This is a genomic window from Blastococcus sp. TF02A-26 (assembly GCF_003319125.1).
Taxonomy (GTDB): domain Bacteria; phylum Actinomycetota; class Actinomycetes; order Mycobacteriales; family Geodermatophilaceae; genus Trujillonella.
Genome location: NZ_QOHG01000005.1, coordinates 168,816 through 225,958 on the forward strand (window position 1 = coordinate 168,816; position 57,143 = coordinate 225,958).

49 protein-coding genes and 1 pseudogene (2 of these 50 cut by a window edge) are annotated in these 57,143 nt (G+C 73.6%); 28 read left to right on the forward strand and 22 right to left on the reverse strand.

Features of this window, described 5'->3' with window-relative positions; translation table 11 throughout:
* From DQ240_RS07640 to xerC, 5 genes are all read left to right on the forward strand, one after another.
* Positions 1-2,603: the 3' portion of an AAA family ATPase gene (locus DQ240_RS07640; protein ID WP_113839029.1), read on the forward strand. The gene continues 412 nt to the left of window position 1, outside the view; only the last 2,603 of its 3,015 coding nucleotides appear in the window; its start codon lies beyond the left edge, outside the window; the stop codon is at positions 2,601-2,603.
* Between the two features lie 148 nt (positions 2,604-2,751).
* Positions 2,752-4,479, forward strand: coding sequence for a type IV secretory system conjugative DNA transfer family protein (locus DQ240_RS07645; RefSeq protein ID WP_158548585.1), 1,728 nt, complete (start codon positions 2,752-2,754; stop codon positions 4,477-4,479).
* A complete protein-coding gene (locus DQ240_RS07650) occupies positions 4,476-5,078 on the forward strand; it encodes an RDD family protein (protein ID WP_113839031.1) in 603 nt (200 codons plus the stop codon). The genes DQ240_RS07645 and DQ240_RS07650 overlap by 4 nt, the downstream gene beginning before the upstream one ends.
* 8 nt (positions 5,079-5,086) lie before the next feature.
* Positions 5,087-5,275, forward strand: coding sequence for a helix-turn-helix domain-containing protein (locus DQ240_RS07655; protein ID WP_113839032.1), 189 nt, complete (start codon positions 5,087-5,089; stop codon positions 5,273-5,275).
* Positions 5,276-5,317: 42 nt separating this feature from the next.
* The gene (gene xerC, locus DQ240_RS07660; RefSeq protein ID WP_113839033.1) at positions 5,318-6,406 is read left to right on the forward strand and encodes a tyrosine recombinase XerC; all 1,089 of its coding nucleotides are present in this window, start codon (positions 5,318-5,320) and stop codon (positions 6,404-6,406) included.
* Here xerC and DQ240_RS07665 read toward each other — a convergent pair.
* Together DQ240_RS07665 and DQ240_RS07670 are read right to left on the reverse strand one after the other, a co-directional pair.
* Positions 6,370-6,999 carry a hypothetical protein gene (locus DQ240_RS07665; RefSeq protein WP_113839034.1) on the reverse strand — a complete coding sequence of 210 codons (630 nt, stop codon included), beginning with the start codon at positions 6,997-6,999 and terminating at the stop codon, positions 6,370-6,372. The two genes, xerC and DQ240_RS07665, sit on opposite strands and share 37 nt — an antisense overlap.
* A 211-nt stretch (positions 7,000-7,210) precedes the next feature.
* On the reverse strand, positions 7,211-7,975 hold the full coding sequence (locus tag DQ240_RS07670; RefSeq protein WP_158548587.1) for an SDR family NAD(P)-dependent oxidoreductase: 765 nt from the start codon (positions 7,973-7,975) through the stop codon (positions 7,211-7,213).
* Positions 7,976-8,046: 71 nt separating this feature from the next.
* Between DQ240_RS07670 and DQ240_RS07675 the strand changes: the two genes are divergently transcribed.
* A complete protein-coding gene (locus DQ240_RS07675) occupies positions 8,047-8,805 on the forward strand; it encodes an SDR family NAD(P)-dependent oxidoreductase (protein WP_113839036.1) in 759 nt (252 codons plus the stop codon).
* Positions 8,806-8,861: 56 nt separating this feature from the next.
* The gene (locus DQ240_RS07680; protein ID WP_113839037.1) at positions 8,862-11,342 is read left to right on the forward strand and encodes a DcrB-related protein; all 2,481 of its coding nucleotides are present in this window, start codon (positions 8,862-8,864) and stop codon (positions 11,340-11,342) included.
* An 87-nt stretch (positions 11,343-11,429) separates the two neighbouring features.
* Here the strand turns inward: DQ240_RS07680 and DQ240_RS07685 are convergent, their stop codons facing one another.
* The 9 genes from DQ240_RS07685 to DQ240_RS07725 form a co-directional block, all read right to left on the reverse strand.
* Positions 11,430-12,515: an ABC transporter ATP-binding protein gene (locus tag DQ240_RS07685; protein ID WP_233498574.1), complete on the reverse strand. Its 1,086-nt coding sequence runs from the start codon at positions 12,513-12,515 to the stop codon at positions 11,430-11,432.
* The gene (locus DQ240_RS07690) at positions 12,512-13,531 is read right to left on the reverse strand and encodes an ABC transporter ATP-binding protein (protein ID WP_113839038.1); all 1,020 of its coding nucleotides are present in this window, start codon (positions 13,529-13,531) and stop codon (positions 12,512-12,514) included. Before DQ240_RS07690 ends, DQ240_RS07685 begins: the two co-directional genes overlap by 4 nt.
* Complete coding sequence (locus DQ240_RS07695; protein WP_113839039.1) at positions 13,528-14,466, reverse strand: ABC transporter permease; 939 nt, start codon at positions 14,464-14,466, stop codon at positions 13,528-13,530. The genes DQ240_RS07690 and DQ240_RS07695 overlap by 4 nt, the downstream gene beginning before the upstream one ends.
* A complete protein-coding gene (locus tag DQ240_RS07700) occupies positions 14,463-15,479 on the reverse strand; it encodes an ABC transporter permease (protein ID WP_233498575.1) in 1,017 nt (338 codons plus the stop codon). Before DQ240_RS07700 ends, DQ240_RS07695 begins: the two co-directional genes overlap by 4 nt.
* The gene (locus DQ240_RS07705) at positions 15,404-16,927 is read right to left on the reverse strand and encodes an ABC transporter substrate-binding protein (protein ID WP_113839040.1); all 1,524 of its coding nucleotides are present in this window, start codon (positions 16,925-16,927) and stop codon (positions 15,404-15,406) included. The genes DQ240_RS07700 and DQ240_RS07705 overlap by 76 nt, the downstream gene beginning before the upstream one ends.
* A 158-nt stretch (positions 16,928-17,085) precedes the next feature.
* Positions 17,086-18,300 carry an acyl-CoA dehydrogenase family protein gene (locus DQ240_RS07710; RefSeq protein WP_113839041.1) on the reverse strand — a complete coding sequence of 405 codons (1,215 nt, stop codon included), beginning with the start codon at positions 18,298-18,300 and terminating at the stop codon, positions 17,086-17,088.
* A 14-nt stretch (positions 18,301-18,314) separates the two neighbouring features.
* Positions 18,315-19,169: a MaoC/PaaZ C-terminal domain-containing protein gene (locus tag DQ240_RS07715; protein ID WP_113839042.1), complete on the reverse strand. Its 855-nt coding sequence runs from the start codon at positions 19,167-19,169 to the stop codon at positions 18,315-18,317.
* Between the two features lies 1 nt (position 19,170).
* Positions 19,171-20,526, reverse strand: a complete 1,356-nt coding sequence (locus DQ240_RS07720) for a 3-oxoacyl-ACP reductase (RefSeq protein WP_113839043.1) — start codon at positions 20,524-20,526, stop codon at positions 19,171-19,173.
* An 84-nt stretch (positions 20,527-20,610) separates the two neighbouring features.
* On the reverse strand, positions 20,611-21,903 hold the full coding sequence (locus DQ240_RS07725) for an acetyl-CoA C-acetyltransferase (RefSeq protein ID WP_113839044.1): 1,293 nt from the start codon (positions 21,901-21,903) through the stop codon (positions 20,611-20,613).
* A 65-nt stretch (positions 21,904-21,968) separates the two neighbouring features.
* Here DQ240_RS07725 and DQ240_RS07730 point away from each other — a divergent pair, with 65 nt between their 5' ends.
* The 3 genes from DQ240_RS07730 to DQ240_RS07740 are packed head-to-tail and all read left to right on the forward strand — an operon-like array spanning position 21,969 to position 25,983.
* Positions 21,969-22,709, forward strand: a complete 741-nt coding sequence (locus DQ240_RS07730) for a TetR/AcrR family transcriptional regulator (RefSeq protein WP_113839045.1) — start codon at positions 21,969-21,971, stop codon at positions 22,707-22,709.
* The gene (locus tag DQ240_RS07735) at positions 22,706-24,757 is read left to right on the forward strand and encodes an acyl-CoA dehydrogenase (protein WP_113839046.1); all 2,052 of its coding nucleotides are present in this window, start codon (positions 22,706-22,708) and stop codon (positions 24,755-24,757) included. Before DQ240_RS07730 ends, DQ240_RS07735 begins: the two co-directional genes overlap by 4 nt.
* A gap of 2 nt (positions 24,758-24,759) precedes the next feature.
* Positions 24,760-25,983 (forward strand): trans-acting enoyl reductase family protein, encoded by a 1,224-nt coding sequence (locus DQ240_RS07740; protein WP_113839126.1) that lies wholly within the window; start codon positions 24,760-24,762, stop codon positions 25,981-25,983.
* 102 nt (positions 25,984-26,085) lie between these two features.
* Here DQ240_RS07740 and DQ240_RS07745 read toward each other — a convergent pair whose 3' ends face one another.
* Complete coding sequence (locus DQ240_RS07745) at positions 26,086-28,848, reverse strand: SpoIIE family protein phosphatase (protein ID WP_113839047.1); 2,763 nt, start codon at positions 28,846-28,848, stop codon at positions 26,086-26,088.
* A 117-nt stretch (positions 28,849-28,965) separates the two neighbouring features.
* On the opposite strand from DQ240_RS07745, the gene DQ240_RS07750 reads away from it, so the two are divergent.
* Together DQ240_RS07750 and DQ240_RS23230 are read left to right on the forward strand one after the other, a co-directional pair.
* Positions 28,966-30,063: an EAL domain-containing protein gene (locus DQ240_RS07750; RefSeq protein ID WP_113839048.1), complete on the forward strand. Its 1,098-nt coding sequence runs from the start codon at positions 28,966-28,968 to the stop codon at positions 30,061-30,063.
* A gap of 50 nt (positions 30,064-30,113) precedes the next feature.
* A complete protein-coding gene (locus DQ240_RS23230) occupies positions 30,114-30,290 on the forward strand; it encodes a DUF1059 domain-containing protein (protein ID WP_158548589.1) in 177 nt (58 codons plus the stop codon).
* Positions 30,291-30,360: 70 nt separating this feature from the next.
* Here the strand turns inward: DQ240_RS23230 and DQ240_RS07760 are convergent, their stop codons facing one another.
* A complete protein-coding gene (locus DQ240_RS07760; RefSeq protein WP_113839049.1) occupies positions 30,361-31,275 on the reverse strand; it encodes an aldo/keto reductase in 915 nt (304 codons plus the stop codon).
* Between the two features lie 218 nt (positions 31,276-31,493).
* On the opposite strand from DQ240_RS07760, the gene DQ240_RS07765 reads away from it, so the two are divergent.
* Together DQ240_RS07765 and DQ240_RS07770 are read left to right on the forward strand one after the other, a co-directional pair.
* Positions 31,494-31,781: an HU family DNA-binding protein gene (locus tag DQ240_RS07765; protein WP_113839050.1), complete on the forward strand. Its 288-nt coding sequence runs from the start codon at positions 31,494-31,496 to the stop codon at positions 31,779-31,781.
* A 75-nt stretch (positions 31,782-31,856) separates the two neighbouring features.
* Positions 31,857-33,098 (forward strand): serine hydrolase, encoded by a 1,242-nt coding sequence (locus DQ240_RS07770; RefSeq protein WP_113839051.1) that lies wholly within the window; start codon positions 31,857-31,859, stop codon positions 33,096-33,098.
* 64 nt (positions 33,099-33,162) lie between these two features.
* On the opposite strand, the gene DQ240_RS07775 is transcribed toward DQ240_RS07770, so the two are convergent.
* On the reverse strand, positions 33,163-33,624 hold the full coding sequence (locus DQ240_RS07775; protein ID WP_113839052.1) for a MaoC family dehydratase: 462 nt from the start codon (positions 33,622-33,624) through the stop codon (positions 33,163-33,165).
* A gap of 71 nt (positions 33,625-33,695) precedes the next feature.
* On the opposite strand from DQ240_RS07775, the gene folP reads away from it, so the two are divergent.
* The 3 genes from folP (at position 33,696) to DQ240_RS07790 (ending at position 36,666) form a co-directional block, all read left to right on the forward strand.
* Positions 33,696-34,556 carry a dihydropteroate synthase gene (folP, locus tag DQ240_RS07780; protein WP_113839053.1) on the forward strand — a complete coding sequence of 287 codons (861 nt, stop codon included), beginning with the start codon at positions 33,696-33,698 and terminating at the stop codon, positions 34,554-34,556.
* Between the two features lie 9 nt (positions 34,557-34,565).
* On the forward strand, positions 34,566-34,985 hold the full coding sequence (locus DQ240_RS07785; protein ID WP_113839054.1) for a PaaI family thioesterase: 420 nt from the start codon (positions 34,566-34,568) through the stop codon (positions 34,983-34,985).
* Positions 34,986-35,067: 82 nt separating this feature from the next.
* On the forward strand, positions 35,068-36,666 hold the full coding sequence (locus tag DQ240_RS07790; RefSeq protein ID WP_113839055.1) for an AMP-binding protein: 1,599 nt from the start codon (positions 35,068-35,070) through the stop codon (positions 36,664-36,666).
* On the opposite strand, the gene DQ240_RS07795 is transcribed toward DQ240_RS07790, so the two are convergent.
* Positions 36,663-37,634, reverse strand: a complete 972-nt coding sequence (locus tag DQ240_RS07795) for an AraC family transcriptional regulator (RefSeq protein WP_113839056.1) — start codon at positions 37,632-37,634, stop codon at positions 36,663-36,665. The two genes, DQ240_RS07790 and DQ240_RS07795, sit on opposite strands and share 4 nt — an antisense overlap.
* A 148-nt stretch (positions 37,635-37,782) precedes the next feature.
* Here DQ240_RS07795 and DQ240_RS07800 point away from each other — a divergent pair, with 148 nt between their 5' ends.
* Together DQ240_RS07800 and DQ240_RS07805 are read left to right on the forward strand one after the other, a co-directional pair.
* Positions 37,783-38,451, forward strand: a complete 669-nt coding sequence (locus tag DQ240_RS07800; RefSeq protein ID WP_113839057.1) for an NAD(P)-dependent oxidoreductase — start codon at positions 37,783-37,785, stop codon at positions 38,449-38,451.
* Positions 38,452-38,460: 9 nt separating this feature from the next.
* Positions 38,461-39,453 carry an NAD(P)H-quinone oxidoreductase gene (locus DQ240_RS07805; RefSeq protein WP_113839058.1) on the forward strand — a complete coding sequence of 331 codons (993 nt, stop codon included), beginning with the start codon at positions 38,461-38,463 and terminating at the stop codon, positions 39,451-39,453.
* Here DQ240_RS07805 and DQ240_RS07810 read toward each other — a convergent pair.
* Positions 39,450-40,667, reverse strand: coding sequence for a cysteine desulfurase-like protein (locus tag DQ240_RS07810; RefSeq protein WP_113839059.1), 1,218 nt, complete (start codon positions 40,665-40,667; stop codon positions 39,450-39,452). The genes DQ240_RS07805 and DQ240_RS07810 overlap by 4 nt on opposite strands.
* A 96-nt stretch (positions 40,668-40,763) precedes the next feature.
* On the opposite strand from DQ240_RS07810, the gene DQ240_RS07815 reads away from it, so the two are divergent.
* From DQ240_RS07815 to DQ240_RS07820, 3 genes and pseudogenes are all read left to right on the forward strand, one after another.
* Positions 40,764-41,315 (forward strand): bacterial proteasome activator family protein, encoded by a 552-nt coding sequence (locus DQ240_RS07815; protein ID WP_113839060.1) that lies wholly within the window; start codon positions 40,764-40,766, stop codon positions 41,313-41,315.
* Positions 41,316-41,475: 160 nt separating this feature from the next.
* Positions 41,476-41,610 (forward strand): annotated as a pseudogene (locus tag DQ240_RS24225) (type IV toxin-antitoxin system AbiEi family antitoxin domain-containing protein); the annotation flags it as partial.
* Between the two features lie 105 nt (positions 41,611-41,715).
* A complete protein-coding gene (locus DQ240_RS07820) occupies positions 41,716-42,483 on the forward strand; it encodes a hypothetical protein (RefSeq protein WP_233498590.1) in 768 nt (255 codons plus the stop codon).
* 117 nt (positions 42,484-42,600) lie between these two features.
* Here the strand turns inward: DQ240_RS07820 and DQ240_RS07825 are convergent, their stop codons facing one another.
* The 4 genes from DQ240_RS07825 to serS form a co-directional block, all read right to left on the reverse strand.
* Complete coding sequence (locus DQ240_RS07825; RefSeq protein WP_113839062.1) at positions 42,601-44,235, reverse strand: methyl-accepting chemotaxis protein; 1,635 nt, start codon at positions 44,233-44,235, stop codon at positions 42,601-42,603.
* A gap of 141 nt (positions 44,236-44,376) precedes the next feature.
* A complete protein-coding gene (locus DQ240_RS07830; protein WP_113839063.1) occupies positions 44,377-45,189 on the reverse strand; it encodes a Cof-type HAD-IIB family hydrolase in 813 nt (270 codons plus the stop codon).
* Positions 45,182-46,108, reverse strand: a complete 927-nt coding sequence (locus DQ240_RS07835; RefSeq protein ID WP_113839064.1) for an HAD family hydrolase — start codon at positions 46,106-46,108, stop codon at positions 45,182-45,184. Before DQ240_RS07835 ends, DQ240_RS07830 begins: the two co-directional genes overlap by 8 nt.
* Positions 46,105-47,400 carry a serine--tRNA ligase gene (gene serS / locus DQ240_RS07840; RefSeq protein ID WP_113839065.1) on the reverse strand — a complete coding sequence of 432 codons (1,296 nt, stop codon included), beginning with the start codon at positions 47,398-47,400 and terminating at the stop codon, positions 46,105-46,107. Before serS ends, DQ240_RS07835 begins: the two co-directional genes overlap by 4 nt.
* Positions 47,401-47,484: 84 nt before the next feature.
* On the opposite strand from serS, the gene DQ240_RS07845 reads away from it, so the two are divergent.
* From DQ240_RS07845 to DQ240_RS07855, 3 genes are all read left to right on the forward strand, one after another.
* Entirely contained in the window at positions 47,485-48,912 is a 1,428-nt protein-coding gene (locus DQ240_RS07845) for a GuaB1 family IMP dehydrogenase-related protein (RefSeq protein WP_113839066.1), read from the forward strand.
* Positions 48,909-49,256, forward strand: a complete 348-nt coding sequence (locus tag DQ240_RS07850) for a metallopeptidase family protein (RefSeq protein ID WP_113839067.1) — start codon at positions 48,909-48,911, stop codon at positions 49,254-49,256. Before DQ240_RS07845 ends, DQ240_RS07850 begins: the two co-directional genes overlap by 4 nt.
* A 108-nt stretch (positions 49,257-49,364) precedes the next feature.
* A complete protein-coding gene (locus tag DQ240_RS07855; protein WP_233498576.1) occupies positions 49,365-49,697 on the forward strand; it encodes a co-chaperone GroES in 333 nt (110 codons plus the stop codon).
* Here DQ240_RS07855 and DQ240_RS07860 read toward each other — a convergent pair.
* On the reverse strand, positions 49,694-50,167 hold the full coding sequence (locus DQ240_RS07860; protein WP_113839129.1) for a MarR family winged helix-turn-helix transcriptional regulator: 474 nt from the start codon (positions 50,165-50,167) through the stop codon (positions 49,694-49,696). The genes DQ240_RS07855 and DQ240_RS07860 overlap by 4 nt on opposite strands.
* Before the next feature lie 83 nt (positions 50,168-50,250).
* Here DQ240_RS07860 and DQ240_RS07865 point away from each other — a divergent pair, with 83 nt between their 5' ends.
* Positions 50,251-52,338, forward strand: a complete 2,088-nt coding sequence (locus DQ240_RS07865; protein WP_113839068.1) for an efflux RND transporter permease subunit — start codon at positions 50,251-50,253, stop codon at positions 52,336-52,338.
* On the opposite strand, the gene pheA is transcribed toward DQ240_RS07865, so the two are convergent.
* Entirely contained in the window at positions 52,335-53,309 is a 975-nt protein-coding gene (pheA, locus tag DQ240_RS07870; RefSeq protein ID WP_233498577.1) for a prephenate dehydratase, read from the reverse strand. The genes DQ240_RS07865 and pheA overlap by 4 nt on opposite strands.
* Before the next feature lie 106 nt (positions 53,310-53,415).
* Here pheA and DQ240_RS07875 point away from each other — a divergent pair, with 106 nt between their 5' ends.
* Both DQ240_RS07875 and DQ240_RS07880 read left to right on the forward strand, forming a co-directional pair.
* Positions 53,416-55,089 carry a diguanylate cyclase gene (locus DQ240_RS07875; RefSeq protein WP_113839069.1) on the forward strand — a complete coding sequence of 558 codons (1,674 nt, stop codon included), beginning with the start codon at positions 53,416-53,418 and terminating at the stop codon, positions 55,087-55,089.
* A gap of 137 nt (positions 55,090-55,226) precedes the next feature.
* Positions 55,227-57,143 carry the 5' portion of a diguanylate cyclase domain-containing protein gene (locus DQ240_RS07880; RefSeq protein WP_233498578.1) on the forward strand. Its footprint extends 681 nt past the window's final position, so only the first 1,917 of its 2,598 coding nucleotides appear in the window; its start codon is at positions 55,227-55,229; its stop codon lies off the right edge, out of view.

Consider the following 57,143-nt stretch of genomic DNA (forward strand, 5'->3'; position numbering starts at 1 on the left):
AAGGGGTCGAGAGTCACGCACGAGTCGCCCGCGTACCCGCTGGCCGGAATCCCGTCACCGGAAAGCCCGCCAGTGAGCGAGTGACCGCCAAACTGCTCTGCACACCGGCTCTGCAATTCACCGCACGACCTACACAAGACACCATCGACCGCGGATCGCCCGCTGATCCGCATCTGCACGTCCACTGCGCCACCTTCACCGCCTGCCAGGCCCACGGGCGCTGGCTAACGGCTGATGAAGCTGGCATTAAGCGCTCAGCGGTGTTTCGGGACGCAATCTTCATGGGCGAGGTGTCCCGCAACATCGAGAACCTCGGCTACAAGCTCGACTACAGCGACTTGCACTCCTCGCGCTCGGGTCGCATCTCCTTCGAGCCTCAGGCGTCTGATCCGAAGCTGCGGAAGTTCTGGTCCACCAATCACGAACGGACCTACTCCATCGTCCGCGACTTCGAGGAAAAGTGGCACCGGCCGCCAACGGATGCCGAGCTAAACCAGATCATGAGCGTCACCCGGGGACGCAAGGCCGATAAGGAGATGGACAGCCGCCCGGTGCGCCAGCGTTGGCTCGACAGCGCTCGGGCTCAGGGCCTCGATGCGGGCTTGGTTCCGCCCGGCACCTTCGAGCGAGCGGACTACGACGACCGAGCCGTCGAGCTGTGGGACCGGCTGATGTCAGCCAAGGGGCTGTGCATCAAGGACGCCACCTTCAGCGGCGACACCATCGCGATCGCCATAGCCCGCAACGCCATCGGTCTCGGCTTCACCCGCGAGGAGCTACGCCGCTACGAAGCTGAGCTCCGCGAAGCGCTGGTGGTGGTGCGCCCAGCAGCTGACGATCGACACCAGCTCTACACCACCCACGTCCAGTTAGACCGCGAGCACTTCATCACCGCTCGGCGGCGCGAGAAGGCCCGCCAGGGCTTGCCGCGGGTCCCTGAGGCGCTCGTGCGGCGGGCTCTGGCCCGCCAGCCGGTGCGCCTCGATGCCGAACAGCAGCGCGGCGTTGCCGCCGCCTGTGGGGCTTCCGGCTGGGTCCACATCGAGGGCTATGCCGGCAGTGGCAAGACGACCCTGCTGGCCGCTGCTCGCGACGCCCATCGGCTCGCTGGGACCGCGGACCGCTTCATCGTGGCCTCCACGGCAGCAGCAACCGCCGAGCGCACGGGCCGCAAGCTCGAAGCCGACGACTGGGGATCGGTCGAAAGCCTGGCCGGGCGCATCGACGCCGGCAGGCTCACCGTCACCGCAAGAACGGTCTGGTTCGTCGATGAGGCGGCCATGATGGACACCGCTCGCATGGCCGAGCTACTGCGGATCGCTGGCTCAGGACGCGTCGTGCTCGTGGGCGACGCGAAGCAGCTCTCGCCCATTGGACCTGCAGGCTGGTACGGCGAATCGGTGGCCGAACACGGCTCGGTCCTGCTCACCAGGGTGCATCGCCACCGCGATGCTGCCGACATCCGCGACTACGAGCTGCTCCGAGTTGGCAAGGCCCCGGAGGCCGTGGCCAACCTCGATGAGCGCCAGCGCATCCACATCGATGAGGACCGCTCTGCTCGCCTGCAGCGGGTCATGCGCGACTACACCAACATGCGGGACCTCGGCAGCTACACGGCCGAACAGATTCGCCAGGTCATCGAGACGTCGAACCACGACGTGGACACCATGAACCGCTTCATCCAGCGTGACCGCCTGACCCGCAGAGAACTCGCCGGCCAAGGATTCGAGGTGGAAGACGTCGAGCAGGGCCGTCGCTGGCTGATTCACCGGGGCGACCAGGTGATCTTCTTACGCACCTACCAGGGCGACGATGCGCCGATCCGAAACGGCACCGCGGGCACGGTCGTCGGCCTCGACCCCGCCACAGGACGCGCACAGATCGCTCTCGGCGACCGCCTGGCCACGGTCTGGCTACAGGCCAGCGAACACCGCCAGCCAGTAGGGCTGGCCTATGCCCAGCACGCGAACAAGCTGCAGGGCGGCGAAGTTGAGATGGTGCAGGTGATGCCCGGCGGCATCGCCACGGCGAACGCGAACTCGGGCTACTCCCAGCTGACCCGCGCCCGCCACGAAGCCCACGTCTATCTCGACCGGGACACCTTGGGCGACGAGCCCTTCGACGCCTTGGCCCGCGCCTGGTCGGTCCCTTACGAGAAGCGCTCAGCGACGTGGCACCAGCGCCATGAGCCAACCGAGCCGGCTCGCAAGCCTTTCGACCGCGACGTCGCGGCCACTGCGGCCGACGAACGAGCGGACTGGATTGCCGAGCACTACGGCGAGGACTTGGCTCGGGTCATCTCCCAGTCGCCGGCGTACCCCGGCCTCGTCGCCACCCTCCAAGAGCTGAAAGACCAGGGCAACGACGCGACGGCGATGCTGGCCGAGGCCATCGAGGACCGGGAGCTGAGAAGCGCCAAGGACCCCGCCGCGGTCATCTCCTGGCGTCTCGACCAGGTGCCCGAGAGGGATGTCGAAGCCGAGCTGCCTGTCGTTGCACCCGCGAGGCCCTCCACCGACATAGCGCCCGAGCCGGCTCGGCCGAGCCGGTTCACGATCCGTCGCTCCACAGAGCAAGAGATCGATCGCGGCATCAGCTACTAGAAGCACCTCGCTCCACTACCTGGTGTAGGGGCCTCAGGGGGAAGAAACTCCTCACCCTTGAGGGGGACGCGACATCTCCCTCCTCGGTGTGAATCTCATGGCTGCAACTTCAACGCAGCGTTACCGAGACGATCACGGAGGGCTACTCATGGCACGCTCACGGTGGAAGTGGTCCGACTCGGATGAGATCGAGCCAGAGACCGCCGCTGCCGGCATCGAGAGCTACCACCACCTGTACTCCTGGCGGGCTCACAACCCCGATCGCTTGCCCGACAATTGCGTCTACATCGGCATTGCGGGCGACCTCATCATGTCGCAGCCGAACACCAACCTGTTGGTTCTCGGGCCGTCCCAGGGAGTAGGTAAGACGTCGGGCAACGTGGTTGCCCAGGTGCTCTGCGCCCGGGGTCCTGTCATCGTCACCAGCTCCAAGGGGGACATCATCGCGCCGCTGGTCATGGCACGAGCCCTCGTGGGCACCGTCTGGTTCTACTCCCTCGACGGCGATGCCGTGCCGCCCGGTATGAATGAGCTGCGTTACTCACCAGTCCCAATGTGTCGAGACTGGGGCACAGCCCAACTGACAGCGACCGCCATTGTGAAGTCCTCGAAGGAGCCCGGTCAGGCCAGTAGCGACACCAACGCCTTCTTCGATGACCAGGCCGCCTTCACCTTGGCCTGCTTCCTCTTCTACGCAGCGCGCCTCGGCCATGACATGGCGTGGGTCGTCTCCATGATCAACAACCCACGCGATGGCGGGGACGGCCAGCCGTGGGGCATGGCCGAGATGTTGGCTGTCCTCGAGGAGCGGGGCCATGAGGACGTCGCTGACGCACTCGCCGGTCTCGCTAACGCCCCCGATCGCCAGCGTGCCAGCGTCTTTGCCACCGCGTCACGAGCCCTGCGCGCCTATTCGCTGCCGTCGGTGCTGGCCACCACCAAGGATCCCAATTTCAGCATCGATGCGTTCGTGGCCGGACAGCCGGAAGCGGAGCAAGAGTCCATGAACTGGGACGGCGACTGCCAGTTGGAGGGCGCCTACGACACCGTCTTCATCACCGCGGCCGAACAGACCCTGGTCATGGGGCCAGTGGTTGCTGCCTTTCTCGCCCAGGCTCGCAGCCGACGCCGCAAGCTCTTCCGAGCTGACACCGATCCTGATCGTCCAGGCTTGGCGCATAGGCCGCCGCTGACCTTCATGCTCGACGAGCTGGCCACCATGGCTCCGATCTACGACCTGCCGGACCAGCTCGCCATCGGCAACGAAGGCATGGTCACCGTCGGCGTGCTGCAGGACATCAGCCAGGCCAAGCGCATCTGGGGTGCCGAGCTGGGCAAGGGGCTGCTCACCTTGTTCCAGAACGTCTTGATCTTCCGGGGTATCCGAGACTCCGAGACGTTGCAGGCCATCAGCGCGATTGCCGGCCAGGCCTGGATCGAGGTTCAGGGCTCCAACCAGGGCACCTCGTCTTCCGGACTGTTCGACCCGGTCACCCAGTCCTCTGGCATGAGCGTGACCCAGCAGCTCGTGCCCGCTCTTCCCCTCGATGCCATCGTGCAAGGACACCCCCAGCACCCGGACGCGGTGCTGTGGCTGCGCCCCGACGGCTCGCACCAGTGGGTCCACAACGCGCCCTACTACCGGGCTCGGCCGTGGGTGCCAATCCTGGTTCAGACGATGGAAGACATCGCCCGTCTGCCCCTCGATGACCCCCGGCGTCTGCTGCGGGTACCGAACCTCTTCGACGGCTACGTGGGCCACACCTTCGGCCTTGGGCACTGGGAACAGCGCTACTGGAACGCCCGCCAGCAGCTCGATCGGACCCGTCGATCCATTCTCGGCCGCAACGCCGCTGAGATGGGTGCTTCTCAGTGAACTACGGCGAGATCAACAACGACTGGGTGCAGAGGCGTCGGCGCAAGGCAACGTCTGGTCCGCTTCCCAAGCTCATGCGCGCGGAACGTCCCGGCCGCTATTACCTGGGGATGCGCCTGCCGTCGAAGGGCCGCCGCCTCTTCACCGGCGCACTGGTCTACGCACCTGCGTGGCTCTGCTGGCTCTTCGTCATGAACAACCAGGACGACATGTACGCGTCGGCCGACTCGGCCTTCTGGCGGTTCAATGCCGCCTTCCTCGCCTTCGCAGTAACGCTGGCTGGCTACTGGTTCTGCCTGTGCGTGGCCCCTCAACATGAGGGCCAGAACCTCTGGGCTCGCCGGATCATGGGCACGCGGGTGGTTTCGGTGCGCCAGGACGAATCCGGGGAAGTGCGCGTCTTCTACCCGTCCAACTGGCAGCTCATGGTCCGCGCCGTGATGGTGATCTTCGTCGATGCCTACGTTGGCTGGCTGAGCGTGTGGTTCTCGAGGACGAACCGCTCCTGGGGAGACCGAGTGGCTCGCACCATCGTGATTCGTGAAGGAGAAGCCGAGCCGGAGTTGCCCTACGACTACGCGCGCTCCGAGTGGACCTGAGGTAACCCTTGGACGCAGGCGACCGGCTGCTCTCGGTGGAGGAGGCCGCTGAGTACCTCAACGTCGGAGTGCGCTTCATCCGTCGGGTCGTAGCGGATCGACGCATCCCCTACGTCAAGGTCGGCAAGTACGTGCGCATCAAGAAGTCCGCCCTCGATGCCTTCATCGCGGCCAACACCATCGATCCTGTCGCATGACCGCGCGACACTGAGCGCCCCCTCAAAGGCTCGGAGGCTCTCATGGCGCGGAGAAGCTTCGGCTCAGTGCGGCGCTTGCCCTCGGGGCGCTACCAGGCCAGCTACCTGGGCCCTGACGGCAAGCGTCGCACCGGGCCGCAGACCTTCATCGCCAAAGGCGATGCCACTCGGTGGCTGTCTCGCATCGAGACCGAGCTGTCGGCTGGCACCTGGGTCGATCCTGTCGCTGGCCAAGTGACCCTGCGCGCCTACGCCGCGGCCTGGCTGGCCCAGCGCACCGTGAGAGGCCGGCCGCTCGCGCCCCGGACCCTGCAGACCTACCAGCACAGCCTCGACGCGTGGCTGCTCCCGCCCCTCGGCGACCATCGACTCAGCGCGATCACCCCCGCTGTCGTGCGGACCTGGCACGCAGCAACGCTTAGCGCAACGGGCCCGACGGCGACACGACAGGCCTACGCTCTCCTGCGCTCCATCCTCAGCACCGCGATGGCCGACGACGCCATTGCCCGCAACCCCTGTCGCATTACGGGCGCGGGTCAGCCGTCGAGCCCCGAGCGCCCGCTGCTCGACCTGGACACCGTCCTCGCGCTCATCGACGCCATGCCCGTCTACCTCCGGACGGCAACAGCCACGATCTTCTGGGCGCACCTGCGCATCGGCGAAGCCGTGGCCCTACAGCGTCGCGACGTCGATTTGAGCGCAGCAACGCTGCGCATCGAGCGCCAGCACGTCGAGATTCGCAGTCAGGGTCCTGTGGAGACGGCCCCCAAGGTCGCCAGTCAGCGCACTATCGCTCTGCCCAACCAAGCCGTTGCGCTCCTTGGCCAGCATCTGCACGACCACCCGGGCCTGCCTCAGTCGTATCTCTTCACGCGCCGCGATGGCAGCCAGCTGCGGGCCATGCACGTGCAGAACGCCTGGCAGACCGCTCGCAAGAAGGTCGCGCGACCCGACGTGCATCTCCATGACCTCCGCCATGCCGGCTTGACGCTCACCGCACAGTTGGGCGGCACCCTCGCCGAGGTGCAGCGTCGAGCAGGCCATGCCAGCGCTCGGGCCGCGTTGATCTACCAGCACGCTGCTGCCAGTCGGGATCAGGACCTGGCGGCATTGCTGTCGAAGCTGGGCTGATCCCCAGGGGCCTTGGCTGTTTCCTCGAGAACCTCCGCCAGGTCTCGGCGAGCTGCTTGAACGGCCTCGATCGCGGCGTCCACCCGCGCCCGCCACGGCCGCCCGAGAGGGCCGGCCAGCAGCACCTCGGGGACGCGTAAGGGGATCGAGCTAACAGCGGTCGTCGCGACCTCGAAGGCATCAGCGACCGCTGACACGGCATCGCGCACGGACGGTCGCGCCGTGAGTCGCACCCGCGACAGCGGAACCGCGAACTCGGCGGCAGCCTCGAAGACCTCTCGATGCCACTGCTGAGCCCACGCTGGCCCAAGGAGCCGGCGACGAACCGCTGGGCGTCCCACCAACCCGACCATGGTCCGCAGGCGTCCCAGCGCCATTGCCACTGCAGCGTCGAAGGCCACGCAGGCTTCGACTTCGCTGGTCCACGCCGCGCGGCGCTGTTCGGACCCACGCACCGCGGCTTGCTCAGCGAACTCCGCTCGTTGGATTCGGAGTTGCTGACGGCCGTTGCGCCACACCACGTAGATCGAGCCCGCCACTGCGATCACTGCTGCCAGCAGCGTTGCGAGCGCCGGGATGCGCACGTCACCCATGGCGACTTCCTACGCGACACAGCTGCGTTGACCCGGCACGCAGGCGAAGCGTTGTCGCACAGCCGTTGCACGGCGAGCCAACGAGCGGTACTAACGAGGCGCTGACCAGGGACATTGCTCAATGCCTAGCAGCTTTCAAGACCGCCGCCATCGGCCACTAGGCGAGCCCTCCTGGCCGGTCGAGGCTAGCGCCCGCACGGGGACCGCAGCGTCACCCGGTGAGCAGCATGCCGCCGTTGACGTCGATGACCTGCCCGTTGATCCAGGCACCGGCGTCGGAGAGGAGCAGCGCGGCCAGCCCCGCGACGTCGTCGGGCTCGCCCAGCCGCGGGCTCCACGTCTGCGCCAGCGCCGCGGCGAGGAACGCTGGTGACAGCTGCGCCCGGGCGTTGTCGGTCAGCACCACCCCGTAGCTCAGCGCGTTGCAGCGGACGCCCCGCTTGCCCCAGGTGGCGGCCACGTGCCGGGTCAGCGTCTCCACCCCGGCCTTCGCCGCCTGGTAGGCGATCCGGGTCGTGCCGGCGCCACGGGCGGCGTTGGACGACGTGTTGACGATCGACCCGCCACCCCCGTCCAGCATGAGCGGGATCGCCGTCCGGCAGGTCGCGGCGTAGGCCAGCAGGTGGGAGCGCAACTGCAGGTCCCACGTCCCGTCGGGCGTGGAGACGACGTCACCGTCGTGCCGGTGCGCGGCGGGGTTGCCGGCCACGTTGTGCAGCCCGTCGAGCCGGCCGTAGCGCTCGACCGCCGTCCCGATGAGGGCGGCGCTGCTGGCCGGGTCGCCCATGTCGAACGCGACGGCCACCGCCTCGCCGCCGCCGGCCCGGATCGCCGCGGCGACCTCCTCGGCCCGGTCGACGTCGATGTCGCCGACCACGACCCGGGCACCGGAGGCGCCGAGCAGGCGGGCCGTCGCCCGGCCGGTCCCCCCGCCACCGCCGGCGACCACGACGACCCTGCCCTCGAGACCGTCCACGCGCACCCCTCCACTGCTAATGATTGACCCGCAGCGGAGCGGAGCCTCCGCGCCGTGTCAAGGGAGGAACCGTGGACGGACGGCTGACCGGCCGCGTGGCGATCGTGACCGGGGCGGGCCAGGGCGCCGGCCGGGGCTGTGCCCTGGCGCTGGCCGCCGAGGGTGCGTCGGTGGTCTGCGTGGGGCGCACCCGCGCGCCGCTGGAGTCGGTCGCCGCGCAGATCGCCGCGGCCGGCGGCACGGCGCGCGTCTCCCCGGCCGACGTCACCGGCGCGGCGGCTCGGCTCGCGGTCGTGGACGACACCGTCGCGGCGTTCGGCCGGCTCGACGTCCTCGTCAACGCCGCGCAGGCGCCCGCGATGCGGGCGGCCGACCTGCTCGACGTCACCGACGCGGAGATCGCCGAGCTGTGGACGTCGGGCCCGGTGGCCACGCTCGCCCTCATGCGCGCCTGCCACCCGCACATGAAGGCGGCCGGCGGGGGGTCGATCGTCAACTTCGCCAGCGGCGCGCTGCGCCGGCCCGCCCACTACGGCGTCTACGCCGGCGTGAAGGCGGCCATCGAGACGATCGGCGTCGCCGCGGCGGTCGAGTGGGGACCCGACGGCATCCGCACCAACACCGTCGTCCCGATCGTCGAGTCGCCGTCGCTGGACCTCGACCTCACGGCCGAGCAGCGCGAGCGGTACCGCGCCGGGATCCCGCTGGGCCGGATCGGCCGGCCGGAGGAGGACGTCGGCCGGGCCGTCGCCTTCCTGGCCGGGGACGACGCCGCCTACGTCAGCGGGAACACGCTGCGACTGGACGGAGCCGCCTGGAGCGCCCGCTGAGCGGTCCGGGCCCGTGGCATGCTGCGCGCACTCCCGAACGACCGGCAGGAGAGCGCGTGCCCACCCCGTATGCCAGCGTCGGCGGCAGCGATCCCGGCCTGCGCGAGCACGCCGCCGAGGTGCGCCGCCGCGGACTGCCCCTGGTGCCGGCGGCGGAGGGGGTCACCTTCCGCCTCGACGTCGACGCCGGCGGCGGGCTGCTCGGCGTGACCTCGGCCGACGCCGGGGAGGACAGCGCCGTCCCCGGGTTCTGGGCCGGCCCGGTCACCACCGTCGTCTGCCGGGAGCTCCTGGCCGACCACGAGGACTTCTGGCGCTCCCGCCTGGTCGCCGACCTCCCCGGCGCGGACGACGTGCAGCTGGTCACCGGCCTCGTCGACCTCGCGCACGCCGGACCGGGTGCCTACCGCCGCGGCCGCACCACCCGGCTGCGGCTGTCGCTGGCCGCGGAGCGCGTCTCGACCGGAGACGCGGAGCCCGCGCTCTCCTGCCCGCCCGGGGAGCCCCTCGCCGCGGTGACCGGCGTCGTCCGCGCGGCGCAGCGCCGGACGTCGGGCCGCACCGGGCGCTCGTTCGCGGTGCTCACCGTGGACACCGCCGGACTGGCCCTCGACGTCTGCGCCGCGCCGGAGGTCCTCGCCGACCTGCCGGCGGAGGGGTCGACCGTCACCGCGGTCGGCCGGCTCGTCGGCGTCTTCGCCGGCACCGTCGGCGAGCTGGCACCGGAGCTGTCCCCCGACGTCGAGCCGCCCCTGGTCGTCACCGCCCGGCCCGTGGTGGTCCCGCGCGCGCCCGTGCCGCTGCTCGCACCCGCCGACGCCGCCGACCGGCCGGCGAGCACCCCCCTGCTGGAGCTCCCCCGCAGCGCCCAGGTGCTCGCGCCGATGGTGCACACCGCAGGCGCGACCGACGCCGGGGTCGTCGCCTGCTGCGTCGACTGGGACGGCCGCTGGCAGCTGCGCCGCTTCGCCCCCGGCGCGGTCGTCCCCGACGGCGTCGTCGACCTCGCCGGGCACCCCGAGCAGTGCGTCGTCCACCGCGGCGGCGTCGCCGTCGTCGTCGGCCGGGAGCTGCTGGTGCTCGACGCCGGCCTGCAGCTGCTGCACCGGACCGCGTTCCCCCCGCACGGGCTGCTGCACCTGGTCGCCTCGCCGTCGGCCGTGCACGTGCTGGTCACCGAGCCCGCCGGGCCGGCCGACGCGCCCGACGACGCCGGGCGCCGTGCCGTGGCCCAGGGCGCGACGGTGCACCGCTACCGGCTGCACCGGCTGGACCTCGTCCGCCTCGGCGACCCCGCGGCCGACCCGTGGCAGCGGATGCAGCTGCCGGTCAGCGGGATCTACCCGCCGACCGCGCCGAGCGAGGTGCCCGGCTGGGTCGAGCCGACGGCGGCCGACACCCGGGGCGAGGGCCTCTGGTTCGCCGTCCCCGGACGCGACGCCTGGGACCGGCCGGCCCAGCACCACCTGACCGTCTCCGCCGAGGGCGCGCTGGCCATGCAGACCGACCCCGACGGCCCGCCGTGGGCCACCGGCCGGCTCCGGCACGGGGAGGTGCTGCTCACCGCCGACTCCTCGGGACCGGCGGTGGACGGCCGGCGACCGGCGTCGACCGGCCCGGTCGCCGCCCGGCTGCTGACCGGGGAGGTGCCGGCCGCGGTCGCCACCCGGTTCGACGGGCAGGGCACGGTCCTGTTCGAGCTCCGCGCCGGCGGGTGGACGCAGGTGGCCGCCACCCCGCGCGCGGTGCTGGTCAGCTCGGCGGTGGACCGGCGCACCGCCGCCCGCTGGTACGGCTTCTCCGGCTCCGACTCCCCCGGCGTCCTCGGTGTGGTGACCGGCGAGGGCGCCCTCCGCCCGGTCCTGCAGACGCGGGAGCCGTTCGCGCTCGTCGCCGTCGCCGCCGACGCCGCGGTCGCGACGACGCCCTCCCCCGGCGCACCCGTGTTGGACCTGCGCGACGGCCGGTTGCGGGCGTCCGCCGGTCCCGGCGACGCGACCGCCCGCCCTGGTCCAGGTGGGGACGTCGTGGTGAGCGGGCCGGAGTGGACCGACAGCCGGCTGCGGGCACGGGTGCCCGACGGGTGGTCGGTCGCCGAGAGCTGGACCCTGCGGGCGCCCGACGGGCAGTCGACCGTCGTCGTCTCCCGGGAACCGCTGCCGCCGGGCGTCGGGGCCGAGCAGTACGCCCAGGGCCACGGCGACCGGCTGGTCGCAGAGTTCCCGCAGTACCAGCAGCACGTGCTCACGGTGCTGCCGCTGGCCTCGGGGCCGGCCTACGCGCGGCTGTTCTCCTGGGCCGCGCCGGGCGGCGCGCGGATCACCCAGGTGCAGGTGTACGCGACCGCGCCGGGCACCGGGTTCACCGCGTCGGCCACCACGTCCGCGGCGTCGTTCGGCGCCGTCGCCCAGGTGGTCGACGACGTCCTGCGCTCCCTGGATTTCGACACGGGCGCGCCCCGGGGTGCCCCCGCACCGACGGGCGGGTCGACGGCGGCCACCGTCCTCGCCCAGCTGCCACCCCGTCCCCCGGCCTGACCGCGGGCCGGGCGGCGGCCCTCGGCGACACGGGCGGCACCGCGCCTCGAGGGCCGGGTCAGCGGCGGACCGGCCCGTCGCAGGAGCTCAGCGTCGCTCGCGTCCGGCGTCCCGGGGCGCGCGGGCGGCGTCCCCCGGCGTCGGCCCCTCGGGCACGTCGTCCTCCCGCGACACCGGCGTGCCCACCACGCCGTGCAGGTGGCAGGCGGCGAGGTGCCCGTCGGCGGGGCCGACCGGCTGCAGCGCGGGGTCGACGTCGGGGCACGGCTCGAACGCCTGCGGGCAGCGGGTCCGGAAGCGGCAACCCGACGGCACCGCCGCCGGGGAGGGGACGTCGCCGCGCAGCACGATCCGCTGCCGGTTGCGCTCCAGCTCCGGGTGCGGAACGGGCACGGCCGACAGCAGCGCCTGCGTGTACGGCATCTGCGGATGGGTCCCGACCGCCTCCGCCGGGCCGACCTCGACCACCCGGCCCAGGTACATGACGGCGATGCGGTCCGCGACGTGCCGGACGGCGGAGAGGTCGTGGGAGATGAACAGCAGCGTCAGCCCCAGCTGCTGCTGCAGACGGCGGAGGAGGTTGAGCACCTGCGCCTGCACGCTCACGTCGAGCGAGGCGATGGCCTCGTCGCAGACCAGGAAGTCCGGCTCGCCGGCCAGCGCGCGGGCGATGCCGACCCGCTGCCGCTGGCCGCCGGAGAACTCGTGCGGGTAGCGGTCGGCCACCGCCGGGTCGAGGCCGACCAGCTCGAGCAGCTCGCCGACCCGCGCCGTCCGCTCCCGGCGGCCGCCGTGCAGGCCGTGCACCTCGAGCGGCTCGGACACCGTCTGGGCGACCGTGCGCCGCGGGTCGAGCGAGGCGAACGGGTCCTGGAAGACCATCCCGGCCCGGCGGCGCAGCTCGCGCAGCTGGCGCCGGCCGAGCGCGGTGACGTCGGTGCCGTCGAAGGTGACCGTGCCGCCGGTGGGCTCGACCAACCGGAGCAGCGCGTTGCCCAGCGTGGACTTGCCGCACCCGGACTCACCGACCAGGCCGAGGGTCTCGCCGCGGTGGATGTCGAGGTCGACGCCGTCGACGGCCCGGACGGCACCGGTCGTCCGCCGGAGGGCCCCGCCGGACCGGATCGGGAAGTGCACCTCGAGCCCGCGGGCCGAGAGCAGGACGTCGCTCATCGGGCGCCCTCCCCGCACCACGTCGCCGCGCGGTGCGGCAGGGAGGAGCCTGTCGCGCGCGACAGGCTCTCCACGAACGCCAGCGGCGGCTGCTCGGTCTCGCAGCGGGCGTCGCCGCGCACCGGGCAGCGGGGCCAGAACACGCAGCCGGCCGGAAGGTCGGTCGGCGGCGGCGGGACGCCGGGGATGGTCGCGAGGTCCGGGCGCCGGCCGTCGGACAGCGGCTCGGCGAGGTCGGGCAGCGCCCCCAGCAACCCGCGGGTGTACGGGTGCGCCGGCCGCTCCAGGACGTCGTCCACGGTGCCGTCCTCGACGCACCGGCCGCCGTACATGACCAGCACCCGGTCGGCGATGCCGGCGACGACGCCGAGGTCGTGGGTGATCCAGACGACGCCGGTGCCGTGCTCGCTCTGCAGCCGCTCGACCAAGTCGATGATCTGCGCCTGCACGGTGACGTCGAGGGCGGTCGTGGCCTCGTCGGCGACCAGCAGCGCCGGGGAGTTGCTCAGCGCGATCGCGATGACGACCCGCTGCCGCATGCCGCCCGACAGCTCGTGCGGGTACCGGTCGACCGCCCGCTGCGGATCGGGCAGCCCGACCTCGGCCAGCAGCTCCACCGCCCGCGCCCGGGCCGCCTGCCTGGTCACCTGCTGGTGCGCCCGGATGCCCTCGACCAGTTGCCGGCCGACGGTCAGCACCGGGTTGAGGGAGGTCATCGGGTCCTGGAAGACCATCCCGATGCCGGGGCCGCGGACCTGCCGCAGCCGGTCCGGGGACATCGCCAGGAGGTCCTCCCCCTGCAGCAGCGCCCGCCCGGTCACGGTCGCCGTCCGCGCCGGCAGCAGACCCATCAGCGCGAGCACCGAGACGCTCTTGCCGCTGCCGGACTCCCCCACCACCGCGACCGTCTCGCCGGGCCCGACGGTGTAGTCGAGCCCGTTGACCACGTGCGCGGTGCCACGCGGCGTGCGCAGCTGCACCCGCAGGTCCTCGACCGCCAGCACCGGCGCCGTCATCTGCCGCTCCCGGCCGTCAGCGTCCGCTGTCGCGGGTCGAGCACGTCGCGCAGGCCGTCGCCCAGGAGGTTGAAGCACAGCACCGTGAGCACGATGGCCAGGCCCGGGAACACCGAGTACCACCAGGCCTGCTCGATGAAGCCGCGCCCGTCGGCGAGCATCAGGCCCCAGGAGGGGTTGGGGCGGCGCGGGCCCAGGCCGAGGAACGACAGCGCCGCCTCGGCCAGGACGGCGAACGCGAGGCTGATCGAGGTCTGCACGATGATCGGCGGTGCGGCGTTGGGCAGCACGTGCCGGGTGAGCAACCGGAAGTCCGACGCCCCGATCGAGCGGGAGGCGCGGACGTACACCTCCTCCCGCACACCGAGCACGCTGGCGCGGGTCACCCGGGCGAAGATCGGCACGTAGACGATGCCGATGGCGAGGATGGCGTTGGCCGGCCCGGTGCCGCGGATGGCCACGACCGCGATGGCCAGCAGCACCGCCGGGAAGGCGAAGAGCATGTCCATCAGCCGCATCAGGACGTCGTCGACCCACTTGCCGTAGAAGCCGGCGAGCAGGCCGATCAGCGTGCCCACGACCAGGGCGAAGGCCACGGAGAGGAAGCCGACCCGCAGCGACGTCCCGGCTCCCAGGACCACCCGGCTGAGGATGTCCCGGCCGAACTCGTCGGTGCCGAACGGGTGGCTCCAGCTCGGTGGCTGCAGCGCGATCGACTGGTCCTGGTCGTTGGGGCCGTCGGGAGCCAGCGTCTCGTCGAACAGCGCCACGAGGACGATCAGCACGAGGACGACCGCGGAGACGGCGGCGGTCGGGTTGCGGGCCAGCAGGCCCAGCGTCTCCCGCCACCGCGGGCGGGCGGGGCGGCTCGGCGGGATCGGCTCCGCGGGCGGGGGCTCGGCCGGGTTCGCCCCGGGGGTCGGCAGCTGGGTCATCGGCGGGAGATCCTCGGGTCGATCCGGCTGTAGAGCAGGTCCACCAGCAGGTTGATCACCAGGAAGACGAGCGCGAAGAGCAGCACCGCGCCCTGCAGGACCGGGAAGTCACGGTCGCGGACGGCCTGCAGCGCCAGCTGACCGAGCCCGGGCCAGGAGAAGACGATCTCCACGACGACGACGCCCGACAGCAGGTAGGCCAGCTGCACCCCGGTCACGGTGACCAGCGGCAGCAGGGCGTTGCGGAGCACGTGCCAGCTGAGCACCTGGCGGGTGGGCAGGCCCTTCGCCTCCGCCGTCCGCACGTGGTCCGAGCCCAGCGCCTCGAGCATGCTCGACCGCACGAACCGGGTGATGACCGAGCCGGAGACCACGCCGGTGGCGACCGCGGGCAGGATCAGCCGCTGGAACCAGCCCCACGGGTCCTCGGTGAGCGGCACGTAGCCGCCCGAGGGCAGCCAGCCGAGGGTCCCGGCGAAGATCAGGATCAGCATGATCGACAGCCAGAAGTCCGGCACCGAGATGCCGAGCTGGCTGACCACCGTCGCGAAGCGGTCGACCAGCGAGCGCGGGTGCAGCGCCGACAGCATGCCCAGCGGCAGTGCGATCAGCAGGGCCACGACGAGCGCGGCGACCGCCAGCGTCAGCGTGGCCGGCAGCCGCTCGGCGATCAGCGACGTCACCGTCTCGCCGCTGCGGAAGCTGACCCCGAGGTCGCCGGTCACCGCGTTGCCCGCCCAGCGGAAGTACTGCTCCACCAGCGGCAGGTCCAGCCCGTTGCGCTCCCGCAGCGCGTCGTAGGTCTCCTGCGAGTAGCGGGTGCCCAGGGCCAGCCGGACGGGGTCGCCCCGGACCAGGTGGATCAGCGAGAAGACGAGGACGCTGACCCCGGCCAGGACGACGAGCGCCTGGCCGACCCGCCGGAGCAGGTAGCCGGTCAGGGCAGCTCCACGTTCTCGAAGTTGATCGCGGCGTCGGCCCGGATCGTGTAGCCGGTCAGCCCGGGCGCCCACGCCTGCACGACGTCGGGGTTGAACAGGTAGATGTAGGACGCGTCGTCGACGATGATCCGCGCGGCCTGGTCGTACAGGTCCTTGCGGGCGGCCTGGTCGGTCTCCGTGGAGGCCCGGGTCAGCAGGTCGTCGACCTGCGGGTTGCTGTAGCCCTGGTAGTTGCTGCCGCCGGTGGACAGGTGCTGCTGCTCGTAGAAGTCGGCCGGGTCGATGTTGCCGATCCAGCTGAACAGGAACGAGTCCATGTCGCCCTGGGCCTCGCGGTCGAGCCAGGTGGCGAGGTCCTCCTCCTCGATCTCCACGTTCACGCCGATCGGCTCCAGCTGGCTGGCGATGACCTGCGCGGCCGCGACGGACTCGGCGTCCTCGTCGGTGACCATCAGGCCCAGCGTGATCGGCGTCGGGACGCCGGACTGCTCGATGAGCTGGCGGGCGGCGTCCTCGTCGGGGGTGTAGGGCGCGTAGTCGAGGTAGTAGGCGCTGCCCTCGGGGATCGCGGTCTGGTTGGGCTGCGCGGCGCCGAAGCGGGCCGCCTGGGCGATCTCCTCGCGGTCGAGGGCGGTGGCGATCGCGCGCCGGACCTGGGGGTTGTCGAACGGCGCCCGGTCGTAGTTCAGCGACAGGTAGTAGTACTCGACGCTGGTGGCCGAGCCGAGCTCCACGCTGTCGTCGTCGGCGAGCGACTCGATGTTCTGCGGCGGCACGTTGTCGGTCCACTGCACCTCGCCGTTCTGCAGCGCGGTGAGTGCGGCGGTGCCCTCGGAGATGTAGCGGAACTCGACGCCGTCGACGCTCGGCGCGCCGTCCCAGTAGTCCTCGTACGCGGTCAGCACGGTGCTGTTCGCGTCGGAGCTCTCCAACCGGAAGGGCCCGGTGCCGTTGGCCTCGGTCTGCAGGTCGAACTCCTCCGCGGCGTTCTCCGAGACGATCGACATGCCCTTGAACGCGCCGATCTGCTCGAGCAGGTTCGGAGTGGGCTGGGTCAGCGTGATGACGACGGTCCGCGGATCCGGCGCGGCGATGTCGGCGACGGTGGCGAACCGGTAGGAGTTGGCCAGCTCCTCGTCGATGATCCGCCGGTAGCTGTAGACGACGTCGGCGGAGTCGAACTCGCTGCCGTCGTGGAAGGTCACCCCGTCGCGCAGGGTGAACGTCCAGGTCAGGCCGTCCTCGCTGGTCTCCCACGACTCGGCCAGACTCGGCTCCATCGTGAGGTCGTCGGGGTTGGGGACGATGAGGGTGTCGTAGACGTTCTCGAGGACCTGGAAGCTGGCGTAGGCCGTCGTCGCGTGCGGGTCGAACTGGTCGGGCTGTGCGGCGACCGCCGCGACGAGCACGTTGTCCCCGCCCCCGCCTCCGCCGCCGGTGTCGACGTCCTCGCCTCCGCCGCAACTGGCCAGCAGCAGCACGCCGGCGGTGAGCAGGGGCAGCAGTCGGGTCGTGCGCACGGGGACCTCCGGGCAGCTCGGCGACGTCGTCCGTCCCCGACCTTGCTCCCGGTCGTCCGACCTCGCAGGTCGAGCCAGGGATCGTTGCACCGTCGTCACACACGCACAGCGGCCGCCGTCCCGGGAGGGACGACGGCCGCTGCGCGGTGGAGCCGGCCTCAGCGCACGTGCACGCCGGAGATCGTGCGCGCGATGACCAGCCGCTGGATCTCCGAGGTGCCCTCGAAGATCGTGTAGATCTTGGCGTCGCGGGCCATCCGCTCCACCGGGTACTCGCGGGTGAACCCGTTGCCGCCGAGGATCTGCATCGCCTTCTCCGTGACCCGGACGGCGGTCTCGCCGGCGACGAGCTTGGACATGGAACCCTCGGCGGCGGTGAACTGCTTGCCGACCCGCGCCATCCACGCCGCGCGCCAGACCAGCAGCCGGGCAGCGTCGATGGAGGTCTTCATGTCGGCGAGCATGAAGGCGATCGACTGGTTCTCGATGATCGCCCGGCCGAACTGCTCCCGGGTCTTGGCGTACTCCAGCGCGTAGTCGTACGCCGCCCGCGCCACGCCGACCGCCTGGGCGCCGACCGCCGGCCGGGTGCGCTCGAAGGTCGCCATCGACGGCTGGGTGCGGCCGCTCTTCAGACCCTCGCGGGCGCGGGCCAGCCGCTCGTCGAGCTTCTCGCGGCCGCCGAGCAGGCAGTCGGCGGGCACGCGGCAGTCCTCGAGCACGACCTCGGCGGTGTGCGAGGCCCGGATGCCGTGCTTGAGGAACTTCTGCCCCTGGCTGATGCCCGGCGTCCCCGGCGGGACGACGAAGCTGGCGTGCCCGCGCGCCTTGAGCTCGGGGTCGACGACGGCGTTGACCACGTGGATGTCGGCGATGCCGCCGTTGGTGGCCCAGGTCTTGGTGCCGTTGAGCACCCACTCGTCGGTCTTCTCGTCGTAGACCGCGCGGGTGCGCATGGCGCCGACGTCGGACCCGGCATCGGGCTCGCTCGAGCAGAAGGCCGCGACCTTCGGCTCGGTCTCGGTCCCGAACATCGCCGGGATCCACTGGCCGACCTGCTCGTCGGTGCCGTTGGCCCGCACGCTGGCCGCGGCCAGCGTGGTGCCGACGATCGCCAGCCCGATCCCGGCGTCACCCCAGAAGAGCTCCTCCATGGTGATCGGGATGCCGAGCCCGGACTCGTCGAACCACTGGGTGGCGAAGAAGTCCAGCGAGTAGAGACCGATCTTGGCGGCCTCCTGCAGCACCGGCCACGGGAACTCCTCCCGCTCGTCCCACTCGTTCGCGGCCGGACGCACGACGTTCGCGGCGAACTCGTGCACCCACTTCTGCAGCTCGAGCTGGTCCTCGGTGAGGTCGAACGAGACGGGCATGCGGGGGGCCTCTCTCAGAGGGGGCGGATGGTGGCGAGCAGGTGGTCGGTGCCGGTCTTCGCGTTGCGGACCGCGGCGTCCCAGCCGCCGTCGCGCTCGACGGTGGCGAGGGTGACGGTCGAGGGCAGGAACAGCGGCTTGCGGAAGGCGACGTCGACGGTGAACGCCTCGGGCAGCCGGTTCTCCACCGCCGCCAGGACGCGCGCCTTGACCCACATGCCGTGCGCGATGGCCCGCTTGAACCCGAACGCCTTCGCGGTGAGGCCCGACAGGTGGATCGGGTTCACGTCGCCGGAGACCTTCGCGTAGCGGCGGCCGGCGTCGTCGGGGATCCGCCAGGTGATGGTCCCCGGGGGCAGCTCCCCCACCTCGACGTCGACGTCGGCCTCCGGCGCTCCCTCCGGGGCCTTCGCGCCGCGGGCCAGGTAGGTCGACCGGCTGCGCCAGACCTCGGCGCCGTCGGCCGAGACCGAGGCGCACAGGTCCACCGTCGCCCCGCTGCGGTGCCGCGCGAAGCGCTCGGCCCAGACCTCGAGGTCCAGCTGCTCACCGAGGCCGATCGGCCGGAGCAGGTCGACGGTGTTGCGGACGTGCACCAGCCCCGGCAGCGCGAGCGGGAAGGAGCGGTCGCTCATCAGGGCCATCTGCAGCGGGAACGTGAGCATGTGCGGGTACGTCGCCGGCAGGGTGTCGGCGAACGGGAACCGGCACACCCGCGCGTAGGCCGCCACCTCGGCGGGGTCGACGGCGACGCCGGTGCGCGCCAGCCGGGTCTCCGGCAGGTCCCCCCCGCGGCCGCGCGCGGTCAGCGCGGCCTTGGCGAAGAGCGCCGCCATGTTCGGCGGCGCATCGAGCACGGTCGTGGCCATCTCACGCCCCCAGCATCGACTGGCCGCAGACCCGCACGGTCTGACCGTTGACACCGGCGCTGCCCGGCTGGGACAGCCAGGCGATCGTCTCCGCGACGTCCACCGGCAGCCCGCCCTGGCTCAGCGAGTTGATCCGGGAGCCGACCTCCCGGGTGCCGAACGGCATCTTGGCGGTCATCTCGGTGACGATGAAGCCCGGCGCGACGGCGTTGATCGTCGCCCCCCGCCCGGCGAACTCCGGCGCCCAGGCGCGGACCATCCCGATGACGCCGGCCTTGGACGCCGCGTAGTTGGTCTGGCCGCGGTTGCCGGCGATGCCCGACTGCGAGCTGACGCAGACCACGCGGGCGTTCTCCCGCAGCAGCCCGTCGGCGGCCAGCAGCGCCTCGGTGATGTCCAGCTGGGCCTGCAGGTTGACCGCCATGACCGAGTTCCAGCGGGCGGCGTCCATGTTGACCAGCAGCTTGTCCCGGGTGATCCCGGCGTTGTGCACGACCACGTCGACCCCGCCGTGCCGCTCGCGCAGGTGCTCCACCAGCCGCTGGGGCGCGTCGGCGGCGGTGATGTCCAGCTGCAGCGCCGTCCCGCCGATCTCGTTGGCGACCCCGGCCAGCGCCTCCCCGGCAACGGGGATGTCGACGGCGACGACGTGGGCGCCGTCCCGGGCCATGACCTGGGCGATCGACGCGCCGATGCCGCGCGCGGCCCCGGTGACGACGGCGACCTTGCCCGCCAGCGGCTTCTCGGCGTCCTCCCCGGTGGGCACGTCAGCGGCCGAGAGGGTGAGCACCTGACCGTCGACGTAGGCCGACCGGCCGGAGAGGAAGAAGCGGACCGGCGAGGCGAGCGAGGTCTCCGCCCCCTCGGGCACGTAGACCAGGTTCGCCGTCGACCCGTCGAGCAGCTCCTTGCCGATCGAGCGGACGAGCCCGTCGAACGCCTGCCGGGCCGCGGCGGTGGCCGGCGAGTCGGTGGCCGACGGCGGGTCGGCGAGGACCAGCACGCGGCCGGAGGCCCGCAGCCGCTTGACCGCCGGGGCGAGGAAGTCGTGCGCGGCGGCGAGCTGGGCGGGGCCGGTGACCCCGGTGGCGTCGAGCAGCACCGCGGCGGGCTTCTCGCCGTCGGTGGAGCCGTCGGCCACGACGGCGGACTGCACGGTCACCCCGGCGTCCTTCAGCACGCGGGTCAGGGTGTCGCGCAGCCGGCCCTCGCCGGCCGAGCCGAGGACGGCCGGGCCGGGCAGCAGCGGCTGCCCCGGCTCGTACCGGCGCAGCACGGCCGGCCGGGGCAGGCCGAGCTGCTTGGTGATGGTCGTGCCGACGCCGGAGTTGGCGAAGTTCGTGTACCAGTCAGCCACGGGAGGTCCTTCCTGATGCCGTGGGCAACGGTGCGGTTCTGCCCGGGGCAGAACCGCACAGTTGCACGTGGAACGTGAGGGGGGTCAGGACTCGAGGATCGCGACGACGCCCTGGCCGCCGGCCGCGCAGATCGAGATCAGCCCGCGCTTGCCGGGGCCGGCCTCGTGGAGGGTCTTGGCCAGCGAGGCGACGATCCGCCCACCCGTCGCGGCGAACGGGTGCCCGGCGGCCAGCGACGAGCCGTACACGTTGAGCTTCGACCGGTCGATGGCGCCCAGCGGCGCGTCGAGACCCAGCTTCTCCTTGCAGTAGGCCGGGTCCTCCCAGGCCTTCATCGTGGCGAGCACGGTGGAGGCGAACGCCTCGTGGATCTCGTAGAAGTCGAAGTCCTGCAGCGTGAGACCGTTGCGGGCGAGCATCCGCGGCACCGCGTAGACCGGCGCCATGAGCAGGCCCTCGCCACGGTGCACGTAGTCCACCGCGGCGGTCTGCGCGTCGACGAGGTGGGCGAGCACCGGGAGGTTGTGCTCGGCGGCCCACTCGTCGGAGGCCAGGAGCACCGCGGACGCGCCGTCGGTCAGCGGCGTCGAGTTGCCCGCCGTCATCGTCGCCTCGGCACCCTCGGGCAGCGCCTTGCCGAAGACCGGCTTCAGCTTCGCCAGCTTCTCGAGCGAGGAGTCCGGGCGCAGGTTCTGGTCCCGCGAGAGGCCGAGGAACGGGGTGACCAGGTCGTCGAAGAACCCGCGGTCGTAGGCGGCGGCCATGTTCTGGTGCGAGCGGACGGTCAGCTCGTCCTGCTCCTCGCGGCCGATCTCCCACTCGTGCGCGGTGAGCTGGGCGTGCTCGCCCATGGCCAGACCGGTGCGTGGCTCGGCGTTGCGCGGGATCTCGGGGGCGATCATGCCCGGCCGGATCTTCGCGATCGCCTTCAGCCGCTCCTGCAGCGTCTTGGCGCTGTTCAGCGAGATCAGGATGCGGCGCAGGTCCTCGCCCACGGCCAGCGGCGCGTCGGAGGTCGTGTCGACACCACCGGCGATGCCCGACTCGATCTGCCCGAGGGCGATCTTGTTGGCCACCAGGATCGCGGCCTCGAGGCCGGTGCCGCACGCCTGCTGGACGTCGTAGGCCGGCGTGCTCGGGTCGAGCTTGGAGCCCAGCACGGACTCGCGGGTCAGGTTGAAGTCACGGGCGTGCTTGAGGACGGCGCCGGCGACCACCTCGCCGACCTGCTGACCCTGCAGACCGAAGCGGGCGACCAGCCCGTCCAGCGTCGCGGTGAGCATGTCCTGGTTGGACGCCTGGGCGTACCTCGAGTTGGACCGGGCGAAGGGGATGCGGTTGCCACCGACGATCGCGGCCTGACGGGTGGTTGCCATGGGGACCTCCGGGGACGGGTGAGCTCGCATTGCCGGTACTGATGGTACCCAGTACCGTGGGTTACATGAAACTCGAGGCGGTGAGACCCACGTCGCAGGACAAGGTGGCGCAGGTCGGGGCTGCCCGCGACTCGACGCCCGCCCGTGACCGGCGCAGCTCCCGGTGGGACGACCACCGGCGGGCCCGGCGCGAGCAACTCGTCGACGCGACCCTCGAGGCGGTCTCCCGGCACGGCGCCGGCGTCGGCATGGACGAGATCGCCGCCGCCGCGGGAACCAGCAAGACCGTCGTCTACCGGCACTTCGCCGACCGCGGCGAGCTCTACGTCGCCGTCTGCGCCCGGGTCGCCGGCCAGCTGACCGAGCGCCTGCGCGAGGCGATGGAGAGCAGCAGCGACCCGCGGACACGGGTCGGCGCCGCCATCGAGACCTACCTCGCGTTCCTCGAGGCCGATCCCGAGCTCTACCGCTTCGTCGTCCGGCACCCGCTGCTCGACCGACCCGTCGATGCCGACCCGATCAGCTCGCTGTCCGACCTCGTCGGCGAGCAGGCGGCCGCACTGGTCGCCGATGCCCTCGTCCGGGCCGGGCGCGACCCCGCGCCGGCCGGTCCCTGGGGGCACGGCCTGGTGGGGCTCGTCCGCTCGGCCGCCGACTGGTGGCTCGGCGCCGACCGGCCCATGATCCGGGCGGATCTCGCCACCCACCTCACCGAACTCGCCTGGGCCGGCCTCGCCGGCGTGCTCCCGGGCGGAGCTCCCCGAGACGTCGATCCCGGCAACCGCACCACCCAGGAGGAACAGTGACGCAGTCCCTTCCCCGCAGCGTGGACCCGCAGCGCCTGCAGGAGGTGCTCGACGGCCGGTGGGCACACGTCCGCCGCGACGCCCGCGAGCAGCTGGGCGACCCCGAGTACGCCCCGGTCTACGGCGAGACCATGGCCGAGGCGCGCGAGCGGATCACCCGCCTGGCCGCCAAGCTCGCCGGCACCGGACGGGTCTCCCTGGGCTTCCCCAAGGAGTACGGCGGCGAGGCCGACTCCGGCGGCTCGGTCAGCTCGATCGAGATGCTCGCCTTCGGTGACCTGTCGCTGATGGTGAAGGCCGGCGTGCAGTGGGGGCTGTTCGGGGGCGCCGTCCAGCTGCTGGGCACGAGGCGGCACCACGACGAATACCTGCGCGACATCATGAGCTTCGACCTGCCGGGCTGCTTCGCGATGACCGAGACCGGGCACGGGTCCGACGTCCAGCAGCTGCGCACCACCTGCACGTACGACCCGGACACCGAGACGTTCGACCTGCACACCCCGCACCAGGCCGCCCGCAAGGACTACATCGGCAACGCGGCCAAGGACGGCCGGATGGCCGTCGTCTTCGCGCAGCTGGTCACCCGGGGCGAGAACCACGGCGTGCACGCCTGGCTGGTCCCGATCCGGGACGCCGACGGCAACCCGTGCCCGGGCGTCACGATCGGCGACGACGGCCACAAGGCCGGCCTGCTCGGCGTCGACAACGGCCGGCTCTCGTTCGACCACGTCCGGGTCCCCCGCGACATGCTGCTCGACCGGTACGGCCAGGTCGCCGCGGACGGCACCTACACCTCGAGCATCGAGAACGAGACCCGCCGCTTCTTCACCATGCTCGGCACGCTGGTGCGCGGGCGGGTGAGCGTCGGCGGCTCGGCCGGCTCGGCCACGAAGATGGCGCTGGACATCGCCGTCCGCTACGGCGACGTGCGCCGCCAGTTCACCGCGCCCGGCCGGGACCGCGAGATCGTCGTCAACGACTACCTCGTGCACCAGCGCAAGCTGCTGCCGGCGCTGGCCACCAGCTACGCCCTGCACTTCGCGCAGGAGGAACTGGTCAGCACGATGCACGACGTGCAGACCGCGGTGCACGAGCACGGCCAGGAGGTGGACGAGGCCGCCCAGCGGGAGCTGGAGTCGCGCGCGGCCGGGCTCAAGGTGGCCAACACCTGGCACGCCACCCGCACCATCCAGATGTGCCGCGAGGCGTGCGGCGGCGCCGGCTACCTGGCGGAGAACCGGCTGCCCCAGCTCAAGGCCGACACCGACGTCTTCAGCACCTTCGAGGGCGACAACACGGTGCTGCTGCAGCTGGTCGCCAAGGGCCTGCTCACCGGCTACCGCGACGCCTTCGGCTCGCTGGACGGCTGGGGCAAGGTGTCGTTCTTCGCCGACATGGTGCGCGAGACGGTCCTGGAGCGGACGGCGGCGCGGGGGCTGATCGCCCGGCTGGTGGACGCCGTCCCCGGCCGCGACGAGGAGGTGCCGCTGCTCGACCGCGGCTGGCAGCTGAAGATGTTCGAGTTCCGGGAGAAGCACACCCTCGAGGGCGCGATCCGGCGGCTGCGGCGGAACTCCGAGACCGAGGGCATGGAGCCCTTCGACATGTTCAACGACGTGCAGGACCACGTGCTGCGCACCGCCCAGACGCACATCGACCGGATCGTGCTGGAGGCGTTCGTCGAGGGCATCGAGCGGACCACCGACCCCGACGCCAAGGCGCTGCTCTCCGCGGTGTGCGACCTCTACGCGCTGCACTCGATCGAGGAGGACAAGGGCTGGTTCCTGGAGCACGGGCAGCTCACCCCCGCCCGGTCCAAGGCGCTCACCGGGACGGTGAACCAGCTGCTCAAGGAGCTGCGGCCGCACATGGTCACGCTGGTGGACGCCTTCGCGATCCCGCACGCGTGGAAGAACGCGGCGATCCTCGAGGAGGAGGCCGACCGCCAGGAGGCGATGGCCGCCCGGGACGCCGAGCTGCGCGCGCAGACCGGCGCCGAGGCACCCGGCGACACCGCCACCTCGGTCGACGTCCCCCCGGGGCAGTGACCATGACCGACCGCGAGTACGACGTCGTCGTCTACGGAGCCTCCGGCTTCGTCGGCGAGCTCCTGGCCGGCTACCTCGCCGGCGCCGCACCGGCCGACCTGCGGATCGCGCTGGGCGGGCGGTCCCGCGAGCGGCTGGAGGCGGTCCGCTCCCGGCTGCCCGCCGTGGCACGGGACTGGCCGCTGGTCGTGGCCGACACCTCCGAGCCCTCGGCGGTCGAGGCCCTCGCCGCGAGCACCCGGGTGCTGGCGACGACGGTCGGCCCCTACGCCCGCTACGGCCTGCCCGTGGTCGAGGCCTGCGCGCGGGCCGGGACGCACTACGCCGACCTCACCGGCGAGGTGCTCTTCGCCCGCGACGCCATCGCGCGCACCGACGCTCCCGCCCGGGAGTCCGGCGCGCGGATCGTGCACGCCTGCGGCTACGACTCCATCCCCTCGGACCTGTCGGTCCTCCTGCTCGCCGAGCAGGCACGGGCCGACGACGCCGGGGGCCTCACCGACGTCCGGCTGGTCGCCACGGTCCGCGGCGGGTTCAGCGGCGGCACGATCGACTCGATGCGGGCCCAGCTCGAGGCCGTGGCCACGGACCGCTCGCTGCGCCGCGTCCTCGGCGATCCGTACGCGCTGAGCCCCGACCGCAGCGCCGAGCCCGACACCCGACAGCCCCCGGACGCCGCACCCCCGGCCCGGGACGCGCAGGGCCGCTGGACCGCCCCGTTCGTCATGGCCTCGTTCAACACCCGGGTCGTGCGGCGGAGCAACGCGCTGCAGGACTGGGCCTACGGCCGGGGGATGCGCTACGGCGAGGTGATGGGCACCGGCCGTGGCGTGACCGGCGCCGCGACGTCGATCGCGGTCACCGCCGGCCTCGCCGGCGCGCTCGGTGCGATGTCGTTCGGACCGACCCGCGCCCTGCTGGACCGGGTGCTGCCCGCCCCCGGGACCGGGCCTGACGAGGAGACCCGCCGCCGCGGCTGGTTCCGCATGGAGGTCGACGCGACCACCGAGTCCGGCCGGCGCTACCGGGCGACCGCCGCCGGGAAGGGCGACCCGGGCTACGCCGCGACGGCGGTGATGCTCGGCGAGAGCGCGCTGGCCCTCGCCCTCGACGGCGACCGGCTCCCCGCCCGCGCCGGGTCACTGACCCCGGCGAGCGCGATGGGCACCGTGCTGGTCGACCGCCTCCGCGCGGCCGGCCACACCTACGAGGTCCAGCCCGCCTGATCGGCCGTCCTCCCTCACCGCAGCGCGTCCTCCCTCACCGCGGACCACGAGGGAGGACGCGCGGGGATCAGGTCACCTGATCCCAGCGGCGACCGCTGCGCGTCACCCCAGCCGGACGGCGAGGAGTGCGACGTCGTCCTCGGCGTCGGGCAGGAACAGCCGCTCCAGTACCCGGTCGCACATCTCCTCCAGCGGGAGGTCCGCGGCCTCCGCCAGCACCTCGACCAGCGCGGCGGTGCCGGCGTCGAGGTCGCGGTCGCGGCGCTCGACCAGGCCGTCGGTGTAGAGCAGGACGGTGCTGCCCGCGGGCAGGACGACGCAGGAGTCCGTGCGGACGGCGCCGGCGTCGACGCCCAGCAGGAGCTCCCCGGGCAGGTCGAGCACCCGGACGTCGCCGTCCGGCGCGATCACCACCGGCGTCGGGTGCCCGGCGTCGGACCAGCGCAGCAGCGCGGCGCCCGCCTCGCCCCCCTCGGGTCGCTCCAGCCGGGCGACCAGCGCCGTCGCCATGACGCCCGGGGCGAGCCCGGCCATGGCGTGGTCCAGCCGGGTGAGCACCTCCGCCGGCGGCGCGCCGGTGGCGTGGCTGATCCCCCGCAGCAGCCCGCGGACCTGGCCCATCGCCGCCGCGGCGTGCCGGTCGTGGCCGACGACGTCGCCGATCGCCAGCACCGTCGCGCCGTCCTCCTGCGGGAAGGCGTCGTACCAGTCCCCGCCGATCTCGGCGCCGGCCGCCGCGGGCACGTAGCGGACGACGATGCGGCAGCCGGGCACCTCGGGCGGGGCGGTGAGCATGCTGCGCTGGAGCGCGTCGGCGAGGTCCCGCTGCTGGGCGTGCAACCGCGCCGAGTGCAGCGCCATCCCCGCCCGGCGCCCGACCTCCACGGCGGCGTCCACCTCCGCTCGGGTGTGCGGTCCGCGGTCGGGACCGTTGAACAGGCCGAGGGCGCCGATGGTGCGGCCCTGGGCCACGAGCGGCACGACCGCCCCGCCCTCCATGCCCAGCCGGGAGAGCGCCGTCCGCGTCGCCTCGTCCGGCAGCGCCCGGCGGATGCGACCGGCGTCGATGTGCGGCAGGACCAGCGGGCGCCCGGTGCGGGTGACGATCCGCGCCGTCGCGTCGTCGGTCATCACGCCGACCATCCCGTGCACGTACTCGGCCAGCTCGGCGGCGCGGGCGGGGTCCCGGTGCGCCGAGGCGAGCTCCGCCATGCGGCCCTGGTCGTCGGTGACGACCAGCCAGCACCAGTCCCCCAGGATCGGCACGACCAGCTGGGCCAGCTGTGACACCTGGCGGGTGATGTCCAGGTCCCCGGAGAGCACCCGGCCGACGTCGGCGAGCAGCTGCAGGCGCTGGTTGGCCGCGTCGCGCTCCGCGTCGGCCCGCAGCCGGGAGACGGTCAGGGCGATCTGCGCGGCGAGACCCTCCAGGAGCTCGACGTCCTCGTCGGCGAAGCCGTGGTCGGTGTCCCACACGACGACGAAGCTGCCGAGCAGTCGGCCCTCGACGCGCAGCGGCAACGCCGCGAGAGCGCGCGTGCCGAGGACCTCGTTGATCTCGGCCATCCGCGGGAAGCGGTCCTCGGCCTGCCGCGGATCGGAGAAGAGCAGTCGCTCACCGCTGCGTGCCACGTGCCCGTGCGGCAGGTCGTCGTCGTCGGGGGCCAGGAGCACCCCCTCGTCGGGGAGGTGCACGTCGGCGGCGCTGGCGACCGTGTCGACCAGCCGCCGGGTCAGGTGCAGCCGCAGTCCGCCGCCGTCCTCCGGCACGGTCAGGGCGCTCGCCGAGGCCCCCAGGACGGCCGCTCCCCGCAGGGCGATCTCGGCGAGGTGCCGGACCGCGGTCGCGTTGGCCATCTCGGCGGCGACCTCGGCGATGGCGGCCGCCCGCTCGACGGCCGACATCCGCCGCTGGGACTGCTCCCTCGCCTCGCTGACGTCCTGGATCGTTCCGATCATGCGGGTCGGCTCGCCGCGGACGTCGCGGACCACCCGGCCACGGGACACCGTCCAGCGCACCGAGCCGTCCGCGCGCAGCGCCCGGGACTCCAGGGCGTACTCCCCGGTCTCGGTGTCCGCCCGCTCCATGGCCTCCCGGACCGCCGCGTGGTCGTCGGGGTGGACCCGGGACTGCAGGACCGCCTCGATGTCCTCGTCGGCGAGGGCCTCGTCCAGCCCGAACACGGCGGCGCACCTCCGGTCCCAGGAGACTGCGCCGGTGCGCAGGTCGCGCTCCCAGATGCCGATGCCGCTCGCCTCGAGCGCGATCGCCAGCCGGGCGGCCGAGGTACCGATCACCGACTGCGCGGCGGAGAGCTCGAGCTCGGCGACGACGGAGGTGGCCAGCTGTTCGAGCAGCGCACCGTCGTCGTCGGTCCACTCCCGGGGTCGCTCGTCGTACACGGCCAGCACCCCGACGACGAGCCCGGACGCGGAGACCAGCGGCGCGCCGAGGTAGGAGAGCACCTGCCCGGACGTCACGGCCGGCAGCTCGGCCACCCGCGGGTCCGCGGGAGCGTCGGGAACGACCAGCGGCCGGCCCCGGCGGATGGTGAGCGCCGAGAGGGCCCCGGTGAGCGACGCGGGGCCGCCGACCACCCCGGGAGCCAGCCCGTACCCGCCGACGACGGTGTCGGCGTCGGTGAACAGGGTGACCTTGGCGTGCCCGACGCCGAGCAGCCGGCCGGCGAGGGCGGAGAGCCGGTCGAACGCCGCCGCCCCGGGGACCTCCAGCAGCAATCGCCGGGCGGCGGCGATCCGGTGCGGATCCGACAGCGCGTCCGGGGCAGGGGAGGACGCCGGACCGGCCAGGACCCCTCCTCCAGCGGCGATGCGGCCTCTGGTCCGGCCGCGAGTGGCGACCATGCTGACACGCGGGTACGGAACGACACCGTCCGACTCGCGCGGTGGGTCCTCCCCCGGCGGGGTGACGCGCAGGTGGTCCCGGTCAACCACGGAGCCCGGCCGTCCGATGACCCCTGCATGACGGCGTCCCCGAGCAGCGTGCTGCCCGACTGTCGTCCCCTGCTGGCCGATCCCGGCGACCTGACGATGGTGTTCCAGCCGATCGTCGACCTCGCCGCCGCGCGGGTCGTCGGGTACGAGGCCCTGGCCCGCTTCCCCGGCACCGCCTCCCCCGAGGTGTGGTTCGCCGCCGCGCACGAGACCGGCGTGGGTCCGGAGCTCGAGGCGCTGGCGCTGCACAAGGCGCTGGCCGCCCGGTCCGACCTGCCCCCGGACACCTTCCTCACCGTGAACGTGAGCCCGCACCTGCTCGGCAGCGCGCCGGTGCAGGCCGCGCTGCGCTCGGTCGCGGACCTGCGCCGCGTCGTCGTCGAGCTCACCGAGCACGCGGTGGTGGACGACGTCCCCGCGCTGCTCCGCGAGGTCGACGTGCTGCGCGCCCGCGGCGCGCTCATCGCCCTGGACGACGCCGGCACCGGCTACTCCGGGCTGCAGATGCTCACCACGGTGCGCCCGCAGCTGGTCAAGCTCGACCGCGCACTGGTCAGCGACCTCGACAGCGACCCCGCGCGCCTCGCCCTCGCCGAGATGGTCGGCGACTTCGCCGGCCGGATCGACGCCTGGCTGCTGGCCGAGGGCGTCGAGACCGCCGCCGAGCTCGCCGCGCTGAGCCGGCTGGGCACGCCGCTGGCGCAGGGCTGGCTGCTGGGCCGGCCGGCGCCGGAGTTCCGCCCGCTGGCCCCGGACGTGGTGCGGATGATCCGTGCCTGCGCGGCCCGTGCCCGGATCACCGACAGCGTGGCCGGTCTCGTCCGCCCCGTGCGCCGGGCCGCCGCCGGCGAGCCGGTGATGGGCATCCCGCCGCTGGTGCTGGTCGGCCCCGACGAGGAGCCCCTCGCGCTGCGCCTGGCCGATCCACGGACCGCCGAGGCCTACACCGCGCCCGTGTCGCTGCGCGTGCCGCCGGACGCCGACGTGCGGCAGACCCTGCAGCGCGCCCTGACCCGGCCTCCCGCCCAGCGGTTCGACCCCGTGGTCTGCACCGACGCGACCGGCGCCGTCGTCGGTCTGCTGCGCGTCGACGACCTCGCCACGGCCGTCGCCGACCGATCCTGATCCGTCCCGCCCCCGGTCCCGGGGCACCCACGACCACCTGGAGGAACCCCGTGAAGACCTTCGCCTGCGGCGACATCATCCCCGGCTGCGGCTCGACGTTCACCGCCGACGACGAGGCCGGCATCCTCGCCCAGACCCGCCGGCACGCCGTCGAGGCGCACGGCATGGCCGAGCCCGGTACCGACAGCGACGGCCCGGTGCGCGCCCACATCCGCGACGCCGCCTGACGAAGGACCCCCTCCCTCCCCACCCTCGCAGGCCCGGGGCGGGTCCCCGGGAGGGGGCCGACGGTGGTCGCTAGGCCGAGGCGGCGTCCAGCAGCGCGCGCTCGTCGTCGGTCAGCACGAGGTCCAGCATCGGCAGCAGGTCGGCCAGCTGCTCGACGGAGCGGCCGCTGGCGATCGGCGCGGTGACCGTCGGCCGGTCGGCCAGCCAGCGCAGGGCCACCGCCGCCGACGTCACGCCGCGCCCGTCGGCGACCTCCCGCAGGGCACCCAGCACCCGGTCGCCCCGCTCGCCGACGTAGGCGGCCGCACCCCGAGCCCGGGGTGAGTCGATCCGCTCCCCGGCGCGGTACTTGCCGGTCAGGAAGCCCTTCGCCAACCCGAAGTACGGGAAGCAGCCGAGGTCGGCACCGGCGACGACGTCGCACAGCTCGTCCTCGTAGACCGGCCGCTCCATCAGGTTGTAGTGCGGCTGCAGCGCCACGTACCCGGTCACGCCGAGGCGCGTCGCCGTGTCGAGCGCCTCGGTCAGCCGTGCGGCGGAGTGGTTGGACGCCGCGGCGTAGCGGACCTTCCCGGCCTGCACGAGCTCGTCGAAGGCCTGCAGCGTCTCGTCCAGCGGGGTGCTCTCGTCGTCGTAGTGCGCGTAGTAGACGTCGATCCGGTCGGTGCGCAGGTTGGTCAGCGAGCGCTCCGCGGCGGCGCGGATCTCGGCCGCCGACAGCGGGTGCTCCTTGCGACCGGGCGAGGCCTTCGTGGCGACGACGACCTGGTCACGGGCACCGCGCGCCGCCAGCCAGCCGCCCAGGATCTGCTCGGAGCGGCCGTCGCCGTACATCTCCGCGGTGTCGACCATGGGCCGCTGCGGACCGGGCACGGCGTCGACGAACCGGTCGAGCAGGGCGTGCGACGTGGGCTCGTCCGCCGTCCACCCGAACACGTTGGCACCGAGGCACAGATCGCTGACGACGAGGTCGGTCCGGGGCATCGCAGGCACGTCACCACCGTAGGTGGGGCACCCGGAGCCGCCGTGGGACGGCTGTGACCTGCGGTGCACGGCCACCCCCACAGTGGCGGGACGCCGGGCGGACGTGGCAGCGTGCACCCCCGGTCCGCCACTCCCGGCCCGCCCGGCGAGGAGACGGACCCGTTCGTCCACGACCGGACGCCGAGACGCGGCGCCGGTACCCACCCGAGAGGACCCCCGTGAACAAGGCCGAACTCGTCTCCGCCATCGCCAAGCGCGCCGACGTGCCCGCCTCCACCGTCGACTCCGTGCTCGCCGGCCTCCAGGAGGAGCTCGTCGACGCCATCACCCGTGGCGAGAAGGTCGCCGTCTCCGGCCTGCTGACCGTCGAGCGCACGCAGCGCTCCGCCCGCACCGGCCGCAACCCGCAGACCGGTGAGTCGATCGAGATCGCCGCCGCCAACACCGTCAAGGTGACCGCCGGCTCGAACCTGAAGAAGGCCGCCAGCAGCGTCCCGGTGAAGTAACACCCCCGGACTGCGGAGTCCCCCCTCACCGGGCACGGTGAGGGGGGACTCGCTGTCTACGAGGGAGGACGACGCGTGACGGAACTGAGGGTGGACACCGACCCGGCGGAGGTCGGTCTCGACCCCGCCCGCCTGGACCGCCTCGACCGGCGGCTGGCCCGCTTCGTCGACGAGGGCCGCATGCCCGGCTTCCTCGTCACCGTCGCCCGGCACGGCCGCCTCGCGCACGTGGGCCGCTACGGCTCCCGGGACGTCGAGCGCGGGCTCCCGGTCGAGCCGGACACCCGCTGGCGCATCTACTCGATGACCAAGCCGGTCACCTCGGTCGCGGCGATGTCGCTCTACGAGGAGGGCGCGTTCCAGCTGACCGACCCGATCAGCGCCTGGCTGCCGGAGTTCGCCGACACCCGCGTGTACGTCGCCGGCTCCGCGCAGAAGCCGGTCACCGCGCCGCTGATGGAGCCCATCCGCGTGTGGCACCTGCTGACGCACACCGCCGGCCTCACCTACGGCTTCCACCACGCCCACCCGGTCGACGCGATGTACCGGGCGGCGGGCTTCGAGTGGGGCAGCCCCGCGGGCGCCGACTCCGCCGAGGTCTGCCGGCAGTGGGCGGCGATCCCGCTGGTCTTCCAGCCGGGCAGCGAGTGGAACTACGGGGTCTCCACCGACGTGCTGGGCCGGCTCGTCGAGGTGGTGGCCGGCAAGCCGCTCGACGAGGTGTTCGCCGAGCGCGTGTTCGGCCCGCTGGGGATGACCGAGACGTCGTTCGGGCTGCGTCCCGGGGACGACCCCGACTCGCTGGCCCGCCTCTACGCCGCCGTCCCCGCCGCGGGCGGGACGACGTACGCCCCGCTGGACGCGATGGGCGCGGCCGCGCTCTCGAAGCCGGCGTTCCTCTCCGGCGGCGGGGGGCTGGTCTCGACCGCCGGCGACTACCTGCGGTTCGTCGAGTGCCTGCGCCGCGGCGGCGCGTACGACGGCGGCCGGGTGCTGGGCTCACGGACGCTGGCGCACATGGTCCGCAACCACCTGCCGGGGGACCAGGACCTGGAGACGTTCGGCCGGCCGCTGTTCGCCGAGACCCCGCTGCGGGGTGTCGGCTTCGGGCTGGGCTTCTCGATGGTGCTCGACCCGGCGCGCTACGGCGTCGTCTCCAGCGTCGGCGACTACAGCTGGGGCGGGGCGGCGTCCACCGCCTTCTACGTCGACCCGGTCGAGGACCTCACGGTCAGCTTCTACACGCAGCTGCTGCCCTCGAGCACGCTGCCGATCCGCAACTACCTGCGCCAGCTGGTCAACCAGGCCCTGGTGTGACCCGGGCATGGGTACCGATACCCGTGTCCCGGCCGCTCGGGACGCGGGTATCGGTACCCATGCCTCAGAGGTAGCGGCGGTAGACGACGGTGGCGACCATCGCCGGCTTGGTGCCGCCCTCGATCTCGATCGTGACGTCGATGTTGACCTGGATGCCGCCGTCGAACGGCGTGGCCCCGGCCAGCGTGGCGCCGGCCCGCACGCGGGCGCCGACCGGCACCGGCGAGGGGAAGCGCACCTTCTCGGTGCCGTAGTTGACGCCCATGCGGAAGCCCTGCATGTCCACGATCTGGGGCAGCAGCGAGGGGACCAGCGACAGCGTCAGGTACCCGTGCGCGATCGGCCCGCCGAAGGGGCTCTCCTTCGTCGCCCGCTCCGGGTCCACGTGGATCCACTGGTGGTCACCGGTCGCCTCGGCGAACAGGTTGACCTGCTCCTGGGTGATCGTCTGCCACTCGCTGTAGCCCATGTGCTGGCCGACGAGGCCCTGCACGCCCTCGATGCCCTCGACAACCGTCTGCGCCATGTGCTCTGTCCCCTCTCGATCGAATACCTTGGCGCACTCCACCACACCGGCTCGGGAGAGGGAGGAACGGGTTGCTCCGCATCGGCGCGCTCGACGTGCCCGACGGCCACCTGGTCGTCATGGCGATCGTGAACCGCACGCCCGACTCCTTCTACGACCGCGGCGCGACCTACGAGCTCACCAAGGCCGTCGAGCGGGTGGACCAGGTCGTCGCCGAGGGCGCGGACATGGTGGACGTCGGCGGGGTCAAGGCCGCGCCCGGCGAGGAGGTCGACGCCGCGGAGGAGATCCGGCGCACCGTCGACCTGGTCGCCGCCATCCGCGCCGCGCACCCCACGCTGCCGATCTCCATCGACACCTGGCGCGCCGAGGTCGCCCGCGAGGTGCTGGCCGCCGGCGCCGACGTCGTCAACGACGCCTGGGGCGGGGTGGACCCGGACCTGGCCGTCGTCGCCGCCGAGGCCGGCGCGGGGATCGTCTGCACGCACGCCGGCGGGCTGCCGCCGCGTACCCGGCCGCACCGGGTCGCCTACGACGACGTCGTCGCCGACATCGTCACGCGGACGACGGCGCTGGCCGAGGCGGCCGTGGCGGCGGGCGTCGACCGCGAGCGGGTGCTGATCGACCCCGGCCACGACTTCGGCAAGAACACCCGGCACTCGCTGGAGGCCACCCGGCGGCTCGGCGAGCTCGTCGACACGGGCTGGCCGGTCCTCGTGGCCCTGTCCAACAAGGACTTCGTGGGCGAGACCCTCGACGTCGTCCTCGACCAGCGGCTGACCGGCACGCTCGCCACGACGGCGGTGAGTGCCTGGCTGGGCGCCCGGGTGTTCCGCGCGCACGACGTCGCCCCCACCCGTCAGACGCTCGACATGGTCGCGTCGATCCGCGGCGACCGGCCTCCGGCGCGGACGGTGCGCGGCCTCGCCTAGGTTCCGGGCATGTCCGCCACCGGGTTCCTCACCGCCGACGAGCTCAACGCCCTCCTCCCGGGCACCCTCCCGGGCCTGCTCGGCATCGTCGTCGACAGCCACGAGCGCGGCCGGCTGACCAGCCACCTCGACGTCCGCCCCGAGCTGCTGGCACCCAACGGCTACCTGCACGCCGGCACCGTCGTGACCCTCGCCGACACGAGTTGCGGGCTGCCCACCCGCGCGCTGCTGCCGGAGGGCTCCACCGGCTTCACCACCATCGAGCTGAAGAGCAACCACCTGGGCACCGCCCGGGAGGGCCGGATCAGCTGCGTGGCGACCAACGCCCACGCCGGGCGGACGACGCAGGTGTGGGACGCCGTGGTGACCGCTGGGGAGCGGACGCTGGCGCTGTTCCGCTGCACCCAGTCGGTCCTCTGGCCCCGCTGAGGTGCCGTTCGGGAACCCGGGCGTGCCCGGGTTCGTCTGCGGTGTGAGACTGGCGCCACATCTGCACCGAAGAGGAGGCCACGTGGCCCTGAACAGCCCGTATCCCGACGTCGAGATCCCGGACGTCTCCGTGCCGGAGTTCGTCCTGTCGGCCGGACGTGACCGGCCGGACGCCCCGGCTCTGATCGACGGGCTCAAGGGCGACACGATCACGCACGGCCAGCTCGCGGCCTACGTGGACCGCGTCGCCGCCAACCTGCACGCCCGCGGCCTGCGCAAGGGCGACGTCGTCGCCGTCTTCTGCCCGAACACCCCCTGGTTCCCGGTGGTGTTCCACGGCATCGCGGCGGCCGGCTGCGTCATGTCGCCGATCAACTCGCTCTACACGCCCGAGGAGATCGCCTTCCAGCTGAAGGACTCCGGCGCGAAGATCCTGATCACGATCTCGCTCTTCATGGACCGCGCGGGCGCGGCCGTGGAGAAGTCCCCGGTCGACGAGGTCATCGTCCTCGACGGCATGGAGGGCCACGCCGGGATGCTTGACCTGCTGGGCGGCGACGCGCCCTCGGTGCAGGTGGACATCGACCCGGCGAACGACCTGGTCGCGCTCCCCTACTCGAGCGGCACCACGGGCCTGCCCAAGGGCGTGATGCTGACCCACCGCAACCTGGTGGCCAACGTCGCGCAGTGCCGGCCGCTGATCGCGCTGGGCGCCGACGAGCGGATCATCGCCGTCCTGCCGTTCTTCCACATCTACGGCCTGACCGTGCTGATGAACCAGGGCCTGGCCTGGGGTGGCGCCGTCGTCACCCTGCCGCGGTTCGATCTCGAGGACTTCCTGCGCACCATCCAGGACCAGAAGATCACGCGGGCGTTCGTGGCCCCGCCCATCCTGCTGGCGCTGGCCAAGCACCCGCTGGTGGACCAGTACGACCTGTCGTCGCTGACCTCGATCCTCTCCGGCGCGGCGCCGCTGGACGAGGGCCTGGCCAACGCGGCACAGGAGCGGCTGCGCAAGGGCGCGACGGACGGCGTGACCGTGGCCCAGGGCTACGGCATGACCGAGCTGTCGCCGGTGTCGCACACGACGCCCGACCTCGGCCAGGAGCCCCCCGGCGTCAGCAGCGAGGTGCCCAAGGGCTCGGTGGGCTACGCGATCCCGAACACCCAGTGCCGGCTCATCGACCCGGCGACGGGCACGGACGCCGCCCCCGGGGAGAGCGGCGAGCTGTGGGTGCGCGGCCCGCAGGTGATGAAGGGCTACCTCAACAACGAGAAGGCCACCGCCGAGACCCTGGACGCCGAGGGGTGGCTGCACACCGGTGACGTCGCGATCGTCGACGCCGACGGCCGCTACACCGTCGTCGACCGGGTCAAGGAGCTGATCAAGTACAAGGGCTACCAGGTGGCCCCGGCCGAGCTCGAGGCCGTGCTGATCAACCACCCGGAGATCGCCGACGCCGCCGTCATCGGGGTCAAGGACGCCGAGAGCGGCGAGGAGCTGCCCAAGGCGTTCGTCGTCCGCTCCCCCGGCTCGGAGATCACCGAGGAGGCGGTCATGGCGTACATGACCGAGCACGTGGCGCCGCACAAGAAGATCCGGTTCGTCGAGTTCATCGAGCAGGTGCCGAAGTCCGCGGCCGGGAAGATCCTGCGCAAGGACCTGAAGGCCCGCGCCTAGAGCGAGGTGGGGCCGGCCGGCACGTCCGGCCGGCCCCGCACCGTTCCCGGCGGCACCCCCGTGACCCGCTTGTAGGCCCGGGAGAAGGCCGCCTCCGACTCGTACCCGAGGGTGCGGGCCAGCTCCCCCACCCGCGCGCCCCGGGCGAGGGCGACGGTGGCCACGTGCATGCGCCACCGGGTCACGTACCGCAGCGCCGGTTCCCCGGCGAGCTCGGTGAACCGGGCGGCGAACGCCGACCGCGACATCCGGGTCTCCCGCGCCAGCCGGTCCAGCGTCCACGGCGCGCCCGGGTCCTGGTGCACCAGCGTCACCGCGCGGCCGACCTGCGGGTCCTGCAGCGCGCGGAGCCAGCCCGGACCGGTGCCGCCGGTCTCCAGCCAGCCCCGGATCGCCTGGATGACCACGACGTCGGCCAGCCGCGTGACGACCGCCTCCGCACCCGGACGGTCCCGGCGCACCTCGTCGGTGATCATCCCGAGGAGCACGGACAGCCAGCCACCGCGGGCGGCGTCGTCGCCCTCCACCAGCAGCACCGGCGGCAGCAGGTCCAGCAGGTGCGCCGCACCGGGCCGCTCCGGCTCGAGGATGCCGCACAGCAGCCGCGACTCCGCCCCGCCGCCGTCGATCCGCAGCACCGAGTAGTGCTCGCCCAGGTACTCCTGCGGCAGCAGGTCGGCGCGGCCGAGGATCGGGGCACCGGGACCACTGCGCAGCAGGTGACCACGCCCGTGCGGGACCAGCGCCAGGTCGCCGGCCCGGAGCTCGTGCACCTCGCCGTCGACCTCGAGCATGCAGCTGCCCTCGGTGACCACGTGGAAGCTCATGCAGCCGTCGAGGGCGGGCATCTCCACGCCCCACGGCGCGGACACCTCGGTCCGGCCGTAGAAGGTGCCGCGCATCCGCAGGTCGCCGAACACGCCCCCGAGCGGATCCACCGGCGTCCAGGGGAAGGCCTCCGCGGTCATGCCGTCACGGTACGGACCCGCACCCTGCATCCACGCCCTCTGGACGATGGGACAGGTAACTCGGACTCACAGCCGTTCCGATGCACCGATCGTCCAGCCACGATCAGGACGTCGGCAGATCGCCGGCGGGTCGTGGAGGGAGCAGGTCATGAGGGTTCTGGTCGTGGGGGCGACGGGTGGGACGGGACGGGCGACCGTCGCAGCGCTGGTCGCGGAGGGCCACGAGGTCACCGCGCTGGCCCGGCACGCCGTCGACGTCCTCGGTGGGATGCCGGGCGTCCGTCCGTTGGACGGCGACGCGACGTCCCCGGCGGACGGGGCCCGGGCAGTGGCGGGCCAGGACGCGGTCGTCGTGACGCTGGGCATCTCCGAGAGCGCGGTCCGCGTGCGGCTGCGGGGGCCCTCCGGCACTCCGCTGGACGTGCGGTCGCGCGGGACGGCGGCGGTGGTGGCGATGCGCGAGCAGGGCGTGCGGCGGCTGGTCGTGCAGTCCTCGTACGGCGTCGGGGAGACCCGCGACCGGCTGCCCTTGTCCTCGCGGCTGGTGTTCGCCCTGCTGCTCAGGCCGCAGATCGCCGACCACGAGACGCAGGAGGCCCTCGTCCGGGACAGCGGGCTCGACTGGACGATCGTGCAGCCGGTGTACCTGACCGACGGCGACGAGCCGGCCACCCGGTCCCGGTCCGGCGACACCGAGGGGATGAAGGTCTCCCGCCGGGCCGTGGGAGAGGTGCTGGCCGCTCTGGCCACGGGCTCCGAGGACGTCGGCGGTTGCGTCGCCGTCTCCGGCGCGGTCCTCGCCGCCCGGCCCGCCTAGGGTCGGGACATGCGCGCGGTCACCCTGGACGGATCCGGCGGTCCCGAGGTCATGGGCTGGGGCGAGGTCCCCGACCCGGTCTGCGGGCCGGGCGAGGTGGTGGTGGACGTCGTCGCCACGGCGGTCAACCGCGCGGACCTGCTCCAGCGGCAGGGCTTCTACCCGCCGCCGCCGGGCGCCAGCGACGTCCTCGGCCTGGAGTGCAGCGGGATCGTCAGCGAGGTCGGCGAGGGCGTGACCGGCTGGGACGTCGGCGACGAGGTGTGCGCGCTGCTGGCCGGCGGCGGGTACGCCGAGCGGGTCGCCGTCCCGGCCGGTCAGCTCCTGCCGCGCCCGGCCGGCGTGGAGCTCGCCACCGCCGCCGCGCTGCCCGAGGTCGTCTGCACGGTGTGGTCGAACGTGTTCATGCTGGCCGGGCTGCGCCGCGGCGAGAGCTTCCTGGTGCACGGCGGCTCCAGCGGCATCGGCACGATGGCGATCCAGCTGGCCGCCCGGGCGGGGGCTCGGGTGTTCACCACCGCCGGCAGCCCGGCCAAGCTCGACTTCTGCCGCGAGCTCGGCGCCGCGGTGACGATCGACTACCGCGAGGAGGACTTCGTCGAGCGGGTGCGCGCGGAGACCGGTGGCGCCGGCGTGGACGTCGTCCTCGACATCATGGGCGCCGCGTACCTGGCCCGGAACGTCGAGGCACTGGCCACCGGCGGGCGGCTGGTCTGCATCGGCATGCAGGGCGGGACGAAGGCCGAACTCGACCTCGGCCTGCTGATGCGCAAGCGCGCCGCGGTGCACGCCACCACGCTGCGCTCCCGCCCCGCGACCGGCCCCGGCGGCAAGGCGGAGATCGTCGCGGCGGTGCGCCACGACGTGTGGCCCGACGTCGAGCGCGGCGTCGTCCGGCCGATCGTCGACCGGCGGCTGCCCATGTCGCGCGCCGCCGAGGCGCACGAGGTGGTGGCCTCGAGCGCCCACATCGGCAAGGTCCTGCTCGTCAACGAACCCTAGCGAGGACGCAGCGCGGCCACGGCGTCGATCACGTAGCCGACCTCCTCGGCGGTGTTGTAGTGCATCAGCCCGAGGCCGACCGCCCCGCCCTGCTCGCTGGCACCCAGCGCGTCGAACAGCTCGCGGGCGTAGCGGTCGCCGTCCCAGGCGCAGATCCCCCGCCGCGCGAGGTCGGCGGTCACCTGCCGGGGGCGCATGCCGTCGACGGTGAACGACAGCACCGGGGTCGGGTCCCCGGCCGACCCCAGCACCTGCACGTGGCGCATCGCGCGCAGCGCCTGGTCCAGCCAGTCGAACAACTGCCCTTCGTAGGACGCGACGGCGGCCATCGAGGCCCGCAGCCGGTCCCGCCGACTGCCCTCGGCCTCCCCGCAGAGCCCGGCCAGGTGGTCGACGGCCGCGGCCACCCCGGCGTAGAGCTCGTAGGGCTGCCCGCCGACCTCGAACCGGTCCGGCACCCGGTCCGGCGCCGGCAGCAGCTTGTCCGGCCACAGGTCCGCCAGCAGCGCGGGGTCGGCGACGACGGCGGCCACGTGCGGGCCGCACCACTTGTAGGCCGAGACGGTGAGGAAGTCCGCGCCCAGCGCCCGCCGGTCGACCGCGTGGTGGGCCGCGGCGTGGACGGCGTCGACGAAGACCAGCGCGCCGACGGCGTGCGCCCGGGCGGCGATGCCCGCGACGTCCGGGCGGGTGCCGATGGCGCTGCTCGCGGCGGTGACCGCGACCAGCCGCGTCCGGGGCGTCAGCAGCTCGTCGTACTGCCAGTCCGGCAGCTCGCCGGTCTCGATGTCCACCTCGGCCCACCGCACCTGCACCCCGCGCCGCTCGGCGGCCTGGATCCAGGGCCGGATGTTGGCGTCGTGGTCCAGCCGGCTGACGACGATCTCGTCGCCGGGGCGCCAGGTGTGGGCCAGCGCCCCGGCCATGACGTAGGTGAGGGCGGTCGCGCTCGACCCGAGGACGACGCCGCCGGGCACGCCCCCGGTGAGGTCGGCCAGCGCCGCACGCGCCCCGGCGGTCAGCCCCTCCGCCCGGGCGGACGCGGGGAACACCCCGCCGCGCGGGGACACCGGGACGCGCATCGCCTGGGTGATCGCGTGGACGACGTTCTCCGGCAGGAGCGTCCCCATGGGGCCCTCGGCGTGCACCAGCCCGTCGGACAGGCCGGGGAACTGGCCACGGACGCGGGCGATGTCCAGCCGCGCCTCCCCCATGCCCGCCGACCCTAGAAGGCCCCTCCGGCCCGCCACCACTCGCCCGCTCGCGGCGGGCCCCTGCAGGTGGGGCCGGGGCGTGGGGAAGATGGGGGCATGACGATCCCGGGGAACGGAAGCGAGCAGCCGCAGCAGGTGGTGGTCGTGGGGCCCGACGGCCGGCCGGTCGGCGCGATGCCCCTCGCCGGCCAGGACGGCGGCTCGGACGGCGCCGCCGGCGTCGGCGACATGGTCGAGCAGCCGGCGAAGGTCATGCGCATCGGCACGATGATCAAACAGCTGCTCGAGGAGGTCCGCGCCGCTCCTCTCGACGACGCCAGCCGGCAGCGGCTGCGCGACATCCACGCCTCGTCCATCCGCGAGCTGGAGCAGGGCCTCGCGCCGGAGCTGCGGGACGAGCTGACAAGGATCACGCTGCCGTTCAGCGAGGACTCGACGCCGTCGGACGCCGAGCTGCGGATCGCGCAGGCGCAGCTGGTGGGCTGGCTGGAGGGCGTCTTCCACGGCATCCAGACCGCGCTGTTCGCCCAGCAGATGGCTGCCCGCGCGCAGCTCGAGGAGATGCGCCGCCGCGCCCTGCCCGGTGGCTCCGGCGCCGGGCCGGTCCAGCAGCCCGACTTCCGCCCCGGCGGCGGCCAGTACCTGTAGCACCGGGGTCGAGCCGCTGGGATCAGGTGACCTGAACGTGGAGCGTCCTCCCCCACCGCAGACGGTGAGGGAGGACGCTGCATGCTGAGGGAGGACGGCGACTGTCCACAGATCCGTCGGCGCTGTTCCCCCGCCTCCGCCCCGTTTCGAGACTCGGGGAGTGCATCCCGAACTCGAAGCCGCCGCCCGACGCCGCGGCGGCGTCTTCACCGTCGCCGACGCGCGCCGCGCCGGTCTCCGGCCTGATCAGATCAGGACGGCGGTGGTCTCGGGCGCGTGGCGTCGGCTTCGTCGCGGCGTCTACGTGGACGCCTCACGATGGGGGGCCTCAGCGGGTGACGATCGCGAACGACACCTGCTCGCAGCCGCTGCCACCCTCGCTGTCCTTGGGTCTGGTCCGGTGCTCAGCCACACGAGTGCCGCCCGCTTCCACCGCTTCCTCCTGCCGCGGCGGGTCGACTCCACGGTCCGGCTCACCCAAGCCGGGCAATGGCGGAACGGACACGGCTACCGGATCGCGGCTGCCGACCTCCCGGACGACGACCTCCAACCCGGGGAGCTCCTGCCGGTCACCGGTCCCGCGCGGACGCTGGTGGACTGCAGCCGGGAGTGGTCCCTCAACGACGCCGTCGTCGCCATCGACGCGGCCATCCACCGCAAGCAGGCGCGCCGCCGGGACCTGACGGCGACCGTCTTGCGGCAGAGCCACTGGCAGGGCATCGGGCAAGCAGGACGCGCCCTGCACCTCGCGGACGGGCGCGCCGAGTCGCCACTCGAGACCCGGGGCCGATTGGCCTTCCTGGCCGCTGGGCTCCCAGCGTTCGAGCTACAGGTGGAGCTGCACGGCCCACGCGGGTTCATCGGCCGCGTCGACGGGTGGTTCGAGGACCCGGGTGTCGCGGTCGAGTTCGACGGGCTCGTCAAGTACACCGACCCGTACCGCGGCCGGACGCCTGCCGAGGTGCTCTGGGACGAGAAGCGCCGCGAGGACCTGATCCGCGACCTCGACGTGCCGGTGGTGCGGGTCGTGCAGGACGACCTGCCTCGACTGGACCGGCCCACCGAGCGGCTCCGTGACCTGTTGTCCCGGCCGGCTCCCGGGCCGCGGCGCTTCCACGTCGTCCGCACACCCGAGCCGGACGGCGACCCGAGGGACGCGGCCGCCTGATCTCTGCGAGTGGGCGGAGGCTCGTCCACCCTCAACGCAGAGCGTCCCCCCTCACCGGAGACGGTGAGGGGGGACGCTCGACGATCAGGTGACCTGATCCCGGCCGGAACCCGGGACTCAGACGGTGAAGCGGGAGACCGCGTCCTGGAGCTGACCGCTCATCCGGGACAGCTCCGCCGCGGCACGCTGGGCGTCCTCGACCCGGGAGTTGGTCTCGGACGTGCCCGCGGCCAGGCCGGAGATCGCGTTCGCGATGCTCTGCGAGCCGCTGGCCGCCTCGGCCACGTTCCGGTTCATCTCGTTGGTCGTCGCCGTCTGCTCCTCGACCGCCGCGGCGATGGTCGCCTGGAAGTCGTTGATCTCGCCGATGACCGTGCTGATCTGACCGATCGCGTCGACCGCGCCGGAGGTGTCGGCCTGGATGGCCTCGACCCGGCGGCTGATGTCCTCGGTGGCCCGCGCGGTCTCCTGCGCCAGCTCCTTGACCTCGGAGGCGACGACGGCGAAGCCCTTGCCGGCCTCCCCGGCCCGCGCGGCCTCGATGGTGGCGTTCAGCGCCAGCAGGTTGGTCTGCTCGGCGATGCCGTTGATCAGCTTCACGACCGTGGCGATCTCCTGCGAGGAGTCGCCCAGCTTGCCGACCGTGCGCGTGGTGTTCTCCGCGACCGTCACCGCCTGGCCGGCCACGCGGGCGGCCTCGGTGGCGTTCGTGGCGATCTCGCGGATGGCCTGCTCCATCTGCGAGGAGCCCGCCGCGACGGTGTCGACGCTGGAGGCGACGTCGCCGGCCGAGGCCACGACCGAGTCGGCCTGACCGGCCGCCGTCCGGGCGTTGTCCGCGATCGCCGCGGACGCGCTGTCGAGCTGGTGCGAGGCGTCGGCCAGCTGACGGGCCGAGTCACCGACGAGGTGCAGCACCGAGCCCAGCGCGTCGAGGGTCTGGTCCAGGGACTGGGCGACCTCGCCGAGCTCGCCGCCACCGGTCTGGCCGGCGCGCACCCGGAGGTCACCGCCGGCGACCTTGGCGAGCACCTCGCGGATCCGCTGCACGGGGCCGGTCACGCTGCGGGCCACCAGGAGCGCCAGGCCCACGGCCAGGAGCAGCCCGGCCACGATGATCACGACGGTCACCGTGCGCGCGGAGGTGTAGGCGTCGTGCGCCTCCTCGGTGACCGCGACGGCGTCCGCCGCGGCCGCCGTGGTGGCCGCGGTCACGGACTCCTCGATGGCCGCCTCGGTCGTGTTGAGCGTCTGGATGAGCTGCGCGAGGCGCGCCTGCGGGACCGACGCGACACCGCTCTGCAGCTCGGCCAGGGTGGCCAGGTACGTGTCGACGCCGGTCCGGAAGTCCTCGAACGCGCTGCGGGCGGCGGACGACAGCGGCAGCCCGTCGACGAGCTCGATGTCCGCCGCGAGCTCCTCGGCGAGGGCCTCACGGTTCTGCGTGGCCCGGGCGACGCTCTCGGCCGGCAGGCTCGGGATGGAGGCGCGGGCGGTGTTGGCCGCCATCTCCCACCAGTCGACCTGGAGCTGGCGCAGCGCGTCGAGCGGCTCGGCGCCGTGGGAGTAGACCTCGCTGGCCTTGTCGTCCAGCGTCGCCATGCGGCTGATGCCGAAGGCCCCGACGCCGAGGGTGGTCACCGCGACGACGGCGACGGCGCCCAGCACGCGGGTGCGCAGCCCCCAGCCGTGTCCCTGCTCGGGGTCGGCGCCGCCGTGGCCCCGGTTGTCGTTCGCCCTGGAGGCGTCCATTCCTGCTCCTCATCTGCACGAGCCGCCGGTGCGCCACCGGAGGTCCTGCAGCCAAGGTCGGCAGCAACGGCCGACCCTTGAGGCGAGCCAGTCGTGTCCCGTCCCACCCGCCCCATGGACGACGCGGACTCGGAACTCGCGCTACCCGGTCTGGAGCGACGCGAGGAAGGCCGCCACGCCGTCCTCCTCGTTGGTGCCCGTGACGTCCGTGGCGACGGCCAGCAGGTCGGGGTGGGCGTGCGCCATGGCGACCGCCCGGCCACCCGCGTCGCGCACCCACTCGAAGGCGGCGATGTCGTTGGGCATGTCCCCGAAGACGACGACCTCGCCCGGGTCGACGCCGTGCTGCGCGGCGACCTTCGCCAGGCCACTGGCCTTGGTGACCCCCGGCGCGGAGATCTCGGCCAGCGCGTCGGTGGAGGAGTTGGTGACCGTCGCCCGCCGTCCGGCGACCTCCTCGACGAGGGCCATGAACTCGTCGCGGGGCAGCGACTCGTGCCGGGCGAGCAGCTTGGCCACCGGGGCGGCCACCATCTCCTCCAGCGTGGCGACGGCCACGCCGGGCGCGTCCACGTCCCAGCGCGGCTGGTAGACCGGCTCGTGGCGGAACTCCAGCCCGTACTCGACGGCGAACCAGGTGTCGGGCTGCGCGCGCCGGAGCTCCGCCGTCACGTGCTGCAGGACCTCGGGCTCGAGGGCGTCCTCGTCGAGGACGGTGAGGGTCTCCAGGTCGAGCAGGACGGCGCCGTTGCAGCAGACCGCCGTGCCGGGCCCCAGCTGCTCGCGGATGCGGACCATCCAGCGCGGCGGACGTCCGGTCGCCAGCACGACCGGCACGCCGTCGGCCCGCCAGCGCTCCAGCTCTGCGACCGTCTCCGGGCTGACGGTGTCGTTCCCGCGCAGCAGGGTGCCGTCCATGTCGCTGGCGATCAGCCGCGGGCGCCAGTCAGACACCGGCCGCCTCCGTCCCGAACACCGCTTCCAGGTACCGGGCGACGCCGTCGACGTCGTGGCCGCTGGTGCGGTCCTGCGCCGCCGCGCGCACGGCGGGGTGGGCGTTGGCGACGGCGACGGCGCGGCCGCCCGCCTCGCGGACCGCGGTGATCATCGGCAGGTCGTTGGGCATGTCCCCGAACACGAGGACGTCGCCCAGGTCCACGCCGTAGCGCTCCAGGGCGACGGCGAGCCCGGTGGCCTTGGTGACGCCGGGCGGGAGGACCTCGATGAACCCGAGCCCGGCGTGGGTGATCTCGGCCTCTGCGGGGTCGACCACGGAGCGGGCGCGGGCGAGCAGCTCGTCCTGGCCGAGGGAGGCCGACCGCAGGAACACCTTGAGCACCGCGCCGGGCGGCAGCACCTGGTGCCGGGGCAGGAGGTGCGCCGGCTCCGGGTAGGGCCACTCGAAGCCGTGCTGCACCCGCAGCTGGGTGTGCACCTCGCCCTGCTCGGCGGCGTCCTCCACCGCGAGGACGAGGTCGCCGGCGACCTCCTCGATGCGCGCGATGACCGCCGCCGCCTGGTCGCGGGGCAGGCCGACGGTGCGCAGGACCTCGTCCCGCTCGAGGTCGACGACGAAGCCGCCCTGCGCGAGCACCGCGATGCCCCGGCCGTCGAGCGCGTCGCGGACGCTGTCCAGCAGCCGCGGTCCGCGCCCGGTCACCCCGACCACCGGGACGCCGGCGTCCCAGCAGGCCTCCAGCGCGGCCCGGGTGCGGGGGCTGACCTCCGAGGCGGAGTCGAGCAGGGTGCCGTCGAGGTCGCTGGCGACCAGCTTCGGCCGCCACGGCCCGAGGTCACCGAGTTCGACGACCTCGTCGTAGCCGTCCAGGATCCCGTGCGCCCGCAGCGGCCCGGGCGGTGGACCAGCCGTCATGCGACCGGCACCGGGGCGGCCAGCGACATGCCCGGGGTGAGGACCTCGTGGCCGCCCAGCCACGGGCGCAGCGCCGCCGGTACGTGCACCGAGCCGTCGGCGCGCTGGTGCACCTCGAGCAGGCAGGCGATGGTGCGGGCGATGGCGCACAGCGTGCCGTTCAGGGTCGCCGCCGTCTGCGGCTTGCCGTCGGCGTCGCGGTACCGGATGGCCAGGCGGCGGGCCTGGAAGGTCGTGCAGTCCGAGGTGCTGGTGAGCTCCCGGTAGGTGCCCTGGCTGGGGAACCACGCCTCGATGTCGAACTTGCGCGCTGCCGAGGTGCCCAGGTCGCCGGCAGCGATGTCGACCACCCGGTAGGGCAGCTCCAGGGCCTGGAGGAACTCCTCCTCCCACTGCAGCAGCCGGCGGTGCTCCGCGGCGGCCTCCTCGGGCCGGCAGAAGCTGAACATCTCGACCTTGTCGAACCAGTGCACGCGGATGATCCCGCGGGTGTCCTTGCCGTAGGAGCCGGCCTCGCGGCGGAAGCAGGACGACCACCCGGCGTAGCGGCGCGGGCCGGCGGAGAGGTCGAGCACCTCGCTGGAGTGCATGCCCGCGAGCGCCACCTCGGACGTGCCGACGAGGTAGAGGTCGTCGCGCTCGACGCGGTAGACCTCCTCGTCGTGCTCGCCGAGGAAGCCGGTGCCCTCCATCGCCTCGGGCCGCACCAGCGCCGGTGCCACCACGGGGGTGAACCCGGCGGCGACGGCGCGGCTGATCGCCAGCTGGGCGAGGGCGAACTCCAGCAGCGCGCCCGGGCCGGTGAGGAAGTAGAACCGGGCGCCGGAGACCTTCGCCCCGCGCTCCATGTCGATGGCGCCGAGGGCCTCGCCGATCTCCAGGTGGTCGCGGACCTCGAAGTCGTACGTGGGCACCTCGCCGACGGTGCGGAGCGTGACCGCGTCGTCCTCCCCGCCGGGCGGGACGTCGGCGTGCACGACGTTGGCGATCTTCAGGTGCGCCTCGCGCAGCGCGGCGTCGGCCGAGCGCTGGGCCTCCTCGGCCTCCTTGACCTGCGCAGCCACGGCCTTGGCCCGCTCGAGGACCGCGGGGCGCTCCTCGGGCGTGGCCTTCTTGACCGCCTGCGAGGCCGACTTCTGCTCGCCGCGCAGGTCGTCGGCGCGCTTGACCGCCTCGCGGCGGGCGGTGTCGGCGGCGAGCAGGTCGTCGACGCGGGACTCGTCGGCTCCCCGGGCCCGCTGGCTGGCGCGGACGGCGTCGGGGTTCTCGCGGACGAGGCGCAGGTCGATCACCAGCCGAGGGTATCGACCGGCGCACGCGGGGCAGCGGCCACGAGGTCGCCCCACCCGTCGCGGGGGAACTGGGACACTGCGGTCATGCGGTTCCTGCAGCGACCCTCGTACGACCTCACCTACGCCGACGTCTTCATGGTGCCGGCGCACTCGTCGGTGGGGTCCCGGCTCGAGGTCGACCTGACCACGCCGGACCGGGTGGGGACGACGATCCCGCTGGTCGTGGCCAACATGACCGCGATCTCCGGCCGGCGCATGGCCGAGACCGTGGCCCGTCGCGGCGGGCTCGCGGTGATCCCGCAGGACATCCCGGTCGACGTCGTCGCCGAGGTCATCTCGTGGGTCAAGGCCCGCCACACGGTCTACGACACCCCGATCACGCTCTCCCCCACCTCCACCGTCGGCGAGGCGCTGTCGCTGCTCACCAAGCGCGCGCACGGGATCGTCGTGGTGGTCGAGGGCGGCTCGCCGGTCGGCGTCGTCACCGACGGGCAGTGCCAGGGCGTCGACCGGTTCACCCAGCTGTCCGAGGTCATGACCCGTGAGCCGCTGACCGTTCCCGCCGGCACCGACCTCACCAAGATCTTCGACGTTCTCTCCGGCGAGCGCGTGAGCGCCGCGCCCGTGGTGGAGGGCGACCGGCTGGTCGGCGTGATCACCCGCAAGGGCGCGCTGCGCTCGTCGCTGTACTCGCCCGCGGTCGACGCCGACGGCGCGCTGCTCACGTCGGCCGCGGTCGGCATCAACGGCGACGTCGCCGGCAAGGCGTCCGCCCTCCTCGCCGCCGGGGTCGACGTGCTCGTCGTCGACACCGCGCACGGGCACCAGGAGAAGGCGCTCGAGGCGCTGCGCGCGGTGCGCGCCGTCGCCGGGTCCACGCCGGTGGTGGCGGGCAACGTCGTCACCGCGCAGGGCACCCGCGACCTCATCGAGGCCGGTGCCGACGTCGTCAAGGTCGGCGTCGGCCCCGGCGCCATGTGCACCACGCGGATGATGACCGGCGTCGGCCGGCCGCAGTTCTCCGCCGTCGAGGAGTGCGCGGCGGCCGCCCGCGAGCTGGGCAAGCACGTCTGGGCCGACGGCGGGGTGCGCCACCCCCGCGACATCGCGCTGGCGCTGGCGGCCGGCGCGGCGAACGTGATGGTCGGCTCCTGGTTCGCCGGCACCTACGAGAGCGCCGGCGACATCCACGACGACGGCTCGGGCCGGCTCTACAAGGAGTCCTTCGGCATGGCCTCGGCCCGCGCGGTCAAGGCACGGACGGCGACCCAGAGCGGCTTCGAGCGCGCGCGAGCCGGGCTCTTCGAGGAGGGCATCTCGTCCTCGCGCATGTACCTGGACCCGCAGCGGCCCGGCGTCGAGGACCTGATCGACCAGATCGTGGCCGGCGTGCGGTCCTCGTGCACCTACGCCGGCGCGCGCACCGTCGACGAGTTCCACGAGCGCGCCGTCCTGGGGGTGCAGAGCTCGGCCGGCTACGAAGAGGGCCGGCCGCTGCCGACCAGCTGGTGAAGCCGCTCCCGCGCGAGCAGTTCGAGGAGCTCGTCGCCGACGCGCTCGACGAGGTGCCGGCGGAGCTCATGGCGCTGCTGGACAACGTCGTCGTCCTCGTGGAGGACCGGAACCCCGACGAACCGGAGCTGCTCGGGCTCTACGAGGGACTCGCCCTGCCCGAGCGCGGATGGCAGTACGGCGGTGAGCTGCCGGACCGGATCATGATCTACCGCGAGGCGATCTGCGACATCTGCGAGACCGAGGACGACGTGGTCGAGGAGGTCATGATCACCGTCGTCCACGAGATCGCCCACCACTTCGGCGTCTCCGAGGAACGCCTCCACGAACTGGGCTGGGGCTGATGAAGGACCCCCTCGCCCCCCGCGCCACGCTCCGCGCGACGCGGGCCCCTGCGAGGGGGCCGACCCATCGTGCCGAGAGCGCTGAGCCCGCCGCGTAACGTGATCACCGTGGCGGAGGTCAGGGGCGGCGGGCTGCCGATCAAGATGCTGCACGACCGCGTACTGGTCTCCCTGCGGCGCGAGGACGGCGAACGGCGGTCCACCGGCGGCATCCTGATCCCGGCCACCGCCCAGGTCGCCAAGCGGCTGGTGTGGGGCGAGGCCCGCGGGGTCGGCCAGAGCGTCCGCCAGGTCAAGGTCGGCGACCAGGTGCTCTTCTCCCCCGAGGACCAGCACGAGGTCGAGGTGCACGGCGAGGAGCTGGTGATCCTCCGCGAGCGCGACGTGCACGCCGTCGCCGCCGAGCGCATCGAGGACACGAACACCGGGCTCTACCTCTAGTCGGGGGCGCCCTCCGCGCGGGCGTGCCGGGAGACGATCCCCGTCATCTCGGTGAGGAACCGCGCCACGACGGCGATCTCGTCGTCGGTGTAGTCGCCCATCGCCTCGACCAGGTCCCGGGCGAGCCCGCCGAAGTGCTGGGCGCCGGCGGCCCGGGCGGTCTCCGACATCTCCAGGGTCACGCGCCGGCGGTCCTCGGGATCGCGCACCCGGCGCACGTGCCCGACCCGCTCCAGCCGGTCCACCAGCGCGGTCACCGACGCCGAGCGCAGGTCCACCGCCGCGCCCAGGCCACCGGCGGTCAGCGCCTGCCCGTGCCGGGCGGCGTCCATCACCGCCACCAGCGCGCGGACGTCGGTGCGGTTGAGCCCGTGCTCCGCGGCGAACCGCTGGTTGACGGCGTCCAGCTCGACGGAGAGCCGGCGCAGCAGCAGCGCGACCTCCCTGCGCGCCGCCGTGGCCTCGTCCATGGCGCCGCCTTCGCCGTGCCGGTGCATCCGGATCGTCCTAATCTCTCGAAGATCGAGACTATCGCCGTTCGAGGGAAATCGTCATGCCGCGCAGGACCTCCGTCGCCCGCTGGCTGCTGCCGGCCCTCGTCGTCCTGGCCTGGATCGCCCTCTCCGCTCCCCTCGGGTCGTTCAGCGGGAAGCTCGGCGACGTCCAGACCAACGACTCCGCCGCTTTCCTCCCCGACAGCGCCGAGTCCACGCGGGTCTCGGAGCTGCTGCGCGAGTTCGACACCGAGCGCTCCCTGCCGGTGATCCTGCTGTGGGAGAGCGAGGACGGCGCGCTCGACCCCGCCGCGCTGGAGGAGATCACCGCCCGCGTCGACGAGGCGGTCGCCGTCGCCGACGAGGCCGGCGCGCTCAACGGCGAGCCGTCCCCACCCCTGCCGTCCGAGGACGGCGAGGCGGTGCAGGCCGTCCTGCCCTTCAGCCCGGACCTCGGCGACGCGCTCGCCGACGTGATCGACGACCTCCGCGCCTTGCCCGTGGTGGACGGGACGACGGAGTACGTCACCGGTCCCGGCGCGCTCTTCAACGACTTCGCCGCGGGCTTCTCCGGCATCGACGGGCTGCTGCTCCTCGCGGCCTTCGGCGTCGTCCTGGTCATCCTGCTCGTCGTCTACCGCAGCCCCCTGCTGCCCCTCCTCGTCATCCTCACCGCCGGTCTGGCCCTGGTGGCCGCGCTGGCGGTCGCCTACCTGCTGGCCGACCGGGGCTGGATCGAGGTCAACGGGCAGAGCCAGGGCATCGCGTCGATCCTCGTCGTCGGCGCGGCCACCGACTACGGCCTGCTGCTCGTGGCCCGCTACCGCGAGGAGCTGCGCCGCGAGGAGTCACCCCTGGCTGCGATGAGGGTGGCGCTGAGGCAGTCCTGGGAGCCCATCGCGGCCTCTGCGGCGACCGTCGTCCTCGGCGTCGCGTGCCTGCTCTTCTCCGACCTCGGCTCCAACCGCGGGCTGGGCCCCATCTCCGCCGTCGGCATCGCCCTGGCGATGGTGGCCACGCTGACCTTCCTCCCTGCGGCCCTCGTGCTGCTCGGCCGGGCCGCGTTCTGGCCGTTCCGGCCGCGCTACGGCAGCGAGCACGCACACGGCCGCGGCTGGGAGCGGATCGCCGGGATCGTCGGCCGCCGTCCCGGCCGGGCGCTGCTGGGGAGCGTGGGGCTGCTCGTCGTCCTCGCCGCCTTCGTGCCGACGTTCGACGCCGAGGGCATCCCGCTGTCGGAGGCAGTGCGCGGCGGGTCGCCGTCCGGCGAGGGCCAGGTCGCGCTGGCCCGCCACTACGACGCCGGTGCGGCCAGCCCGGCCACGATCGTCACCCCCGCCGACCGGTGGGAGGAGGTCGCCGCGGCGGCCGGCGAGGTGGACGGCGTCGCGGGCGTCGAGCCGTTCACCGGGCAGCGCGGCGGCCCCCCGGAGCCGGGCGCCCAGCCACGGGAGGTCGACGGCCTGGTCCGGCTGGACGCCACGCTGGACGACGCCCCCGACAGCACCGCCGCCCAGCAGACCGTCGCCGACTTGCGGGCCGCGGTGTCCGACGTCGACCCGGACGCCCTGGTCGGGGGCTCGACGGCGCAGGACCTCGACACCCAGGACACCGCCGCGCGCGACCTGGCGGTGATCGTGCCGCTGGTGCTGCTGGTCATCACGGTCGTGCTGGCCCTGCTGCTGCGGGCTCTGGTGGCGCCGGTCCTGCTGGTCGCCACGGTCGCGCTCAGCGTCCTGGCCACGCTCGGTGTCGCGGCGCTGGTCTTCGACCCGCTGTTCGGCTTCCCCAGCAGCGATCCGCAGGTGCTGCTCATCGGGTTCGTGTTCCTGGTCGCCCTGGGGATCGACTACAACATCTTCCTCATGACCCGGGCCCGGGAGGAGTCTCTCCGGCACGGCACCAGGGACGGCGTGCTGCGCGCCCTGGCCGTCACCGGAGGGGTGATCACCAGCGCCGGGCTGGTGCTCGCGGCCACGTTCGGGGCGCTGACCGTGCTGCCGCTGGTGATCCTCATCCAGCTGGGCTTCCTGGTCGGCTTCGGCGTCCTCCTCGACACCTTCGTCGTCCGCACGCTGATGGTGCCGGCCGCGGTCCGCCTGATCGGCGACCGCGTCTGGTGGCCGAGCGCGCTGGCCCGCCGCTAAAGGGCGCCGGCGCGCACCTTCGACAGCCACTCGTCGGCGTCGGTGAACGCGGCGTCGGTCGCGTCATCGGACACCGGCCGGTTCTCCCGCTCGTCGGCCCGCGGATAGGAGCCCAGGAAGCGGACGTCGTCGCAGACGCGGTGCAGGGCGGCCAGGGTCTCCCCCACCCGCGCCTCGGCGACGTGTCCCTCGCAGTCCAGGGAGAAGGAGTAGACCCAGCGGCGCTCGCGGGTGGGCCGGGACTCGATCCGGGTGAGGCTGATCCCCCGGGCGGCGAACTCGCGCAGCACGTCGAGCAGCGCCCCGGTCCGGTCCGCCACGACCGCCACCAGCGAGGTCTTGTCGTTGCCGGTCGGCTCCGGGAGCGGTCCGGGCGGGGCGACCAGGACGAAGCGGGTCACCGCGCCCCGGTGGTCGGCGATGTCCTCCGCGATCGGCACCAGGCCGTAGCGCCGGGCGGCGATCGGCGCGCAGACGGCGGCGTCGTAGCGCCCGGCCGCGACCGCCTCAGCCGAACCGGCGGTCGACGTCTCGGACTGCGGCGAGAGCGTGGGCAGGTGCGCGGCGAGCCAGCGGGCCGTCTGGGCCAGCGCGTGCGGGTGGCTGGCCACGGAGCGGACGTCGGCGAGCGTGGTGCCCGGGCGCCCGGCCAGCACGAACGTCGGCTCGAGGAAGACCTCGCGGGTGATGAGCAGCGGGGCGCCGTCGGCGAGGCCGTCCATGGTCGCCGGCACCGAGCCCTCGATGCTGTTCTCGAACGGCACCAGCGCCGCGTCGACCTCACCGGCTCGGACGGCGGCGAGCGCGGCGGCCACCGTGGGGCGTGGCGAGCGGGGCGCGGAGTCCCCGACTGCCCTGCTCAGCGCCGCCTCGGCGAAGGTACCCTCGGGACCCAGGTAGGCGAACCGCGTCGGAGACGTGCTGGTGGGCCTCGCGTCCGGAGACGCGGCGTCCATGGGCATCGCGGGCATCCGACGAGGGTAGTGCGGGCGGGGCGGACGGGATGTCCACCCCGGGGGAACCGCCTCGCAGCTGGCCGGGACGGCCGGCCCACCAGTTCGTCGAGTGGAGGGATGCGTGACCCCCGGCACCATCCGCGTCACCGAGCGTGATCTGGATGCTGCGCTGTGGCGTCTTCTGGCGGCGAGCGACCCCGTCGACCCGCCGGCGTTCGCCCGGGAGCACGACGAGCTGGCCCCGCTGTTCCTCTCCGCGACCGATCCCACCTGGGTGGCCTGGAGACACGCGTTCGACGCCCGCCGAGCCCTGATCGACGCCGAGCCGGACGCCGTCCCCGCGGCCGTCGGCGCCGCCCGGACCGCGCTCGGCGGCTGCCCGCCCACCGCCCTGACCGCGCTGACGCTGGCCTACCTCGCGCACGTGGAGGCGACCGCGGACCACGTCGACGCCGCCATGCTGCTGGCCGTCGACGCCAGCCTGCTGGCCGAGGCCGCCGGCTCGGGCTCCGGCGGGAGCGGTCCGGGCCGCGCGCACCACCAGGCACACCTGTGGCTGTCGCTGACGCTGGGCGCCCTGGACCTCGAGCAGCTGGCCGTCGCCCAGGCGCTGCAGGGCTCCCGGATCGCCGCGGGCCTGCCCGACCTCGCCGACCGGTGGCAGCTGCTGCGGCTGTGCGCCCAGCAGCACGCCGAGCTGGCCCAGACCCAGTGCCGCCGCGGCCAGGACCAGCGTGCCGCGGAACTGGCCGCCGTCGCGCTCGGCTGCGCCACCGAGGCCCGCGAGCTGGACCGGGAACCGGACCCGGCCGACCAGGACCTGCTCGACGTCGTCCAGGCGTGGGCCATGGCCTGCGCCGGCGACCTCGACGGGGCGCTCGGCCCGCTGCGCCGGGCACACCGGCGGGTGCACCGCGACGGTGGCGTGTGGCTGCGCGGCTACACCGACCTCGTGCTGGCCCGCCTGCTCGCGCGCCTGTCGCGCGACCGCACCGGCGGGGGCTCCGCCGAGGAGGCCACCGACCTGCTGGTCGACGCCGCCGGCGCCTTCGCCGCCACCGGCGACCGGCGCCGCTACCGCCAGTGCCTGCTCGAGCTCGGCCAGGCCACGGCCGCGCAGGGCCGCCCTGCCGAGGCGCTGCACTGGCTCGAGGCCTACCGGGCCGAGGCCGGGCGGGCGCACGCCCGCAGCCGGGAGCTGTGGGCGGAGATGTTCGTCCGCCGCAGCCGGCTGCGCGAGGCCGAGCGGCAGGCCGCCGTCCTGCGCACCTACGCGCTGGAGGACCCCCTCACCGGGCTGGGCAACCGGCGCAGCGCCGAGCGCCGGCTGGGCAGCATGCCGCTGGGCGAGGCGCCGCTGTCGCTGGCCGTCGTCGACGTCGACCGGTTCAAGGAGGTCAACGACGACACCTCGCACTCCCACGGCGACGAGGTGCTGCGCCGGGTGGCCGACCTGCTGCGCGAGCACTGCCGCGGCGGCGACGAGGTCTACCGGTGGGCGGGCGACGAGTTCCTCGTCGTGCTGCCCGACGCCAGCGAGAGCCAGGCCCTGCTCGCGATGGAGCGGCTCCGTGCCGCCGTGGCCGACGCCGACTGGGGTGACCTGCAGCTGCCCGATCCCGTGACGGTCAGCATCGGGGTGGCCACCGCGCCCACCCGCGACCCGGAGCAGGCCGCGGTGCCCTCGGGCTGGCGCTCCCTGTTCGACACCGCCGACCTCCACCTCTTCAGCGCCAAGCGTGGCGGGCGCAACCGCGTGCGCGCCCCCGGGGCCGCGGGCGGGGAGAGCGCATGACCGCCTCGCGGTGGGACTCCTGTGACGAATCGGGCGATGCGGCCGCGTCCGTCCGGCGCGCCCCGGGAGGGGTGCGTGACACCCCCGAGGGCGACGTGCACAGTGCGCTCGTGCCCCCGGGAGCCCTGCATCACCGGGTGACCGCTGCCCTGTCCGACTGGCGGCTGGACGACGCCGAGGAGCTGCTGGCCGACGTCGAGGGCGACCCGTCGCCCTTCGCCGCCCCGACCGCGCCCCCGGACGCCCCGGACGCCGACGTCGCCGCCGTCCTCGGCCGCGCCTGGGCCGACACCCTGCGCGCCGAGCTGCTCGTCCGCCGGCTGCGCATGGCCGGCTTCACGCTCGTCGGCGACCCCGTGGACTCGCTGCCCGGCGAGCCGCCCGCCGCACCGCTGGACCTGCACGCCGGCATCGCCGGCCTGCTCGACCGCCCCGACGGCGCTCCCGAGGCGCAGACGGAGCCGGCGTCGCGCGCGGCCCTGGCCATCGCCCTCGTGCGCTCCGCCAAGGCCGCCTTCGACGCGACCGACGACGACCTGCAGCGCGCCGCCGGCCTGGCCCGGCACGCGCGCATCGAGCTGCTGTCCCGGCGGATCGACGCGGCGATGGACGAGGCGGTGGAGGCCGCCAGCCTGCTCGACCCGGCACTGCCGCCGTCGGCACTGCTGGTGGACACCCTCGCCACGCTGGCCGGCGTGCTGGCCGACCTGGAGCTGATGCCGCTGGCGCTGGACTACCAGCGCCGCGCCCACCGCACCGCGCTGGACGCCGCGGCCGCCCCGGAGCTGCTGGGACCGGAGGACGGCGATCCGGACGTCCTCGTCGCCCGCGCCGCGACCCGGCTGGGCGAGCTGTGCGCCGAGCTCGGCGAGGGGCTGCTCGACGACGGCGTGCCGGACTCCGCGGACCCGCACTTCGCCGAGGCGCGGCAGCTGGCCGAGGACGCGCTGGCCCTGCTGCCCCCCGAGGCGCCGGACGCCGTCGTCGCCGCGCAGGTGGTGCACGGCTGGGCGCTGGTGGGGCTCGGCGAGCACGCCGCCGCGGCCGGTCCGCTGCGCGCCGCCGTCCGCATCACCAGCGCCACCGGCGACCGCGCCGTGCTGGCCGCCGCCCTGCTCGCGCTCGGCCGTGCCCTGCGCCGCCAGGGCGACGGGCACGACGCCGACGAGCAGCTGGCCAAGGCGCTGGCCCTGGCCACCGAGCACGGGCTGCCCCGGCTCCGGCGGGCCGCGCTGCGCGAGCTGTGCACCCTCCACGCCGACCTGGACGACGCCGGCCGGGCCCTGCCGTACCTGCAGGCCTACCTCGCCGACGAGCTCGACCGCGTCGACGAGCGCCGCACCCGGTGGGTGGAGCTCTTCGGCCGGCGCAAGAGCCTGCTGGAGACCGAGCGGGCCGCCGGGCAGCTGCGCCGGCAGGCCTACGAGGACCCACTGACCCACCTGCCCAACCGCCGCTACGCCGAGGCGCGGCTGGACGGGCTGATCTCGGCCGGCACGATGCCGGCGCTCGCCGTGGTCGACGTCGACCGGTTCAAGTCGATCAACGACGCGATCGGCCACCCCGGCGGCGACGCGGTGCTGCGGATCGTCGCCGACCTGCTCATCGACGGCTGCCGCGACACCGACGAGGTCTGCCGCTGGGCCGGTGACGAGTTCGTCGTCCTGCTGCCGGAGACCACCGCGGAGCAGGCCGAGCGGGCGCTGGAGCGCATCCGCCGGGCCGTGGCCGGCCACGACTGGTCCGCGCTCGGTCTGACCGTCCCCGTCACCATCAGCGTGGGCGTCGCCTCGGCCACCCGCGGCGACGACCGGCGCACCCTCTTCGCCGCCGCCGACGGCGTCCTCTACGACGCCAAGCGCAGCGGCCGGGACCGCGTCGTGCGGCTGTCGGCGGTCACCCAGCGACCGGAGGCCCCCGCGGCACCGGCGGTCGTCGAGCCGGCCGCCGTCGAGCCCGCCGCCGTCGAGCCCGTCGAGCCGGCCGTGCTGGAGTCCGCAGACGACCCGTCCCCCGCCGGCGTCTCCTCCGGGTTCGCTCCGCTGCTGCTCGAG

What these genes read in the sequence shown, in the direction of transcription:
- DQ240_RS07845 (WP_113839066.1), top strand. Translation starts at nt 47,485, where the DNA reads ATGCGGTTCCTGCAGCGACCCTCGTACGACCTCACCTACGCCGACGTC.
- DQ240_RS07715 (WP_113839042.1), bottom strand. Translation starts at nt 19,169, where the DNA reads ATGGCCACGACCGTGCTCGATGCGCCGCCGAACATGGCGGCGCTCTTC.
- DQ240_RS07745 (WP_113839047.1), bottom strand. Translation starts at nt 28,848, where the DNA reads ATGGTCGCCACTCGCGGCCGGACCAGAGGCCGCATCGCCGCTGGAGGA.
- DQ240_RS07825 (WP_113839062.1), bottom strand. Translation starts at nt 44,235, where the DNA reads ATGGACGCCTCCAGGGCGAACGACAACCGGGGCCACGGCGGCGCCGAC.
- DQ240_RS07860 (WP_113839129.1), bottom strand. Translation starts at nt 50,167, where the DNA reads ATGGACGAGGCCACGGCGGCGCGCAGGGAGGTCGCGCTGCTGCTGCGC.
- pheA (WP_233498577.1), bottom strand. Translation starts at nt 53,309, where the DNA reads ATGCCCGCGATGCCCATGGACGCCGCGTCTCCGGACGCGAGGCCCACC.
- DQ240_RS07835 (WP_113839064.1), bottom strand. Translation starts at nt 46,108, where the DNA reads ATGACGGCTGGTCCACCGCCCGGGCCGCTGCGGGCGCACGGGATCCTG.
- DQ240_RS07805 (WP_113839058.1), top strand. Translation starts at nt 38,461, where the DNA reads ATGCGCGCGGTCACCCTGGACGGATCCGGCGGTCCCGAGGTCATGGGC.
- xerC (WP_113839033.1), top strand. Translation starts at nt 5,318, where the DNA reads ATGGCGCGGAGAAGCTTCGGCTCAGTGCGGCGCTTGCCCTCGGGGCGC.
- DQ240_RS07665 (WP_113839034.1), bottom strand. Translation starts at nt 6,999, where the DNA reads ATGGGTGACGTGCGCATCCCGGCGCTCGCAACGCTGCTGGCAGCAGTG.
- DQ240_RS07785 (WP_113839054.1), top strand. Translation starts at nt 34,566, where the DNA reads ATGTCCGCCACCGGGTTCCTCACCGCCGACGAGCTCAACGCCCTCCTC.
- DQ240_RS07685 (WP_233498574.1), bottom strand. Translation starts at nt 12,515, where the DNA reads ATGAGCGACGTCCTGCTCTCGGCCCGCGGGCTCGAGGTGCACTTCCCG.
- DQ240_RS07730 (WP_113839045.1), top strand. Translation starts at nt 21,969, where the DNA reads ATGAAACTCGAGGCGGTGAGACCCACGTCGCAGGACAAGGTGGCGCAG.
- DQ240_RS07740 (WP_113839126.1), top strand. Translation starts at nt 24,760, where the DNA reads ATGACCGACCGCGAGTACGACGTCGTCGTCTACGGAGCCTCCGGCTTC.
- DQ240_RS07690 (WP_113839038.1), bottom strand. Translation starts at nt 13,531, where the DNA reads ATGACGGCGCCGGTGCTGGCGGTCGAGGACCTGCGGGTGCAGCTGCGC.
- DQ240_RS07710 (WP_113839041.1), bottom strand. Translation starts at nt 18,300, where the DNA reads ATGCCCGTCTCGTTCGACCTCACCGAGGACCAGCTCGAGCTGCAGAAG.
- DQ240_RS07760 (WP_113839049.1), bottom strand. Translation starts at nt 31,275, where the DNA reads ATGCCCCGGACCGACCTCGTCGTCAGCGATCTGTGCCTCGGTGCCAAC.
- DQ240_RS07775 (WP_113839052.1), bottom strand. Translation starts at nt 33,624, where the DNA reads ATGGCGCAGACGGTTGTCGAGGGCATCGAGGGCGTGCAGGGCCTCGTC.
- DQ240_RS07750 (WP_113839048.1), top strand. Translation starts at nt 28,966, where the DNA reads ATGACGGCGTCCCCGAGCAGCGTGCTGCCCGACTGTCGTCCCCTGCTG.
- DQ240_RS07800 (WP_113839057.1), top strand. Translation starts at nt 37,783, where the DNA reads ATGAGGGTTCTGGTCGTGGGGGCGACGGGTGGGACGGGACGGGCGACC.
- DQ240_RS07645 (WP_158548585.1), top strand. Translation starts at nt 2,752, where the DNA reads ATGGCACGCTCACGGTGGAAGTGGTCCGACTCGGATGAGATCGAGCCA.
- DQ240_RS07815 (WP_113839060.1), top strand. Translation starts at nt 40,764, where the DNA reads ATGACGATCCCGGGGAACGGAAGCGAGCAGCCGCAGCAGGTGGTGGTC.
- DQ240_RS07725 (WP_113839044.1), bottom strand. Translation starts at nt 21,903, where the DNA reads ATGGCAACCACCCGTCAGGCCGCGATCGTCGGTGGCAACCGCATCCCC.
- DQ240_RS07795 (WP_113839056.1), bottom strand. Translation starts at nt 37,634, where the DNA reads ATGACCGCGGAGGCCTTCCCCTGGACGCCGGTGGATCCGCTCGGGGGC.
- DQ240_RS07695 (WP_113839039.1), bottom strand. Translation starts at nt 14,466, where the DNA reads ATGACCCAGCTGCCGACCCCCGGGGCGAACCCGGCCGAGCCCCCGCCC.
- DQ240_RS07865 (WP_113839068.1), top strand. Translation starts at nt 50,251, where the DNA reads ATGCCGCGCAGGACCTCCGTCGCCCGCTGGCTGCTGCCGGCCCTCGTC.
- DQ240_RS07810 (WP_113839059.1), bottom strand. Translation starts at nt 40,667, where the DNA reads ATGGGGGAGGCGCGGCTGGACATCGCCCGCGTCCGTGGCCAGTTCCCC.